General features: G+C 73.6%; 59 protein-coding genes and 1 riboswitch (2 of these 60 cut by a window edge). Of the genes, 13 read left to right on the top strand and 46 right to left on the bottom strand.

Going from position 1 to position 55,780, the window contains the following annotated elements:
* The 6 genes from ACN26Y_RS14300 to ACN26Y_RS14275 form a co-directional block, all read right to left on the bottom strand.
* Positions 1-1,570 carry the 5' portion of an acyl-CoA dehydrogenase family protein gene (locus ACN26Y_RS14300; RefSeq protein WP_155330752.1) on the bottom strand. It extends 434 nt beyond the left edge of the window, so 1,570 of the gene's 2,004 nt are visible here — the first part of the coding sequence; it begins with the start codon at positions 1,568-1,570; the stop codon falls past the left edge of the window.
* A 119-nt stretch (positions 1,571-1,689) separates the two neighbouring features.
* Positions 1,690-2,184, bottom strand: coding sequence for a DUF6328 family protein (locus ACN26Y_RS14295; RefSeq protein ID WP_155330751.1), 495 nt, complete (start codon positions 2,182-2,184; stop codon positions 1,690-1,692).
* Positions 2,185-2,350: 166 nt separating this feature from the next.
* Positions 2,351-3,100 (bottom strand): sugar isomerase domain-containing protein, encoded by a 750-nt coding sequence (locus tag ACN26Y_RS14290; RefSeq protein ID WP_155330750.1) that lies wholly within the window; start codon positions 3,098-3,100, stop codon positions 2,351-2,353.
* A 79-nt stretch (positions 3,101-3,179) separates the two neighbouring features.
* Complete coding sequence (locus ACN26Y_RS14285) at positions 3,180-4,004, bottom strand: alpha/beta fold hydrolase (protein ID WP_155330749.1); 825 nt, start codon at positions 4,002-4,004, stop codon at positions 3,180-3,182.
* Positions 4,005-4,031: 27 nt separating this feature from the next.
* Positions 4,032-4,808 carry a TIGR03943 family putative permease subunit gene (locus ACN26Y_RS14280; RefSeq protein ID WP_155330748.1) on the bottom strand — a complete coding sequence of 259 codons (777 nt, stop codon included), beginning with the start codon at positions 4,806-4,808 and terminating at the stop codon, positions 4,032-4,034.
* Positions 4,805-5,758, bottom strand: a complete 954-nt coding sequence (locus ACN26Y_RS14275; protein ID WP_155334085.1) for a permease — start codon at positions 5,756-5,758, stop codon at positions 4,805-4,807. Before ACN26Y_RS14275 ends, ACN26Y_RS14280 begins: the two co-directional genes overlap by 4 nt.
* 288 nt (positions 5,759-6,046) lie before the next feature.
* Positions 6,047-6,152, top strand: a riboswitch (TPP riboswitch).
* A gap of 72 nt (positions 6,153-6,224) precedes the next feature.
* Here ACN26Y_RS14275 and ACN26Y_RS14270 point away from each other — a divergent pair.
* From ACN26Y_RS14270 to ACN26Y_RS14260, 3 genes are all read left to right on the top strand, one after another.
* Positions 6,225-6,815: an ECF transporter S component gene (locus ACN26Y_RS14270; RefSeq protein ID WP_155330747.1), complete on the top strand. Its 591-nt coding sequence runs from the start codon at positions 6,225-6,227 to the stop codon at positions 6,813-6,815.
* Positions 6,816-6,924: 109 nt separating this feature from the next.
* Positions 6,925-8,355 carry an ABC transporter ATP-binding protein gene (locus tag ACN26Y_RS14265; protein WP_422734801.1) on the top strand — a complete coding sequence of 477 codons (1,431 nt, stop codon included), beginning with the start codon at positions 6,925-6,927 and terminating at the stop codon, positions 8,353-8,355.
* Positions 8,352-9,152: an energy-coupling factor transporter transmembrane component T family protein gene (locus ACN26Y_RS14260; RefSeq protein WP_155330745.1), complete on the top strand. Its 801-nt coding sequence runs from the start codon at positions 8,352-8,354 to the stop codon at positions 9,150-9,152. Before ACN26Y_RS14265 ends, ACN26Y_RS14260 begins: the two co-directional genes overlap by 4 nt.
* Before the next feature lie 70 nt (positions 9,153-9,222).
* On the opposite strand, the gene ACN26Y_RS14255 is transcribed toward ACN26Y_RS14260, so the two are convergent.
* On the bottom strand, positions 9,223-9,450 hold the full coding sequence (locus tag ACN26Y_RS14255; protein WP_155330744.1) for a hypothetical protein: 228 nt from the start codon (positions 9,448-9,450) through the stop codon (positions 9,223-9,225).
* A 442-nt stretch (positions 9,451-9,892) separates the two neighbouring features.
* Between ACN26Y_RS14255 and gndA the strand changes: the two genes are divergently transcribed.
* Entirely contained in the window at positions 9,893-11,335 is a 1,443-nt protein-coding gene (gene gndA / locus ACN26Y_RS14250) for an NADP-dependent phosphogluconate dehydrogenase (RefSeq protein WP_155330743.1), read from the top strand.
* 217 nt (positions 11,336-11,552) lie between these two features.
* On the opposite strand, the gene ACN26Y_RS14245 is transcribed toward gndA, so the two are convergent.
* From ACN26Y_RS14245 to recO, 5 genes are all read right to left on the bottom strand, one after another.
* A complete protein-coding gene (locus tag ACN26Y_RS14245) occupies positions 11,553-12,314 on the bottom strand; it encodes a pirin family protein (RefSeq protein WP_155330742.1) in 762 nt (253 codons plus the stop codon).
* Complete coding sequence (locus tag ACN26Y_RS14240) at positions 12,311-12,532, bottom strand: thioredoxin reductase (RefSeq protein ID WP_155330741.1); 222 nt, start codon at positions 12,530-12,532, stop codon at positions 12,311-12,313. The genes ACN26Y_RS14245 and ACN26Y_RS14240 overlap by 4 nt, the downstream gene beginning before the upstream one ends.
* Positions 12,533-12,643: 111 nt before the next feature.
* Entirely contained in the window at positions 12,644-12,829 is a 186-nt protein-coding gene (locus ACN26Y_RS14235) for a hypothetical protein (RefSeq protein WP_155330740.1), read from the bottom strand.
* Positions 12,830-12,893: 64 nt separating this feature from the next.
* Positions 12,894-13,694: an isoprenyl transferase gene (locus ACN26Y_RS14230; RefSeq protein ID WP_155330739.1), complete on the bottom strand. Its 801-nt coding sequence runs from the start codon at positions 13,692-13,694 to the stop codon at positions 12,894-12,896.
* A gap of 35 nt (positions 13,695-13,729) precedes the next feature.
* On the bottom strand, positions 13,730-14,605 hold the full coding sequence (recO, locus tag ACN26Y_RS14225; protein ID WP_230688990.1) for a DNA repair protein RecO: 876 nt from the start codon (positions 14,603-14,605) through the stop codon (positions 13,730-13,732).
* Between the two features lie 102 nt (positions 14,606-14,707).
* Between recO and ACN26Y_RS14220 the strand changes: the two genes are divergently transcribed.
* Positions 14,708-15,511 (top strand): DUF4097 family beta strand repeat-containing protein, encoded by an 804-nt coding sequence (locus ACN26Y_RS14220; RefSeq protein WP_155330738.1) that lies wholly within the window; start codon positions 14,708-14,710, stop codon positions 15,509-15,511.
* Here ACN26Y_RS14220 and ACN26Y_RS14215 read toward each other — a convergent pair.
* From ACN26Y_RS14215 to ACN26Y_RS14180, 8 genes are all read right to left on the bottom strand, one after another.
* The gene (locus tag ACN26Y_RS14215) at positions 15,492-16,643 is read right to left on the bottom strand and encodes an acyltransferase family protein (protein WP_155330737.1); all 1,152 of its coding nucleotides are present in this window, start codon (positions 16,641-16,643) and stop codon (positions 15,492-15,494) included. The genes ACN26Y_RS14220 and ACN26Y_RS14215 overlap by 20 nt on opposite strands.
* A 262-nt stretch (positions 16,644-16,905) precedes the next feature.
* Positions 16,906-17,808 carry a GTPase Era gene (era, locus tag ACN26Y_RS14210; protein ID WP_155330736.1) on the bottom strand — a complete coding sequence of 301 codons (903 nt, stop codon included), beginning with the start codon at positions 17,806-17,808 and terminating at the stop codon, positions 16,906-16,908.
* Positions 17,805-18,182: a cytidine deaminase gene (locus ACN26Y_RS14205; protein ID WP_155330735.1), complete on the bottom strand. Its 378-nt coding sequence runs from the start codon at positions 18,180-18,182 to the stop codon at positions 17,805-17,807. Before ACN26Y_RS14205 ends, era begins: the two co-directional genes overlap by 4 nt.
* A complete protein-coding gene (locus tag ACN26Y_RS14200; protein WP_155330734.1) occupies positions 18,175-19,584 on the bottom strand; it encodes a hemolysin family protein in 1,410 nt (469 codons plus the stop codon). Before ACN26Y_RS14200 ends, ACN26Y_RS14205 begins: the two co-directional genes overlap by 8 nt.
* Positions 19,560-20,033, bottom strand: coding sequence for an rRNA maturation RNase YbeY (gene ybeY, locus ACN26Y_RS14195; protein ID WP_155330733.1), 474 nt, complete (start codon positions 20,031-20,033; stop codon positions 19,560-19,562). The genes ACN26Y_RS14200 and ybeY overlap by 25 nt, the downstream gene beginning before the upstream one ends.
* Positions 20,034-20,051: 18 nt before the next feature.
* A complete protein-coding gene (locus ACN26Y_RS14190; RefSeq protein ID WP_230688989.1) occupies positions 20,052-21,044 on the bottom strand; it encodes a PhoH family protein in 993 nt (330 codons plus the stop codon).
* Positions 21,045-21,347: 303 nt separating this feature from the next.
* Complete coding sequence (locus ACN26Y_RS14185; protein ID WP_155334084.1) at positions 21,348-22,691, bottom strand: serine hydrolase domain-containing protein; 1,344 nt, start codon at positions 22,689-22,691, stop codon at positions 21,348-21,350.
* A gap of 23 nt (positions 22,692-22,714) precedes the next feature.
* Positions 22,715-23,077, bottom strand: a complete 363-nt coding sequence (locus ACN26Y_RS14180) for a histidine triad nucleotide-binding protein (RefSeq protein ID WP_155330731.1) — start codon at positions 23,075-23,077, stop codon at positions 22,715-22,717.
* A 169-nt stretch (positions 23,078-23,246) separates the two neighbouring features.
* Between ACN26Y_RS14180 and ACN26Y_RS14175 the strand changes: the two genes are divergently transcribed.
* Entirely contained in the window at positions 23,247-24,008 is a 762-nt protein-coding gene (locus ACN26Y_RS14175) for an SDR family NAD(P)-dependent oxidoreductase (protein ID WP_155330730.1), read from the top strand.
* Between the two features lie 223 nt (positions 24,009-24,231).
* Here the strand turns inward: ACN26Y_RS14175 and ACN26Y_RS14170 are convergent, their stop codons facing one another.
* From ACN26Y_RS14170 to hrcA, 3 genes are all read right to left on the bottom strand, one after another.
* Entirely contained in the window at positions 24,232-24,966 is a 735-nt protein-coding gene (locus ACN26Y_RS14170) for a 16S rRNA (uracil(1498)-N(3))-methyltransferase (protein WP_155330729.1), read from the bottom strand.
* Positions 24,967-25,010: 44 nt separating this feature from the next.
* The gene (gene dnaJ / locus ACN26Y_RS14165) at positions 25,011-26,156 is read right to left on the bottom strand and encodes a molecular chaperone DnaJ (RefSeq protein WP_196255906.1); all 1,146 of its coding nucleotides are present in this window, start codon (positions 26,154-26,156) and stop codon (positions 25,011-25,013) included.
* A 69-nt stretch (positions 26,157-26,225) separates the two neighbouring features.
* Positions 26,226-27,248, bottom strand: coding sequence for a heat-inducible transcriptional repressor HrcA (hrcA, locus tag ACN26Y_RS14160; protein ID WP_155330727.1), 1,023 nt, complete (start codon positions 27,246-27,248; stop codon positions 26,226-26,228).
* A gap of 223 nt (positions 27,249-27,471) precedes the next feature.
* On the opposite strand from hrcA, the gene ACN26Y_RS14155 reads away from it, so the two are divergent.
* Positions 27,472-28,074 carry a DUF4870 domain-containing protein gene (locus ACN26Y_RS14155; protein WP_196255851.1) on the top strand — a complete coding sequence of 201 codons (603 nt, stop codon included), beginning with the start codon at positions 27,472-27,474 and terminating at the stop codon, positions 28,072-28,074.
* A 117-nt stretch (positions 28,075-28,191) separates the two neighbouring features.
* Here ACN26Y_RS14155 and hemW read toward each other — a convergent pair whose 3' ends face one another.
* Positions 28,192-29,415 carry a radical SAM family heme chaperone HemW gene (hemW, locus tag ACN26Y_RS14150; protein ID WP_196255850.1) on the bottom strand — a complete coding sequence of 408 codons (1,224 nt, stop codon included), beginning with the start codon at positions 29,413-29,415 and terminating at the stop codon, positions 28,192-28,194.
* A 19-nt stretch (positions 29,416-29,434) separates the two neighbouring features.
* Between hemW and ACN26Y_RS14145 the strand changes: the two genes are divergently transcribed.
* A complete protein-coding gene (locus tag ACN26Y_RS14145) occupies positions 29,435-30,217 on the top strand; it encodes an enoyl-CoA hydratase family protein (RefSeq protein WP_155330725.1) in 783 nt (260 codons plus the stop codon).
* Between the two features lie 184 nt (positions 30,218-30,401).
* A complete protein-coding gene (locus ACN26Y_RS14140) occupies positions 30,402-31,262 on the top strand; it encodes a hypothetical protein (RefSeq protein WP_155330724.1) in 861 nt (286 codons plus the stop codon).
* A 24-nt stretch (positions 31,263-31,286) separates the two neighbouring features.
* Here ACN26Y_RS14140 and ACN26Y_RS14135 read toward each other — a convergent pair whose 3' ends face one another.
* The 9 genes from ACN26Y_RS14135 to ACN26Y_RS14095 form a co-directional block, all read right to left on the bottom strand.
* On the bottom strand, positions 31,287-31,928 hold the full coding sequence (locus ACN26Y_RS14135) for an MOSC domain-containing protein (RefSeq protein ID WP_155330723.1): 642 nt from the start codon (positions 31,926-31,928) through the stop codon (positions 31,287-31,289).
* Positions 31,929-31,963: 35 nt separating this feature from the next.
* Positions 31,964-32,794 carry a carbohydrate ABC transporter permease gene (locus ACN26Y_RS14130; RefSeq protein ID WP_155330722.1) on the bottom strand — a complete coding sequence of 277 codons (831 nt, stop codon included), beginning with the start codon at positions 32,792-32,794 and terminating at the stop codon, positions 31,964-31,966.
* Complete coding sequence (locus ACN26Y_RS14125) at positions 32,791-33,777, bottom strand: carbohydrate ABC transporter permease (RefSeq protein ID WP_422734800.1); 987 nt, start codon at positions 33,775-33,777, stop codon at positions 32,791-32,793. Before ACN26Y_RS14125 ends, ACN26Y_RS14130 begins: the two co-directional genes overlap by 4 nt.
* Positions 33,774-35,063: a sugar ABC transporter substrate-binding protein gene (locus ACN26Y_RS14120; protein WP_155330720.1), complete on the bottom strand. Its 1,290-nt coding sequence runs from the start codon at positions 35,061-35,063 to the stop codon at positions 33,774-33,776. Before ACN26Y_RS14120 ends, ACN26Y_RS14125 begins: the two co-directional genes overlap by 4 nt.
* A gap of 217 nt (positions 35,064-35,280) precedes the next feature.
* Positions 35,281-35,565, bottom strand: coding sequence for a GlsB/YeaQ/YmgE family stress response membrane protein (locus ACN26Y_RS14115; RefSeq protein WP_155330719.1), 285 nt, complete (start codon positions 35,563-35,565; stop codon positions 35,281-35,283).
* A gap of 218 nt (positions 35,566-35,783) precedes the next feature.
* Positions 35,784-36,071, bottom strand: coding sequence for a GlsB/YeaQ/YmgE family stress response membrane protein (locus tag ACN26Y_RS14110; RefSeq protein WP_155330718.1), 288 nt, complete (start codon positions 36,069-36,071; stop codon positions 35,784-35,786).
* Positions 36,072-36,286: 215 nt separating this feature from the next.
* Complete coding sequence (gene lepA, locus ACN26Y_RS14105) at positions 36,287-38,164, bottom strand: translation elongation factor 4 (protein ID WP_155330717.1); 1,878 nt, start codon at positions 38,162-38,164, stop codon at positions 36,287-36,289.
* A 198-nt stretch (positions 38,165-38,362) separates the two neighbouring features.
* Positions 38,363-38,899 (bottom strand): DUF4240 domain-containing protein, encoded by a 537-nt coding sequence (locus ACN26Y_RS14100; RefSeq protein ID WP_422734799.1) that lies wholly within the window; start codon positions 38,897-38,899, stop codon positions 38,363-38,365.
* A complete protein-coding gene (locus ACN26Y_RS14095) occupies positions 38,896-39,051 on the bottom strand; it encodes a hypothetical protein (RefSeq protein ID WP_422734798.1) in 156 nt (51 codons plus the stop codon). The genes ACN26Y_RS14100 and ACN26Y_RS14095 overlap by 4 nt, the downstream gene beginning before the upstream one ends.
* Before the next feature lie 60 nt (positions 39,052-39,111).
* Here ACN26Y_RS14095 and ACN26Y_RS14090 point away from each other — a divergent pair, with 60 nt between their 5' ends.
* A complete protein-coding gene (locus tag ACN26Y_RS14090) occupies positions 39,112-40,137 on the top strand; it encodes a phosphotransferase family protein (protein WP_230689060.1) in 1,026 nt (341 codons plus the stop codon).
* 203 nt (positions 40,138-40,340) lie between these two features.
* The gene (rpsT, locus tag ACN26Y_RS14085) at positions 40,341-40,607 is read left to right on the top strand and encodes a 30S ribosomal protein S20 (RefSeq protein ID WP_155330713.1); all 267 of its coding nucleotides are present in this window, start codon (positions 40,341-40,343) and stop codon (positions 40,605-40,607) included.
* Positions 40,608-40,747: 140 nt separating this feature from the next.
* Here the strand turns inward: rpsT and ACN26Y_RS14080 are convergent, their stop codons facing one another.
* The 10 genes from ACN26Y_RS14080 to pepN all read right to left on the bottom strand — a co-directional run bounded on the left by ACN26Y_RS14080 (position 40,748) and on the right by pepN (position 51,999).
* On the bottom strand, positions 40,748-41,176 hold the full coding sequence (locus tag ACN26Y_RS14080; RefSeq protein WP_155334083.1) for a hypothetical protein: 429 nt from the start codon (positions 41,174-41,176) through the stop codon (positions 40,748-40,750).
* Between the two features lie 8 nt (positions 41,177-41,184).
* Positions 41,185-42,165, bottom strand: coding sequence for a DNA polymerase III subunit delta (gene holA, locus ACN26Y_RS14075; RefSeq protein WP_155330712.1), 981 nt, complete (start codon positions 42,163-42,165; stop codon positions 41,185-41,187).
* Between the two features lie 114 nt (positions 42,166-42,279).
* Positions 42,280-44,667, bottom strand: a complete 2,388-nt coding sequence (locus tag ACN26Y_RS14070) for a ComEC/Rec2 family competence protein (protein ID WP_155330711.1) — start codon at positions 44,665-44,667, stop codon at positions 42,280-42,282.
* The gene (locus tag ACN26Y_RS14065; protein WP_422734797.1) at positions 44,664-45,521 is read right to left on the bottom strand and encodes a helix-hairpin-helix domain-containing protein; all 858 of its coding nucleotides are present in this window, start codon (positions 45,519-45,521) and stop codon (positions 44,664-44,666) included. The genes ACN26Y_RS14070 and ACN26Y_RS14065 overlap by 4 nt, the downstream gene beginning before the upstream one ends.
* A 181-nt stretch (positions 45,522-45,702) precedes the next feature.
* Entirely contained in the window at positions 45,703-46,470 is a 768-nt protein-coding gene (locus tag ACN26Y_RS14060; protein WP_155330709.1) for an SDR family NAD(P)-dependent oxidoreductase, read from the bottom strand.
* A gap of 244 nt (positions 46,471-46,714) precedes the next feature.
* Positions 46,715-47,572 carry a DegV family protein gene (locus tag ACN26Y_RS14055; protein ID WP_155330708.1) on the bottom strand — a complete coding sequence of 286 codons (858 nt, stop codon included), beginning with the start codon at positions 47,570-47,572 and terminating at the stop codon, positions 46,715-46,717.
* Positions 47,573-47,665: 93 nt separating this feature from the next.
* Entirely contained in the window at positions 47,666-48,292 is a 627-nt protein-coding gene (locus ACN26Y_RS14050) for a histidine phosphatase family protein (protein ID WP_155330707.1), read from the bottom strand.
* Positions 48,289-48,690, bottom strand: a complete 402-nt coding sequence (rsfS, locus tag ACN26Y_RS14045) for a ribosome silencing factor (protein WP_155330706.1) — start codon at positions 48,688-48,690, stop codon at positions 48,289-48,291. The genes ACN26Y_RS14050 and rsfS overlap by 4 nt, the downstream gene beginning before the upstream one ends.
* Positions 48,691-48,801: 111 nt before the next feature.
* Positions 48,802-49,398 carry a nicotinate-nucleotide adenylyltransferase gene (gene nadD / locus ACN26Y_RS14040; RefSeq protein ID WP_155330705.1) on the bottom strand — a complete coding sequence of 199 codons (597 nt, stop codon included), beginning with the start codon at positions 49,396-49,398 and terminating at the stop codon, positions 48,802-48,804.
* A gap of 84 nt (positions 49,399-49,482) precedes the next feature.
* Positions 49,483-51,999: an aminopeptidase N gene (gene pepN, locus ACN26Y_RS14035; protein WP_422734796.1), complete on the bottom strand. Its 2,517-nt coding sequence runs from the start codon at positions 51,997-51,999 to the stop codon at positions 49,483-49,485.
* 67 nt (positions 52,000-52,066) lie between these two features.
* On the opposite strand from pepN, the gene ACN26Y_RS14030 reads away from it, so the two are divergent.
* Positions 52,067-52,285 carry a DUF397 domain-containing protein gene (locus tag ACN26Y_RS14030; protein ID WP_155330703.1) on the top strand — a complete coding sequence of 73 codons (219 nt, stop codon included), beginning with the start codon at positions 52,067-52,069 and terminating at the stop codon, positions 52,283-52,285.
* A 98-nt stretch (positions 52,286-52,383) separates the two neighbouring features.
* Positions 52,384-53,631 carry a cytochrome P450 gene (locus ACN26Y_RS14025; protein WP_155330702.1) on the top strand — a complete coding sequence of 416 codons (1,248 nt, stop codon included), beginning with the start codon at positions 52,384-52,386 and terminating at the stop codon, positions 53,629-53,631.
* A gap of 39 nt (positions 53,632-53,670) precedes the next feature.
* Here ACN26Y_RS14025 and ACN26Y_RS14020 read toward each other — a convergent pair whose 3' ends face one another.
* The 3 genes from ACN26Y_RS14020 to ACN26Y_RS14010 form a co-directional block, all read right to left on the bottom strand.
* Positions 53,671-54,840, bottom strand: a complete 1,170-nt coding sequence (locus tag ACN26Y_RS14020; protein WP_155330701.1) for a zinc-dependent alcohol dehydrogenase — start codon at positions 54,838-54,840, stop codon at positions 53,671-53,673.
* A complete protein-coding gene (locus tag ACN26Y_RS14015; protein ID WP_155330700.1) occupies positions 54,837-55,472 on the bottom strand; it encodes a cyclase in 636 nt (211 codons plus the stop codon). Before ACN26Y_RS14015 ends, ACN26Y_RS14020 begins: the two co-directional genes overlap by 4 nt.
* A 260-nt stretch (positions 55,473-55,732) precedes the next feature.
* Positions 55,733-55,780, bottom strand: partial view of a DUF3618 domain-containing protein gene (locus tag ACN26Y_RS14010; RefSeq protein ID WP_155330699.1) — the final stretch only. Its footprint extends 603 nt past the window's final position; only the last 48 of its 651 coding nucleotides appear in the window; its start codon lies beyond the right edge, outside the window — the gene reads right to left on this strand; it ends in the stop codon at positions 55,733-55,735.

Genomic DNA, 55,780 nt, shown 5'->3' with positions numbered 1-55,780 from the left:
GGCCGGCGAGCGGGCCGAACTCGCCGTACGCCCCGGGAGCCTGCCCGCGACCGACCGCGAGGGTCGGCAGCCACTTCGCGTAGAAGACACCGGCCCGCGCGCCGGCGCGCGCCTTGCGGCCGAGACCGGCGTCCGGGTCGATGATGTCGCCGGCCACGGACAGGTGCGCGTCGACCGCCTCGCGGGCGATCAGCAGGTGCATGATCTCGGTGGAGCCCTCGAAGATGCGGTTGATCCGCAGGTCACGCAGGATCTGCTCGACCGCGGCCGGGCGTTCGCCCCGGGCGGCGAGGGACTCGGCCGTCTCGTACCCGCGCCCACCCCGGATCTGGATCAGCTCGTCGGCGATCCGCCAGGCCATCTCGCTCGCGTAGAGCTTGACCAGCGCCGCCTCGATCCGGATGTCGTTGCGGTCGTCGTCGGCGAGCAGGCAGCACAGGTCCAGCATGGTCTCCATGCCGTACGTGGTCGCCGCAATGAAGGAGAGCTTCTGCGCGACGGCCTCGTGCTCGCCGACCGGCCGGCCCCACTGGACCCGGTCGGCCGCCCACTCCCGGGCCACGTTGAGCGCCCACTTCCCGGCGCCGACGCACATCGCGGGCAGCGAGAGCCGCCCGGTGTTGAGCGTGGTCAGGGCGATCTTCAGGCCCTTGCCCTCGCCGCCGATCACGTTCTCCTTCGGCACGAACACGTCGTGGAAGCGGGTGAGGCTGTTCTCCAGGCCGCGCAGCCCGAGGAACGCGTTGCGCCGCTCGACGGTGATGCCCTCGGAGTCGCCCTCGACGACGAACGCGGTGATCCCGCCCCGCCGCCCCTCGCCGGCCGGCACGCGGGCCATCACCACGAGCAGGGTGGCCACGGTGCCGTTGGTGGCCCAGAGCTTGACGCCGTTGAGCTTGTACCCGCTGCCGTCCGGCGTCGGCTCGGCCGTGGTCGCCAGGCGGGCCGGGTCGCTCCCGACGTCCGGCTCGGTGAGCAGGAACGCGGAGACCTCCCCCGCGGCGAGCCGGGGCAGGAAGCGCTGCTTCTGCTCGGCGGTGCCGAACATCTTGAGCGGCTGCGGCACACCGATGGACTGGTGCGCGGAGAGCAGCGCGCCGATCGCCGGGCTGACCGAGCCGGCGAGCATCAGGGCCCGGCAGTAGTGCAGGTTGCTCAGCCCGAGCCCGCCGTACGACCGGTCGATCTTCATGCCGAACGCGCCGAGCCGGGCCAGCCCCTGGAACACCTCGTCGGGGATGACCGCGTCCCGCTCGATGGCGGCGCCGTCCACGTCGGAGGCGAGGTACTTCCGGAGCCGGCCGAGGAACTCGTCGGCCCGCGCCACGTCGTCGGGAGCCGACTGCGGCCAGGGGTTGATGAGGTCGAGCCGGAGCCGGCCCAGGAAGAGTTCCTTGCCGAAGCTCGGGCGGTCCCAGGAGGATTCCCGGGCGGCCTCGGCGACCTGGCGGGCCTCCTTCTCGGAGACCTGACCGGCCTCGGTGGGCAGCGGACCGGCCGCGCCGGCGGTGGCGGGCTGCTCGGGGCCCGTGCCGTCGGGTGCGGACCGGTTGTTCTGCGTCGTGGTCACGGCTGCCTCCTCGAACCTCGGTCCGGATGCGTCGACGTGCTCGACATCTGCCACGCTACCCCCGGGTGTTACCCAGGGGTAGCGTTCAATGAAGATCGATTTATCGGCGTCGTCGCCGGTCAGTACGACGTGGGGCTGTCCTCGTCGTCGTCCAGGTCGTCCTCGCCCCAGTTGCGGCGGGCGAACGGAAGGATCATCCAGTAGGTGAGGAACCAGACCGCGGTGAGCGCGCTGAGCACGAAGGCGACCGTCCGGTCGAGCACGAAGTCGGTGATCAGCAGGACGGCAGTGACCATCGAGACCAGCATGAGCGCGAGACCGCCGCTCGCCATCCGGTGGGCGAAGCGGACCAGCTCCGGCTTGCGCCCCTGCCGGAACAGCGCCCGGTGAAAGGCCACCGGGGAGATGATCAGGGCGGTGGCGCCGGCCGCGGCCAGCAGCGCGACGATGTAGACGTCCTTCTGGAAGGCGGTCGTCCGCTCGAACCCGGCGCTGAACGGCAGGGTGAGCAGGAAGGCGAAGAGGATCTGCACACCCGTCTGCGCGACCCGCAGTTCCTGCAGCAGGTCGGCGAAGTTGCGCTGCCAGCGCTGCTTCTCGGTCTCCTTGGTCACGCGCTACCTCCGATGCGGACGTACTGCCGGCGGCGGCCCGTCCGACGGCAGGAACGCTTGTGCCCCACCGCGCGTTGCGCGAAACCGGTTCACGACACCGCCCGGCGTTGTTAACAGGGGTCCCTTTCCCTACCGGAGGCGTTAACAGGGGGCCCTTCCTTACCGCTCAGGCGCCGCGGCGGATGCGGCCGGTGTAGCGGGCCTCCAGGGCGTCGTTGTGCGCGTCACCGCCGGCGATGTTCGCCGACAGGTAGACCGGGGGCCGTTCCCCCGCGGCGAGCAGCCGGGCCACCACCTCGACCGTGACCTGCTGGGCCAGCAGCGCCGCCGTGATCGACGAGACCGCGCCGATCGCGCCGCCCCCGGGCAGCGGCAGGGTGGCGTCGCCGTACGGGGCGCCGTTGTCCAGCACCACGTCGGCGAAGTCGGCGAGTTTGCGCCCCGAGGGGTGCCGCGACTCCATCCGGCCGGAGTGCTCGGCCGAGGTGATGGCGATCAGCCCGTGCCCCTTGTCGCGGACCAGCGCGGCGAACTCGACCATCGCCCCGTTCACGCCCGAGTTGGACGCGAGCACGAAGACGTCCGGCGGCCGGATCGGCGCGAGGTCGTACAGGCGGTGCGCCACCGACGGGTCCCGCTCGAGGCGTGGCCCGAGCACGTCCGGCGACGCGCCGCCGACCAGGACGAGGTCGCGCAGGGCGATCCGGTTGGTGGGCACCAGCCCGCCGGCCCGCCCGGCGATCTCCATGGCGAGGGCCTCCGAGTGGCCGGTGCCGAACGCGTGCACCACGCCGTCCGCCCGCAGGGCCTCGGCGATCAAATCGGCGGCCCTTGCCACCGCCTCCCGCTGGCTCGCCGCCACCCGGCGCATCGTCTCGGTGACCACCGCCAGGTACTCCTCGGCGGTCGGCGCCACGTCCGCTCCGTGCAATTCGGTCCCCCTCACTCAGGCGGTCGGTGACCCCGCAGCCGCCGCGAGGCTCGCCGACAGTCTGTCAGCCCCGGATCCGGGCCAGGATCGCCTCGGCGAGCGGCGCGGGCGCCTCGTCGGGGATCCAGTGGCTCACCCCGGCCAGCTCCGCGAACCGGTAGTCGCCGGTCACGTGCGCCGCACAGGCCTCGGCCGCCGTCCGGCCGATCGCGGCGTCGCGGTCGCTCCAGACGTACGTGGTCGGCACCCGCACCGGGCCGACGGCCGCCAGGTCGTCCCGGGACATGGCCCGGTACCAGTTCAGCGCGCCGGTGAGCGCGCCGGGGGCGAGCATCGGCTCGGCGTACGCGGCCACCCGGTCGGCGGCGCCGACGCCGGACAGCATCCGGCGCAGCCCGGTCGCGTTCAACGCCAGCAGCGCCTTCTCCGCCGCGCCGGGCTGCCGGAACAGCAGCATGTACGCCGAGCGGGCCTTCTGCTGCGGGTCGGCGGTGAGCGCGTGCGCCATCGCGGCGGGGTGCGGCACGGAGACGGCGGTCAGCGTGCGTACCCGGTCGGGGTGGCCGGCGGCCAGGCCCCAGCCGACGACGGCTCCCCAGTCGTGGCCGACGACGTGCGCCGCGTCGACGCCCAGCGCGTCGAGCACGGCGGCGGCGTCGGCGACCAGCTCCGCCAGCCGGTACGCCCCGACGGCCTCCGGCCGCGCACCGGGCGAGTATCCCCGCTGGTCGAGCGCGTAGGTGCGCAGCCCGGCGGCGTGCAGGGCCGGCACCACGCCGTCCCACTCACCGCCGTGCTGCGGGAAGCCGTGCAGCAGGAGAACGGGGGGACCGTCCTGCGGGCCGCCGGCGCGTACGTCGAAGGTGAATCCCCGGGCGTCGATGCGCATGATCGGCAGCGTACCCGGACCGGCGGGTCACTCGTACGGCTGCTTGGGGGCGGGCACCTGCCGCCACGACTCCACGTCGACGTAGGGGATCTCGGCGTCGTTCACCGGGTCCCGCCCGATCCGGTCGCTGTAGCGGCCGGTCACCTCCACCCAGGTGTCGTCGGCGAGGCCGGTGGGCGCGTTGCCGGTCATGCCCAGCTTGATCGGGCGGCCGTCGGCGGCGCAGCAGGAGAGGACCATCCGCGCGAGGATCGGCTGCCCGTCCGGGCCGGCGGCGATGAAGCCGGTGACCTGGACCCGCCGGTCCCCGATGGAGGCGCCCTTGTCGAACAGCGCCCGGGAGGCGTAGTCGAGCACGCTCACCGGCACCGGGTCGCCGGCCGGCAGCGGTGGGTAGTCGGACGGCTGCTGCTGGCTGGACAGGGCGGTGCCGGCCTGGCCGGCCGCGTACGAGCCGAGGGCCGGCGGGGCGACGAGCAGCAGGCCGAGCACCGGCAGGATGAGCAGCCAGCCGACCCGCGGCTCGTGGTGGCCGTGGCCGTGGCCGTCGTGGCCGTCGTGGTCGTCGTCGTGCCGGCGGGCGTCCGGCTGAGCCGGTCCGTCCCCGGTGGTCGCGGCGCGGGGGGCGGGGCGCAGCTCGTACCAGAGGGTCATGACGGCGGCGGCGACCAGCAGCACCCCGGCGGCGATCAGGAAGGGACGCAGCCCTTCCTTGACGTAGTTCAGGTAGAGGTCGGTGAAGCAGGCGCGGATCACCGCGCCGCCGAGCAGCAGCAGGACCACCGCCTGCGCCTGGCGGTTCACAGCAGCACCGCCCCGGCGCCCACGGCGACCGCCACCGCCACCGCGAAGGTGGCCGGCGCGAACCGCAGCGCGAACCGGCGGCCGAACACCCCGGCCTGCATCGAGATGAGCTTGAGATCCACCATCGGACCCACCACCAGGAACACCAGCCGGGACGTGAGCGAGAACTGCGAGAGTGAGGCCGCGACGAAGGCGTCCGCCTCCGAACAGATGGAGAGCAGCACGGCGAGCACCGCCAGCGCCAGCACCGACAGCACCGCGTTGTCGGCGAGGGTCTGCAGCCACCGCTCGGGCACCAGCACGTTGATGCTGGCCGCGGCCATGGCGCCGAGGACGAGGAAGCCGCCGGCGTGCGTCACGTCGTGCCGTACCGCCGCCCAGAACGCCCGGCCCCGGGAGGCGTCGTCCAGGTCGGGCCGGCGCGGCAGCCGGATCCAGTCGGCCCGGCCGAGGCGCAGCCACAGCCAACCCATCACCATCGCCACGACCAGGCTGGCCAGCCCACGGGCGAGAACCATCTCCGGGTTGTTCGGGAAGGCGACCGCGGTGGCGGTGAGCACGATCGGGTTGATGGCCGGCGCGGCGAGCAGGAACGCCAGCGCGGCGGCCGGGGTGACGCCCCGCCGGATCAGCGACCCGGCGATCGGCACCGAGCCGCATTCGCAGCCCGGCAGCACCACACCGGCCGCGCTGGCCACCGGCACCGCGGCGGCGGGGTGCTTCGGCAGCGCCCGGGCCCAGAACGACCGGGGTACGAACACCGCGATCACCGCGGAGAGCAGCACCCCGAACACCAGGAACGGCACCGCCTGCACCATCACCGAGACGAACACCGTCGTCCAGGTCTGGATCCGGGGCGCGGCCAGGGCGCCGGCGAGCTGCTCCCGGAAGATGATCAGCAGCACCAGCAGGGCGGCGAGGACCTCGACCGACCCGATCCGGTCCCCCAGCCACCGTCGGGGCCGGTCGCCGCCGGCCGGCGTCGGCTCCTTCGGTGGTACGTCCGGCGCGGCCGGGCCGACCGTGGCGGTCGCGGTGGCGCCGTCGGGCGCGGCGGGCGTCTCCGGTGTCACGTGCTCTTCCCTCTGCCGGGTGGCGGACCGGCGGGCCTGAGACTACCGGCCGGAGCGGGCCCGGTCGATGGACTCCGCGAGAAGAGCTGGCATTCCCGCGCTGACCTGCACGGAGATCACTTTGCCGGATGATCTTCAGGGGTGTTAGCGTCGGTGGGACAACTTCACATCCGACAGGGGAGCGCACAGCGCTGAGAGTGCGGGCAGGGCCCGCAGACCCTCGAACCTGATCTGGGTAATGCCAGCGCAGGGAGTTCGGTCGACCTCCAGCCGCGCCGCCGTCCGGGCACACCGGGCGCGGCGTGCGTCTTCTCCTGGTTCGCATCGAGAACTGGGAGCACTCATGACCCACCCCACCACCACCCGGTGGCGCACCGTCGACATCGTGGTCGCCTCGGTGATCGCCGTCGCCTTCGGCGTCATCTTCTGGGCCTGGAACTTCGTCTGGGCCGCCACCGAGGGCGCCTTCGCCTTCTTCCCGCCGGCGCAGTCGGTCATCTACGGCATCTGGCTGCTCCCCGGTGTGCTGGGGGGCCTCGTGATCCGCCGGCCGGGGGCGGCCTTCTACTGCGAGTTCCTGGCGGCGTTCATCTCGGTGCTGCTCGGCAGCCAGTGGGGCACCGTGGCGATCCTGCAGGGAGCGTTCCAGGGGGTCGGCGCCGAACTGGGCTTCGCCGCGTTCCGGTACCGCTCGTTCCGGCTGCCCGCCGCTCTGCTCTCCGGCACCCTCGCCGGCCTGGCGGCGGCGATCTTCGATCAGATCCGGTACTACGCCGCGCTCGACCTGTGGAGCGCCCGGGTGCCGATCTTCGTGGTCACCGTCCTCAGCGCCACCGTCGTCGCGGGTGCCGGCGCCTGGGCGCTCACCCGCGCTCTGGCGGGCACGGGTGCCCTGGACCGCTTCCCCGCCGGCCGCGAACGCGCCACCATCTGACCCCTCCGCCACGTTGATCAAGAGGTTTGCGTCAACAAACGGCGGCATTCCTGACGCAAACCTCCTGATCAACAAGACGTGGCCGCTGGGTGCGGGAGGGGGTGAGTTGGTGGGCGCCGTGATGCTGCGGGGGTTCGGGTGGCGGCACGCCGGGCGGAGACGGTGGGCGCTGCGCGGGGTCGACCTGCGGGTGGAGCACGGGGAACGGGTCCTTCTGCTCGGGCCTTCCGGCGCCGGGAAGAGCACCCTGCTCGCGGCGCTGGCCGGGCTGCTGCCCGACGACTCCGGGGAGCAGGAGGGCACCGTCGAGATCGACGGGCTCGACCCGCGCAAGGCACGGGAGCGGGTCGGCATCGTCTTCCAGGACCCGGAATCCCAACTCGTGATGTCCCGCTCCGGCGACGACGTCGCGTTCGGGCTGGAGAACCGCGGCGTGCCCGCCGACGAGATCTGGCACCGCGTCGACGAGGCGCTGCGCCGGGTCGGCTTCCCGTACGACCGGAACCGACCCACCGCCGCGCTGTCCGGCGGCGAGCAGCAGCGCCTCGCCCTGGCCGGGGTGCTCGCCCTGCGGCCGGGCCTGCTGCTGCTCGACGAGCCCACCGCAAACCTGGACCCGGCCGGGGCGACCCTGGTCCGCGACGCGGTCACCCGGGCGCTGGACGCCGACACCACCCTGCTCCTCGTCGAGCACCGGGTCGCCGAGTCGCTGCCGCTGGTCGACCGCGTGGTCGTGCTCGAAGCGGGCGGCGGCGTCCGGGCCGACGGCACCCCGGACGCGGTCTTCGCCGCGCACGGCGACGCGCTCGCCGCCGAGGGGGTGTGGGTGCCCGGCCGCCCGGTGCCGCCCCGCCGCGCCACCGGGCCCGCCGGCGACGTGCTGCTCGCCGCCGAACGGCTCGGCCTGCCGCCCCGGCTGGGCGCCGTCGACCTGGCCGTACGCGCCGGCGAGGCGCTCGCCGTGCTCGGTCCCAACGGTGCCGGGAAGTCCACCCTGGCACTGGTGCTCGGCGGCCTGCTCAAGCCCGGCACCGGTCGGCTCGCCGCCACCGCAGCGCTGGCCGGCGACGACACCCGTACTGCCCCGCACCGCTGGCGCGCGCCGGCGCTGGCCCGCCGGATCGGCTCGGTGTTCCAGGACCCGGAGCACCAGTTCGTCACCAGTACCGTCTTCGACGAGTTGGCGCTGGGCCCGCGCCGCACCGGCCGGCCCGAGCCGGAGGTGCGTTCCACGGTGGACGCTCTGCTCGACCGGTTGCGGCTGACCACGCTGGCCCGCGCCAACCCGTACACGCTCTCCGGTGGCGAGGCGCGGCGGCTGAGCGTGGCGACGGCCCTGGCCACGGCACCCCGCCTGGTGATCTGCGACGAACCCACCTTCGGCCAGGACCGGCGGACCTGGTCGGAGCTGGTGGACCTCTTCGCCGAGCTACGGGACGCGGGGCACGGCCTGGTCACGGTCACCCACGACGCGGAGTTCGTCGCGGCGCTGGCCGACCGCCACGTACTGCTGGAGCGCCGAGCCGGGGAGGCGCCGTGATCGGCCTCGATCCGGTCGCCCGGCCGGGCGCGCCCCTGGCCCGGCGCAACCCGGTGGCGAAGCTCGCGGCGGCGCTGGTCTTCTCGCTCGTGCTGATCGCCACCCTGGACCCGGTGGCCCCGGCCATCGCCATCGCCGTCGAACTGGCCGCGCTGCCGCTGTTCGGTGTCCGCCTGCGCGTGCTCGCCCGGCGGACGTGGCCACTGCTGCTCGCCGCGGGCGGCATCCTGGTCACCCTGGTCCTCTTCGCCGCCGACCGCTCCGGACGGGTACTGCTCGACGCCGGACCGGTAATGGTGACCTCGGGCGTGCTGATCACCGCCCTCGGTCTGGTGCTGCGCATGTTCGCCGTGGCGCTGCCCGGGGTGATCGTCGTCGCCACGACCGACCCGACGGACCTCGCCGACGCGCTGGTGCAGAACGCGAAAGCGCCCGCCCGGTTCGCCTACGGCGCGCTGGCCGCGTTCCGGCTGGTGCCGCTGCTCGGTCAGGAGTGGCAGATGATCAGCATGGCCCGGCGGGCCCGGGGCGTGGACGCCGGTCGCAACCCGCTCGCCCGGCTGCGTCTCTTCACCTCGACCGCGTTCACGCTGCTGGTCGGGGCGATCCGCCGGGGCACCCGACTGGCGGTGGCGATGGACGCCCGAGGGTTCGACGCCACGACCCCACGCACCGTGGCGCGGCGGCAGCACTTCGGCCCCGCCGACGCCGTGCTGATCGCCGGCGCGGCGGCGCTCGCGGGCGCCGCGCTGAGCGCCAGCATCCTCCTCGGCACGTTCCGTCCGCTGATCAGCTGACCGGGGTGGTCCGGCGGCCCTGACGATCGTGGACGGTCACCCGACGAGGTGACCGTCCACGATCAGCGGATCAGCTGCGCCGGAAGGCGTACCGGCGGACCTGGCCGGTCCGCTGGCCGCGCCCGACGCCGCCCACGCCGGTGACCGGCGGACCGGCCTTCGGCGCCGCCGGGCGGGCCGCCGGCAGGGCCGGGACCGGCGCCACCGCGACCTGGTCGAGGTTCGCCGGCGTGACGTCCGCGACCTCGGGCGCGGGACGGGTGGTGCGGGACTTCCGGGTGCTGCGCTTGGCGGGCATCCGTGCCTCCTCACTCTGCGGGCTCCCCGGCCCGTGGCCGGTGGCCCCGCTGCGTCTCGTGGCCGCCGACGGCGACCGAGCGGGTGGGGACTGCTGCCCCGGGAACGACCACGGAGGGCACCACCGGCCCGACGGCGGGTGGGGAGACGCGGACGCCCGGAAGCACGCGGGTCAGGCCGCGACGGCGGCGGACCCGGCTCGGGAAAGGGGCGTCAGTTGCGCATGCGGGCAGCCTAACCCGGCCCCCCGGCCGGGCGCAGCCGAATTGTCGACGTCGGCGGGACCGCGACGGCCCCGGTCCACGCGCAGGACGACGGCCGGAGCCGCGCCGGCGACCGGACGCGCCCGACCGGTGACACACTGTCGACGACGCAGCCCACTCCCCTGGACGCCGCGATACGGTCGCAACGGCAGGTTGACGACGGCGGAAGGCGGCGGACGGATGACCGAACAGGCGACGGCGCAGATCGGCGTGACGGGGCTGGCGGTGATGGGCCGCAACCTGGCCCGGAACCTGGCCCGCAACGGTTTCGCCGTGGCGGTGCACAACCGCTCGCCGGAGCGCACGCGCAGCCTGGTCGCCGAGCACGGGGACGAGGGGCGGTTCCTGCCCGCCGAGTCGCTGCCCGACTTCGTCGCCGCGCTGGAACGCCCCCGGGCGGTCATCGTGATGGTCAAGGCGGGCGGGCCGACCGACGCGGTCATCGACGAACTGGTCCCGCTGCTCGACGCCGGCGACATCATCGTGGACTGCGGCAACGCGCACTTCGCCGACACCCGGCGCCGCGAGGAGGCGCTGCGCAAGCAGGGGCTGCACTTCGTGGGCACCGGCGTCTCCGGCGGCGAGGAGGGCGCGCTGCGCGGCCCGAGCATCATGCCGGGCGGCTCGGCCGAGTCGTACCGCAAGCTCGGGCCGATCTTCGAGAAGATCGCCGCGCAGGTGGACGGCGTACCGTGCTGCCGGCACATCGGGGCGGACGGCGCCGGGCACTTCGTGAAGATGGTCCACAACGGCATCGAGTACGCCGACATGCAGCTCATCGCCGAGGCGTACGACCTGCTGCGGGCGGGTCTGGACGCGGAACCGGCGGAGATCGCCGACATCTTCCGGGAGTGGAACTCCGGCGAGTTGGAGTCGTTCCTCATCGAGATCACCGCCGACGTGCTCGGGCACGACGACGCGGCCACCGGGCGTGCGTTCGTCGACGTCGTGCTGGACCAGGCCGAGCAGAAGGGCACCGGCCGGTGGACCGTGCAGAGTGCCCTCGACCTGGGCATCCCGATCACCGGCATCGCCGAGGCGACGTTCGCGCGGTCGCTGTCCGGTCACGCCGGTCAGCGGGAGGCCGCGCGGCGGGCGTTCCCGGCGGCGGGCGCGACGTGGCGGGTCGGCGACCGGGAGACCTTCGTCGAAGACGTGCGGCGCGCGCTGCTCGCCAGCAAGATCGTCGCGTACGCACAGGGCTTCGACCAGATCCGCGCCGGCAGCCGGGAGTACGACTGGGACATCGACCTGGGCGGCACGGCGACGATCTGGCGGGGCGGCTGCATCATCCGGGCGCGTTTCCTCGACCGGATCCGGCAGGCGTACGACGACCAGTCCGACCTGCCCAGCCTGCTGGTGGCGCCGTGGTTCGCCGACACCGTGCGGGACGGGGTGCCGAGCTGGCGGCGGGTGGTCGCCGAGGCGGCCCGGGCCGGCGTGCCGGCACCGGCGTTCGCCTCGTCGCTGGCCTACTTCGACGCCCTGCGCGCCGACCGCCTGCCGGCGGCGCTGATCCAGGGCCTGCGGGACAACTTCGGCGCCCACACCTACCGCCGGGTGGACCGCGACGGCTCGTACCACACCCTCTGGGCCGGCGACCGCCGCGAGATCGAGGCCTGACCCCTTCCCTCGACCCGCACATCCGGTTGGCGGCGCGGCGCCGGAACGGTGCAGGCCCGCCGGCGCCAGCCAGGCCGCCCGGCAACCCTTGCCGAGCCCTTTGCTCTGCTTCAACCGACGCAGCACAATCCGTCGGAAACCGTTGCGTGGGTTGAAGCAGAGCAAAGGGGCCGCTCCGGGGTGGCGGAGCAGGACGGGTCGGACGGGGGCGGTGCGGTCACGCGAGCGTGGCGTGCATCTCCCAGACCAGGATCTCCGCTGGTTCCGTTGCCGTCACCCGCTGGCCTCCCGGCCCGGTCAGGCGGGCGGCGTCGCCGGTCCCCAGGAGTCCGCTGCCCTCCAGCGTCACCGCGCCGTCCGGCACGTAGAGGTGGACGAAGGGGGCGTCGGGGAGGGTCACCTCGTCGCCGGGCCGCAGGCGGGCGGCGTGCAGCGTGGCGTACCGGTTGCGGATGCGGATCGCCGAGTCGCCCGCGTACCGGTCCATGCCGGAGGCCACCGGCACCAGGCCGCCGCGCAGCAACTGGTCGTCGATCTCGAGCTGCTCGTACCCCGGGTCGACGCCCGCCTCGTCCGGCACGACCCACATCTGCACGAAGTGGACCGGGTCGGTGTGCGGATCGCGGCCGTCGAGACGCCAGGCGTCGTTCTTCTCCGAGTGCAGGATGCCCGTGCCCGCGCTCATCCGCTGCGCCAGGCCGGGGTAGATCACGCCGGAGTGGCCGGTGGAGTCCTGGTGGACCAGTGAGCCGCGCAGCACCCAGGTGACGATCTCCATGTCCTCGTGCGGATGGGTCTCGAACCCGGCGCCGGGGCGGACCACGTCGTCGTTGTTGACCAGGAGCAGCCCGTGGTGGGTGTTCGCGGGGTCGTAGTGCCGCGAGAACGAGAAGGAGTGCCGGGAATCGAGCCAGGAGATCCGGGTGTGGAACCGGTCGCCGGCGCGCCGGATGTCGACCGCGGACGCGGGCGCGGTCACCAGGCGCGCTGCCCGGTCTCGGTCGGCGCCCAGGTCAGCGCCGGCTCCCCGGTGGCCAGCTCGCCGATCTCGCCCGCGCGGACCTGCGGGACGTGACCCACCTCCTGGCAGTGCTGCTCGGCGATCTCGGCGCAGATCTCCGCCAGCTGCCCGCAGAGGGGCTCGCCGATGTCCGCCGCGTTCAGCGCCATGAGCATCTTGTACCGCAGCTCCCGCATCTCCCACCCCCTGTCCCGATCGTAGGCCGCCGGGAGTCCAGGCCGCCCCGGAACGCGCGACGCCGCCACCCGGCGTACGCGGGAGGCGGCGTCGTGTCGGGGCCGGCCGGGTCAGAACCAGCGGCGGCGCTTGGCCTTCGCCGGGCGGAGCATGTCGGCACCCTTGTTGAGCAGGCGGGAGATGCCGGACGGGCCCCGCCGCGCCTCGATCGTGTGGCTGAGCTTGCGCGCGCCCGCGGCCGCCACCGGCACGGCGAGGGCCATGAACGCCCACTGGGCGATCCGCTTCTGGATCATCGTGGTTCACCTCCGTCAGTAACTGCTGACCAGAGAGATACCCGGCGCGACCGCGCGGTAAGCGTCAGGTGGTGGGTGCCACCGGATTGGGCAGCGCCCCGCCGAAGCGACGGTCCCGCTGGGCGTACAGCTCGCAGGCGTACCAGAGGTGCCGGCGGTCGAAGTCCGGCCAGAGCGTGTCGAGGAAGACCAGCTCGGCGTAGGCGCTCTGCCAGAGCAGGAAGTTCGAGGTGCGCTGCTCACCGGAGGGACGCAGGAAGAGGTCCACGTCGGGGACCTCGGGGTGGTAGAGGTACTTCGCGATGGTCTTCTCGGTGACCTTCGCCGGGTCCAGCCGGCCGGCCGCGGCGTCCCGCGCGATCGCGGCGGCGGCGTCGGCGATCTCGGCCTGCCCGCCGTAGTTGACGCAGAACTGGAGCGTCAGCGTCGAATTGCCCCGGGACATCTCCTCGGCGGTCTGCAACTCCGAGATGACGCTCTTCCACAGCCGGCCGGCCCGCCCCGACCAGACGACCCGGACACCGAGGTCGACGAGCTGGTCCCGGCGACGGCGGATGACGTCCCGGTTGAAGCCCATCAGGAAGCGCACCTCGTCGGGCGAGCGCCGCCAGTTCTCGGTGGAGAACGCGTAGGCCGACAGGTACGGGACGCCCAGCTCGATCGCACCCTCGATGGTGTCGAAGAGCGAGAACTCACCGGCCTCGTGCCCCTTGGTGCGGGGCAGGCCACGCTCCTTGGCCCACCGGCCGTTGCCGTCCATCACCACCGCGACGTGGCGGGGCAGCGCCTCCCGCGGCAGCGCGGGTGGGCGGGCGCCGGACGGGTGCGGGGTCGGTGGCGCCGGCTCCCGCCGGGTGCCCCTCATCGATCGGATCACTGCACTCTCTTTCTGCTCGCGTCCTACGCCCCCGCCGGTCCCCCGCCCGGCTCGACGACCGGCCCGCCGGCAGGTCGCCCGGCCGGATCCGCGGCCGCCCGGGCGGCGGGCGTCGGGACCGCACCGGCCGCCGGAGCGCCCCGGTCGACCAGCGGCAGCGAGCGTAACGCGCGTTCCAGATGCCACTGCAGGTGCGCCGCGACGAGGCCGCTGCACTCCCGGCGTACGCCGGTCTCGGTGGCGTCGGCGACCCGCCAGTCGCCGCTGGTCAGCGCGGACATCAGGTCGATCGTGGCCGGCGCGGGGTGTGCGGCGCCGGGCGGCCGGCAGTCCGGGCAGACCGCGCCCCCGGCCGGCACGGAGAAGGCCCGGTGCCGCCCGGGGGTGCCGCAGACCGCACACGCGCCCAGCGCCGGCGCCCAGCCGGCCAGGGCCATGCCGCGCAGCAGGTACGCGTCCAGCACCAGGGTGGTGGCGTGCTCCCCGTCGGCGAGCGCCCGCAGCGCACCGAGGGTGAGCTGGAACAGCCGCAGTGACGGCTCCCGCTCCACCGGGGTGAGCCGCTCGGCCGTCTCGCAGATCGCGCTGGCCGCGGTGTAGCGGGGGTAGTCACCGAGGAAACGCTTGCCGTACAGGTCGATGCCCTCGACCTGGCTCACCGTGTGCAGCGAGCTGCCGTGGTTGCCCTTCGGGTCGCCGGCGAGCTGGAGGTCGACGTGGCCGAACGGCTCCAGCCGCGCCCCGAACTTGCTCGTGGTGCGCCGCACCCCGCGAGCCACCGCCCGTAGCCGCCCGTGCCGGCGCGTGAGCAGGGTGATGATGCGGTCGGACTCGCCGAGCTTCTGCACACGCAGCACCACCGCGTCGTCGCGGTAGAGCTGTCGGCGGTACCCGGCCATCGGGCCATTCTCCCTCGGGGTGGGAAATCAGGGTCGGTTCGGGGTGGACGCCCGGACGGCCCCCGATGCGGCGGACCGGCCCGCGGCCGTAGCGTCCTCGGCATGGCACTGCACCGGAGCACCGTCCGCACCCGGGGCACGGCGTCCGCCGTGTCCGCGTTCGCGGCCGCCACGCTCATCGTCGTCGCCGGGTGTGACAGCCTGTCCTTCCGCCGGCTCGACTTCGACAACACCGAGGCGGTGAAGATCACCACCGTACGGGTGCTGCCCGGTGCCGGTGACGTGGTCGTACGGGCCACCGGCGCTCCCGGGTCGGTGCGGATCAAGCGGGTGGTGCGCTACCAGAGCGACCAGCCGGAGACGACGTACCGCGTCGACGGCACGGAACTGGTGCTGGACACCGACTGCGGTCCCCGGTGCAGCATCTCCTACGAGGTGACCGCCCCGCCCGGCGTCGCAGTGCGGGGCGAGACCGGCTCCGGGGACGTCGACGTGAGCCGGACCGGCGCCGTCGACGTGACGGTGGGCTCCGGCGACGTCCGGGTGGCCAACGCCGGCGGCCCGGTACGCGTCGAGACCGGCTCCGGCGACATCGAGGTGGTCGACGTGACCGCGCCGGTGCGGCTGCGGGCGTCGTCCGGCGACATCACGGCCCGCCGGCTGGGCGGCGGCGTCGACGTCGAGGCGAACTCGGGCCGGGTGACGGTCGAGCTGGCCACTCCCGCCTCGGTCCGGGCGCACGCCTCCAGCGGGGACGTCGAGCTGACCGTCCCGGCCGGCAGTTACCGGGTGGTCTCCGAGGTGGGTTCGGGCCGCGCGGAGGTGGGCGTGCCGAACGTACCGTCGGCGACGCTGGTGCTCGACGTCGCCACGGGCAGCGGGGACCTCACCGTCTCCCAGCGGTGATCTCCACCGTCTCCGGCTCCCGGATGTGCTGCCCCGGCACGACGGCGCGTCCGGCCGGCACGGCCGCACTCCCGCCGGCCGGCTTGCCGGGGTGGCTCGCCGGCCGCCGCACCGGGCCGGCCGGGGCCGACCGCCGCCCGCCCGGGATCAGCTCCGGCCGGCGCCGGGCGGCCACGTCCTCCACCCACCCGACGAGCAGCGTGACGACGCCGACGAGCGCGAAGACCAGCGCGATCCGGATCGCGAGGCCGACCGGATCCTGGTGCGACCAGCCGACCACGTCCACCAGCGGGGTGAGCGCGACGACGAACGGCATGTGCCAGAGGTAGACGGTCAACGCCCGGCGGTTGAGGATGGTGACCAGCCTCCCGATCAGCGCGTTCCAGTCCACCCACGCCGCGCTCGCCGGCGCCCGGCCGAGCAGGACCAGGATGAAGCCGGCCGACCAGAGGGCGTTGCCGAGCGGGATGTCGTTGAGGTCGTAGCCGCGCGGGCCCGGATGGGTGAGGATCCAGGCCCCGCCGGCGATCACGAGGACCGCGGCGGCCGGCCAGAGCACCCGGTTGGCGAGCCGGCGGAGCGCCCCGTCCTGGTGGGCGAACCCGAGCAGCCAGGCCCCGAAGTACAGCCCGAACTGCTGGACCGCCGCCGGCGCGTTCGGGTACACGCCCGACTCGATGGCCGCGAGCACGGCGTACGGGGCGAGGAGGGTGGGCAGCGGCGCGCGCCGGAACAGCCACAGCGCCACCGGTGAGGCGAGCACGAACCACAGGTAGTTGCGCAGGTACCAGATCGGGCTGAGCGCCACGGCGCCCCAGTCGTTGGCCGGTGGGTCGGCCACCGGGACCAGCCAGAGCAGGACCTTCGGCGTCAACGGCAGCCCGGTGAGCAGCATCGCCGGTACGAAGACCGCGGCGAGCACCCACAGCGACGGCAGCAGACGGCGCAGCCGGCGGCCGACCGCCGGCGGCCCGGATCGCCGCAGCGACGCCGCCATCAGCGAACCGGCGAGGGCGAACATCACCGACATCGCCGGGAAGACGAGCGTGAGCGTCGCCCAACCGGTGACGTGGTAGACGACGACTCGAACGATGGCCAGGAAGCGCAGGAGGTCCAGATATCTGTTTCGCATCAGCCTGCATCTGTGTCCGGGGCGGAGGGGGCGTACGCTCACCTACCCTCTGCCCGGCGAACGCGAAACGGCGAGAGAGTCGGGCGGATAGTGACAATCCCCATCGACCTGGCCGATAACGATCAGCGGATCGGTCACAGCGGACGTCCGGGCGGGTGTCCCGAGCCGCGCGACCGGCGCGGGCCGGCCGACGCGCCGGTGCCGGCGCGGACCGGCCGACGCGGGCCGGTGCCGGTCCAGATCGACGCGGCCGGCGCCCGGGTCAGAAGCCGAGCTTGCGCAGCTGCTTCGGGTCCCGCTGCCAGTCCTTCGCGACCCGGACGTGGAGGTCGAGGTACACCCGGGTGCCGAGCAGCTCCTCGATCTGCCGCCGGGCACGGGTGCCGACGTCCTTGAGCCGGCTCGCCCGGTGGCCGATCACGATCGCCTTCTGGCTCGGCCGCTCGACGTACACGTCGGCGTAGATCTTCGTGACCTGCCCCTCGGGGACCATCTCCTCCACCACCACGGCGATGGAGTGCGGCAACTCGTCGCGCACGCCCTCCAGCGCCGCCTCCCGGATCAGCTCGGCGACCAGCACCTGCTCCGGGTCGTCGGTGAGCATGTCGTCCGGATAGAGCTGCGGCGACTCCGGCAGGTAGCGGGTCATCACGTCGACCAGCGTGTCGACCTGGTGCCCGGAGACCGCGCTCACCGGCACCACCTCGGCGAACTCGCCGAGCTCGCTGACCGCGAGCAGTTGCTCGGCCAGCCGCTTGCGGTCCACCAGGTCGGTCTTGGTGACCACGGCGAGGACGGTGGCCTTCAGCTCGGCCAGCTCGCCGGAGATGAACCGGTCACCCCGGCCGATCGGCTCGTCCGCCGGGATGCAGAGGCCGATCACGTCGACCTCGCTCCACGTCTGCCGCACCAGGTCGTTGAGGCGTTCGCCGAGCAGCGTACGGGGACGGTGCAGGCCCGGCGTGTCGACGAGGACGAGCTGCGAGTCGGGCCGGTGCAGCACCGCCCGGATGACGTGCCGGGTCGTCTGCGGCTTGCTCGACGTGATGGCGATCTTCTGCCCGACGATCGCGTTGGTCAGCGTCGACTTGCCGGCGTTCGGTCGCCCCACGAAGCAGGCGAACCCCGCCCGGTACGGCCGCCGCTCCAACTCCTCCGGCCTCACTCGACCACCGTGCCGAGGACGCTGCCGTCCGGGGCCGCCACGTGGATCGGCGCGTCGGCGGCGAGGTCGCGGACGGCGGCGTGACCGGCGCCGTCGAGCGTCGACGCCTCGGTCACCACGACCGCCGCCTCCAGCCGGGTGGCACCGGCCGCGACCGCCGAGGCGACGGCGAGCTGAAGCGCGGTGAGCGCCAGCGACGGAAGGGAGACGCTGGCCGCGGCGTACGTGCGGCCGTCCTGGTCCCGGACGGCGGCGCCCTCGACGGCACCGACCCGGCCACGCGCGCCGCGCGCCAGGACGACCAGCTTGGCGTCCTCGGCGCTCAGCTCCACCGGGACGGACGACGCGGTCGGTGCGGCGGGTGACTCAGGCATCGGCGGGCAGCCTCTCCTCGGCTCGGTCGGTACGGGTCTCGGCCGGCTCGCCCCGGCCCCGGTCGTCCTGCTGGTCGGTCGGCTCCGCACGGCGCACCAGCACGGTGTCGATCCGGTTGCGCCGGCCGGTGGTGCCCTCGGCGAGCAGCCGCAGGCCGGCCACCTCGACCTGGGCGCCCGGGATGGGCACCCGACCCAGGGACTGGGCGAGCAGGCCGCCGACGGTCTCCACCTCGTCGGTGGGCAGGTCGGTGTCGAACAGCTCGCCGAGATCCTCGACGGGGAGCCGAGCGGTGACCCGCACCGCGCCGTCGTCGAGGTGCTCGACCGGCGGGCGTTCGACATCGTACTCGTCGGTGATCTCGCCGACGATCTCCTCCAGGATGTCCTCGATGGTGACCAGGCCGCCGGTGCCGCCGTACTCGTCGACGACGATGACGAGGTGGTTGCGGGCGGCCTGCATCTCGGAGAGCAGGTCGTCGACGGGCTTGGACTCCGGCACGAAGGTCGCCGGGCGCATCAACTCGGCGACCGGAAGCTGCCGGTCCTCCGGGACGCCGCCCTGCGTACGCCGGATCAGGTCCTTGAGGTAGAGCACACCGAGCACGTCGTCGACGCTCTCGCCGATCACGGGGATGCGGGAGAAGCCGGAGCGCAGGAAGAGCACCAGGGCCTGGGCGAGGGTCTTGTGCTTCTCGATCCACACCATTTCGGTGCGCGGCACCATCACCTCGCGGGCGATCGTGTCGCCGAGCGCGAAGACCGAGTGGATCATCTGCCGCTCGCCGTGCTCCACCACGCCCCGCTGCTCGGCCAGGTCGACCAGTTCGCGCAGCTCCACCTGGGTGGCGAACGGCCCCTCCCGGAAGCCGCGCCCCGGCGTGACCGCGTTGCCGATGAGGATGAGCAGCGAGGCGAGCGGGTTGAGCGCCCGGCCCAGCCAGCGCACCAGCGGCGCGACCCCACGAGCCACCGCGTACGCGTGCTGGCGGCCGATGGTGCGCGGCCCGACGCCGACCACCACGAAGCTGACCACGGTCATCGCCCCGGCGGTGATCAGTGCGGCCCGCCAGCCGGCGCCGAACGTGTCCACCGCGACGAGCGCGACCAGGGTGGTCGCGCCCAGCTCGGCGAGCAGCCGCAGCAGCAGGAGCAGGTTGAGGTGGCGGACCACGTCACCGGCGACGGCCTGGAGGGCGCGGGCCCCCCGCGCGCCGTCCCGGGCCAGCTCGGCGGCGCGCGCCGGGGAGACGGCGGCGAGCGCCGCCTCGGTCATCGCGATCAGACCGGCGAGCACGACCAGCCCGGCCGCGAAGAAGATCAGTTGCAGGTCGGGAAGGCCGCTCGCGCCGGCCGTCGCTGCCGCAAGGGGGGACATCACTGGGCCCGGGTCGCCCGCCAACTGGCCAGCAGTCGGGCTTGGAGCGCGAACATCTCCCGCTCCTCCTCCGGCTCGGCGTGGTCGTAACCGAGCAGGTGCAGCACGCCGTGCACGGTGAGCAGGTGCAGCTCGTCGGCGGCGGAGTGCCCGGCGGCGGCCGCCTGCTTGGCCGCCACCTCGGGGCAGAGCACGATGTCGCCGAGCAACGCGGGCTCGGCGCCGGCGGCGGCGTTCTCCCCCGGCCCGTGGTCGACGCTGCCCTCGTCCATGGGGAAGGCGAGCACGTCCGTGGGGCCGTCGCCGCCCATCCACCGGTGGTTCAGCTCGGACATGTAGTCGATGTCGACGAGCAGCACGGACAACTCGGCGAGCGGGTTGACCCCCATCTCGTCGAGGGCGTGCCGGGCGACGGCGAGCACGGCGTCGGTGTCGACGTCGACACCGGACTCGTTGGCGATCTCGATGGACAACTGTCTTCCTTCAGGTCGTTAGCGGCGGCGACCGGCCCGGCCACCGCCCTGGGCGGTCCGCCCGGGCACGGCGTGCACGCTCTGCGCCTGCTGGTTCTCCCGCTCGGCGTCCCAGCGCGCGTACGCGTCGACGATCTCCCCGACGAGCCGGTGCCGGACCACGTCGGAGCTGGAGAGCTGGGCGAAGTGCACGTCCTCCACGTTGCTGAGGATCTCCCGGACGACCCGCAGGCCGCTGGTCGTCCCGCCGGGAAGGTCCACCTGGGTGACGTCGCCCGTCACGACGATCTTGGAGCTGAAGCCGAGCCGGGTGAGGAACATCTTCATCTGCTCGGGCGTGGTGTTCTGCGCCTCGTCCAGGATGATGAACGCGTCATTCAGCGTACGACCGCGCATGTAGGCCAGCGGCGCCACCTCGATCGTGCCCGCCGCCATCAGCTTGGGGATGGAGTCCGGGTCGAGCATGTCGTGCAGCGCGTCGTACAGCGGCCGCAGGTAGGGGTCGATCTTCTCGTTGAGCGTGCCGGGCAGGAAGCCCAGCCGCTCACCCGCCTCGACCGCCGGCCGGGTGAGGATGATGCGGTTGACCTGCTTGGCCTGGAGCGCCTGGACCGCCTTCGCCATGGCGAGGTAGGTCTTGCCGGTGCCGGCCGGGCCGATGCCGAAGACGATGGTGTGCGCGTCGATCGCGTCGACGTAACGCTTCTGCCCGAGGGTCTTGGGGCGGATGGTGCGACCACGCCGGGAGAGGATGTTGAGCGTCAGGACCTCGGCGGGCCGCTCGGCGCTGCCCTGCTCGAGCATGCCGACGGTACGCCGGACGGCGTCAGTGGTCAGGGTTTCGCCTTTCTCGATGAGTTCGAGCAGTTCGCCGAAGAGCCGCTCGGCGAGGGCGTTGTCCGCGGGAGCACCGGTGATCGTGATCTCGTTGCCCCGGACGTGCACGTCGCTGTTGACCGAACGCTCGACCAGTCGCAGGATCTCGTCACCCGCGCCGAGGAGATTGACCATGATCTTCGAATCCGGAACGGTGATCCTGGTCTGCGCCCGGGGCGGGCCGGGAGGTGGGGTGCTGGTCATAGGTCGGGCCGAGGGGCCCTGAGCCACCTGCTCTCGATCTCGGCGCCGGGCCGGTGCCACGGCGTGCTGGCGTTGCTCTCATCGTATCCGTTCAACACCGCCACCACCTCGCCCATTTCCCCGCCACGCAACCCGAGCCCACCCCCCACGGTCGTGCACATTCCGACCCTGATTCGCACCTTTTCACGACATTTGTCGAGGCGACCACTACAAGATCGCGAAGCCGGCCGGGGGTCAGCCGGTGCGGAAGTCGTACCGGTCGAACGTCTCCTGGGTACGGGTGAAGCGGTACGTCGCCCAGTGCATCCGGATCACCGTTCCGTCCCCGTTCCGGGTGAGCCGGAGCAGCTCACCCACCTCCCGACCGGAGACCGTCCGGTAGACGTCCGGCCGGTCCGGCAGCGGGGCGAAGACCGCCGGCGGCTTCCCGGCCGGGTCGTCGGCGCCCCGGGCGCGCAGCGCGCCGTCGTGCCAGCTGAACACGTACTCGAAACCCTCGCCCCACCAGCGACCCAGCAGGCCGCGGATCTCCGGTGGGGCCGGCGGCCCGGGCCGCCAGGGCGTCACCTCAGCCGGGTCGTGCTCCGCCGCGGCGGCGAGCAGCCGGTGCGGCAGGTCGAACAGCTCACCGGCGGTGCCGGAGGACCCGAGCACCGCGGCGCCCATCGCGCCGGCGGTCCCGTCGCCGCCCCGGCGGCCGTAGACCGCGGCGAGGAACCCGGGCATCGCGCCGTCGTGGCCGACGTGCATGACCCGCTTGCCCTGCGGCACCAGGATCAGCCCCAGGCCGAACCCGCCGCCCCAGAGCGTCTCGTCGGTGACCGTGACCGGCCAGCGCATCTCCTCGAGCGTGGCGGGCGCGAGCACCCGGCCGGCCGCGTCGAGCGCCGCCGGGTCGGCGAGGAAGGCCGCCCAGCGGGCCATGTCACCGGCCGTGCTCCACAGCTGCGCGGCCGGGCCGACCGCGCCGAAGTCGGTGGGTGGCTCCGGATGCGCCTCGTCGGAGTACGCGTCGACGAGGAAGCCGATGGCGGCCCGCCGGCCGGGCTCCACCGTGGTGGCGGTCAGCCCCAGCGGAGTCAGCACCCGCTCGGCGAGCACCTCCGCCCAGGTGCCGCCACGCAGCCTGCCGACCAGGTGGCCGAGCAGTGCCATGCCCAGGTTGGAGTAGTGGTAGCGACGCCCCGGAGGCAGCACCCGTTCCGCCCTCGCCAGGTCCGCCAGGAGCTGGTCGGTGTCCGGCGCGCGCAGCGTGTCCCAGACGTCGCCGTACGGCTCGCGCTGCAGGCCCGCCGTGTGCGACAGCAGCCGCCGGACGGTCAGCTCGCCGTGCGCCGGCAGGTCCAGGTGCCGGCTCAGCGGGTCGTCCAGGTCGAGCAGGCCGTCGTCGCGGCACTGCATCGTCAGGACGGCGGTGAAGGTCTTGGTCACCGAGCCGATCCGGAAGCGGGTCTCCGGGTCCAGCGCGGTGTCGTTCCCGGTCCCCCCGACCGCGCACGTCCACAGCGGACGGTCGGCGCGGTGCAGGGCCGCCGAGACCGCCGGTATCCGGGCCCGCGCCTGGATCTGCCGCACCATGCGGTCCAGGCGGTCCGTCGGCGTCACGCGAGGTTCCGCGCCAGCATCGGCCCGAGCGGGGCGCCGCCGAGCAGGTGCGCGTGCACGTGGAAGACCTCCTGGCCGCCGTACGCCCCGGTGTTGAACATCAGCCGGAAGCCGTCACCGAGCAGCCCCTCGTCCTCGGCGACGGCGGTGGCCGTGGCGAGCACCTCGCCGGCGAGCCCCGGGTCGCCCTGGGCGAGGGTGGCCACGTCCGCGTAGTGCTCCTTGGGGACCACCAGCACGTGCACCGGCGCCTTCGGGCCGATGTCGCGGAAGGCGAGCGTGGTGGGCGTCTCCCGGACGACGGTGGCCGGGATCTCGCCGGCGACGATGCGGCAGAACAGGCAGTCAGGTGTGCTCACCGGGGCAGTCTAAGGAAGGGCACGGGTGGAACGCCGCCCGTAGCGGGCGAACAACCCCGGGCGCACCAGGCCGCACCGCCGGTCACCGGGGGCCGGCCGCGCCGGGGCTGGTGGCGGCGGGCCGGGTCCGGCGTCAACAGCGCCGCGGCGCTACGGCAGGATGGCCGCCGTGACATCACGGGCGGTGCTGGTGACGGGAGCCTCGCGGGGCATCGGGCGGGCGGTGGCGCGGGCGTTCGCGGCCGGCGGGGACCGGGTGGCGATCCACCACCGGGACTCGGCGGACCTGGCGGAGGCGCTCCGCGTCGACCTGCCCGGCGCGGGCCACGTGGTGGTCCGCGCCGACCTGGCCGACCCGGACGCCGTCCGGGTGATGGTGGACGAGGCCGCGGAACGCCTCGGCGGACTCGACGTACTGGTCAACAACGCCGGTGTGTTCGGGCCGGCGGACCCGCCCCACCCGGTGTTCGAGACCACCTACGAGCAGTGGCGGCAGCGCTGGCGGGCGGTGGTCGAGACCAACCTGTTCGGCGCGGCCAACGCGTGCTGGTGCGCCGCCCAGCACATGCGGGAGCGGGGCGGTCGGATCGTCAACGTCTCCTCCCGGGGCGCCTTCCGCGGCGAGCCGGGCAATCCCGCGTACGGGGCGAGCAAGGCGGGCCTGAACGCGCTCGGTCAGTCCCTCGCGGTGGCTCTCGCCCCGTACGGCATCGGGGTGGCGACCGTCGCGCCCGGCTTCGTCGAGACCGACATGACCAACGAACACCTCAAGTCGCCGCGCGGCGACGCGGTCCGGGCGCAGTCCCCGTTCAACCGGGTGGCCCGGCCGGAGGAGATCGCCGCCGCGGTCCACTGGCTGGCGTCCCCGGAGGCGGAGTGGGCCTCCGGCACCATCGTCGACCTCAACGGCGCCTCCTACCTGCGCAGCTGAGCCCGGTGACGTCGGCGTCGACGTTCTTCGCCTGGGGACTCGGCCCGGGCGCGCCTACGGCCGGCCACCACAGGTCGCTGTGGCCCCTTTGCTCTGCTTCAACGGACGCAGCGGAATCGCCGCGAAACCTGTGCGCCGGTTGAAGCAGAGCAAAGGGAACGCGGCGGAGGGTGGGGCCGGGCCGTCCGGCCCGGTGGCGGGCGGGGATCCGGTCGCCGGTGGCCTACCAGCGGTCGAGGCGGGCGGACAGCACCGCCAGGGCCGCCACCCCGGCCGTCGAGGTGCGCAGCACCGACGGGCCCAGCCGCACCGGCCGGGCACCGGCCTCCGCGAAGGCGTCCAGCTCGCGGTCGGCGATGCCCCCCTCCGGCCCGACCACCAGCACGATCTCACCGGTCGCCGGCAACGCGACCGTCGTCAGCCGCTCCTCGGCTCCCTCATGGAGGACGAACGCGGCGGCGGCACCGCCGAGCCGGCGGCCCACCTGCGTCGTCGACTCGTCCGGCGATCCGGCCACCACCGGCAGCCAGGGCCGGCGGGCCTGCTTGGCCGCCTCCCGGGCGGTCGTCACCCACTTCTCCCGGGCCCGTACGCCCCGGTCACCGCGCCAGAGGACGATCGAGCGTTCGGCCGCCCAGGGCACGATCTCGTCCACGCCGACCTCGGTCATCGCCTGCACGGCCAGCTCGCCCCGGTCCCCCTTGGCGATGCCCTGCACCACGACCAGGCGGGGGACCGGCGCGTCCGCGTACCCCCGGGAGGTGATCTCGAGGTCGAGCGTGTCCTTGCCGACGGCGCCGACCACCGCGGCGGCCGTGCTGCCCCGCCCGTCGGCGAGCAGCAGTCGCTCGCCGGGCCGGAGCCGCTGCACGGTGGCGGCGTGGCGCCCCTCGGGGCCGTCCAGGGTCATCCGGTCGGCGGTGGGCAGCGAGTCGACCAGGAACAGCGGCGCGGACACGATCACCAGGCTAGCGGCCCGGCCGGTCGCCGGGCCGCGGACGGTCAGGCGTGGCCGTTGAAGGCGTCCCGCATCCGGGAGAAGAAGCCACCCTGCTTGGTCAGCTCGGCGACCTCCTCGCCCCGGGTGCGGGCGAACTCGCGCAGCATCTTCTCCTGCTCGGCGTCGAGCTTGGTCGGGGTCCGCACGTCGAGGTGGACGTAGAGGTCACCGCGACCGGTGCCGCGCAGGTGCGGTACGCCGCGGGCGCGTAGCCGCAGCGTGCTGCCCGGCTGGGTGCCGGGCTTGACGTCCACCGGCTCCTCGCTGTCGAGTGTCTTGATGGTCAGCCGGGTGCCCAGGGCGGCCGCCGTCATCGGGACGGTGACCCGGCAGTGCAGGTCGTCGCCCTTGCGGGAGAAGACGTCGTGGGGACGCTCGTGGATCTCCACGTAGAGGTCGCCGGCCGTGCCGCCGCCCGGGCCGACCTCGCCCTGCTGCGCCAGCCGGATCCGCATGCCGTCCTCGACGCCCGCCGGGATCTTGACGGTGAGCGAGCGGCGGGTGCGCACCCGGCCGTCACCGGCGCAGGTCGGGCAGGGGTGCGGGATCGTGGTGCCGTAGCCCTGGCAGACGGTGCAGGGCCGGGCGGAGACCACCTGGCCGAGGAAGGTGCGCTGCACCGACTGCACCTCGCCGCGGCCGCCGCACGCCTCGCAGGTGGCCAGGTGGGTGCCGGCGGCGGTGCCGGCGCCGGCGCAGGTGGTGCACAGCACGGCGGTGTCGACCGTGATCGGGGCCTCGACGCCGAACGCCGTCTCGTGCAGGTCCAGCTCGAGGCGCAGGATCGCGTCAGCCCCGGGCCGGGTACGCGGGCGCGGGCCGCGGGCACCACCGGCGGCGCCCCCGAAGAACGCGTCCATGATGTCCTGGAAGCCGACGAACGGGCCGGTGCCGCCGGGGCCACCCGGACCGCCGGCACCCCCGCCACCGGGTGCGAGCGGGTCACCGCCGAGGTCGACGATCTGCCGCTTCCGGTCGTCGGAGAGGACCTCGTACGCGGCGTTGATGTCCTTGAACTTCTCCTGCGCCTCCGGATCCGGATTGACGTCCGGGTGGTACTGACGCGCCAGCTTGCGGTACGCGCGCTTGATCTCGTCGTCGGAGGCGTCCCGGCTCACACCGAGGATGCCGTAGTAGTCCCTGGCCACTGCGTTCCGTGTCCTCATGTTCGTCTCGCGTTGCGCCGGCCGCCGGCCGGAGCGGCCGGACGGTACTGCCTAGTTCTGGGCCAGCAGGTCGCCCACGTAGCGTGCCACGGCCCGCACCGTGGCGATGGTGCCGGGGTAGTCCATCCGGGTCGGCCCCAACACGCCGAGGCCGCCGACGATGGTGGCCCCCGGGCCGTAGCCGGTGCTCACCACCGACGTCGAGCGGAGATTGTCGATCTCGTTCTCGTCGCCGATGCGGACCCGCATCGTGCTCGGCTCGACCTCCCCGATGAGCTTGAGGAGCACGACCTCCTCCTCCAGCGCTTCCAGGATGGGGCGCAGCGACCCCTGGAAGTCGAGCAGGCCGCCCCGGGTGAGGTTGGCGGTGCCGGCCAGCGCGATGCGCTCCTCGTGCCGCTCGACCAGCGTCTCCAGCAGCACGGTGGAGAGCGTGGCCATGGCCGGGCGCAGCTCGGCCGAGGCCTCGTCGACCAGCGCCTGCACCAGCGGCGGCGTCTCGGACAGCCGGGTGCCGACCAGCTTCTCGTTGACAAGCCGGCGCAGGTCGGTGACGTCGTCGGCGGGGATCGGCCCCGGCATCTCGACGAGGCGCTGCTCGACCCGCCCGGTGTCGGCGATCATGACGAGCATCAGCCGGGTGGTGGAGATGGGCACCAGCTCCAGGTGGCGCACGGAGGAGCGGGCCAGGCTCGGGTACTGCACGACGGCGACCTGCCGGGTCAGCTGCGCCAGCAGCCGTACCGTGCGGTGCACCACGTCGTCCAGGTCGACCGCGCCGAGCAGGAAGCGCTCGATGGCCCGGCGCTCGGCGGGGCTGAGCGGCTTGACCCGGGACAGCCGGTCCACGAAGAGCCGGTAGCCGCGGTCGGTGGGCACGCGGCCGGCGCTGGTGTGCGGCTGCCGGATGTAGCCCTCCTCCTCGAGGACGGCCATGTCGTTGCGGACGGTCGCCGGGGAGACCCCGAGCTGGTGACGCTCGACCAGCGCCTTGCTGCCGACCGGCTCCTGCGTGGCGACGTAGTCCTCGACGATCGCGCGCAGTACCGCGAGCTTGCGGTCGTCGAGACCCATGTGCCCACCTCCTGTCGCGCGTCGGCCGCCGGCTGCCCGGCGCCATCCTGGCACTCGACTGTAGCGAGTGCCAGTCTACGTCGGCACCGCCCGCGCCGCGATGATCAACGGCCGGCGGATGACGCGTCCCGGACGGCGGCGGATTCGCCAGGGCCGTTCATCCGGACATCGGGGACGGTTCTGCTCTGGTGCCCCGTTGTGCGCTCCCCCTACCGTGATCCTCATGACTGAACCACCTCGCCCTCCCGGAGCGGGAGAGCCGGACCCGACCGTCCCCGGCTCCGACGAGCCGACCACACCACTGTCCGGGGCACCGGGCCCGGGCGGCTATCCCCCGCCCGGCGGCTATCCGCCGCCCACCGGTGACGTTCCGCCGTCGGGCGGCTACCCTCCGCCCGGCGGTTATCCCCCACCCGGCGGCTACCCACCGCCTGGCCCGGGCTACCCGACCGGCGGCGCCTACGGCGCCCCCGCCGGCTACGCGAACAACGAGGACAAGACCTGGGCGTTGATCGCGCACTTCGGCGGCGCGCTCGGGATGCTCGTCGGTGGCGGTGTCTTCGGCTGGGTGGCCCCGCTGGTCGCCCTGATGGCCCGCGGTAACCAGTCGCCGACCGTACGGGCCCACGCGCTCGCCGCGCTGAACTTCCAGATCATCTGGTCGGTGATCGCGCTGGTGGGCTGGATCTTCACCTGCATCATCGTCGGCTTCTTCGTCGGCGTGGCCGCGACGATCATCGGCATCGTCTTCGGCGCGATCGCCGGGGTCAAGGCCAACGAGGGCACGCTGTACCGCTACCCGATGTCGGCGAGCTTCATCAAGTGAGCACCGACCGGCCGCTCCCCCCGGCCGGTCGGCGCCACCCGGGGCCGACGTGCCCGGCCCCGGCCGGTCGGCGCCACTCGGGGCCGACGTGCCCGGCCCCGAGCCGGTCCGTGCCGGTCAGGGAAGCAGGTCGCGCACGACGGCGTCGGCCAGCAGCCGGCCGCGCAGGGTGAGCACGGCCCGGCCGGCGGCGTGGTCGGCGTCGGCCAGCAGGCCGGCCGCCCGCGCGCGCTCGGCGCCGGCGCGGCCGGCCGGGTCCAGCACGTCCAGCGGCAGGCCGGAGGCGAGCCGCAGGCGCAGCATGACGTCCTCCATGTGCGCCTCGTCGCGGGTCAGCACCTCCCGCGCCAGGCCGGGTGACTCCCCCGCGGCGAGGCGCTTCGCGTACGCCGTGGGGTGCTTGACGTTCCACCAGCGCACGCCGCCGACGTGGCTGTGCGCCCCCGGGCCGAGGCCCCACCAGTCCCCGCCGGTCCAGTACAGCAGGTTGTGCCGGCACCGGGCGGCCGGCGTCCGCGCCCAGTTGGACACCTCGTACCAGGAGAAACCGGCGGCGTCGAGGGCGGCCTCCGCGGCCAGGTAGCGGTCCGCGGCGACGTCGTCGGAGGGGTACGCCAGCTCGCCGCGCCGCATCCGGGCGGCGAGCCGGGTGCCCTCCTCGACGATCAGGGCGTACGCGCTGACGTGGTCCACGCCGGCGGCGACCACCTGGTCGAGCGTGGCGGCGAAGTCCTCCGCGCCCTCCCCCGGCGTGCCGTAGATCAGGTCCAGGTTGACGTGCTCGAACCCGGCGTCGCGGGCCTCCCGCGCGGCGGCTACGGCCCGGCCGGCGCTGTGCCGCCGGTCCAGGATCGCCAGCACCCCGGGCGAGGCGGACTGCATGCCCAGCGAGATGCGGGTGTAGCCGGCCGCCCGCAGGGCCGCCAACGACTCCGGCGTGACCGACTCGGGGTTGGCCTCGGTGGTGACCTCGGCGTCGACGGCCAGCCCGAACGTGCGGTCGACGCCGTCGAGGATCCGGGCCAGGTCGTCGGCGGGGAGCAGGGTCGGCGTACCGCCGCCGACGAAGACCGTGTCGACCCGGGGCGGCGGGTTGTCGCGCAGCACCCGGGCCGCGAGGGCCAGCTCGGCCAGCACGGTGTCCGCGTACTCCTCGCGGCCGGCGCCGCCGCCGAGCTCCGTGGCCGTGTACGTGTTGAAGTCGCAGTAGCCGCAGCGGCTGGCGCAGAAGGGGACGTGCACGTACACGCCGAAACCGCGCGCGCCGACCGAGGTCAGGGCGGTGGTGGGCAGCGAACCGTCGGCGGGGACGGTCTCACCTTCTGGAAGGACGCCGGGCATGGCCACTAGTCTGCCCGGCATGACCTCTCCAGACGCGCTCGTGCGGGTCGCCACGGCCCGCGGGGTGACCACCCTCACCCTGGACAGCCCGCACAACCGCAACGCGCTCTCCACGTCGCTGATGACCCAGCTGCTCGACGGCCTCGCCGCCGCGGTGGCGGACGACGCCGTCCGCGTGGTCGTGCTGGACCACACCGGGCCGGTCTTCTGCGCCGGCGCCGACCTGAAGGAGACCGCCGCCGCGTACGCCAGCGGGACGGTGCCGGCCGGGATGCTGGGTGACGTGCTCGCGGCGGTCTGGGAGTGCCCGAAGCCGGTGGTGGCGCGGGTCGCCGGGCCCGCCCGCGCCGGCGGCCTGGGGTTGATCGCGGCGGCCGACCTGGCGGTGTGCGCGCAGGAGGCGACGTTCGCGTTCACCGAGGTCCGGATCGGGGTGATCCCGGCGGTGATCTCCGCGACCGTGCTGCCCCGGCTGCACCCGCGCGCCGCGGCCGAGCTGTACCTCACCGGGGACACCTTCGACGGGCGGCGGGCCGCCGAGATCGGCCTGGTGACGGCCGCCGTGCCGGCGGCGGAGCTGGACGACGCGGTGGCGGGCTACTGCGACTCGCTGGTCCGGGGCGCGCCGGGCGCCCTGGCCGGGGCCAAGGCGCTGCTGCGCCGCCCGGCCGCCGCGGACCTGCGCGCCGAGATCGCCGACCTGGCCGCGCTGTCGACCGGCTACTTCCTGTCCGACGAGGGGCGGGAGGGTGTGCTGGCGTTCCGGGAGAAGCGGCCGGCGAGCTGGGTACCGGTCGAGTAGCTGGTTTCCGCGCGCGGTGACGCGGGAAGGCCCCGTCCGCCCCTCGCCCGGCTGACCTGCGGTTTCCGCGCCCGCCACGGCGGCACGACCGTCGCGGCCACGCCCGGCGGAGCCGTCCGGAACCGGTCGGACGACCCGAGGGGCGCGACGGGGGACGTACGCTTGTCGAACTGTCAGACTGGGGGTGCAGGTGCGAACTCGGGCAGTCGTCGCGGGTGGTGTGGTCCTCGTTCTCGTCGCCGTGGTCGGGCTGTTCATCGTCCTCCGGCAGTTCGGCGACCGGCTCAGGCTGCCGCTCTCCGCGCGGACGTGCACGGTGCAGGCGGACGGCGAGGTGGCCCTGGACGCCGATCAGATGGCGAACGCGGCGACCATCGCGGCCATCGGCATCCAGCGCGGGATGCCGGACCGGGCCGTCGTGGTGGCGCTCGCCACCGCGTACCAGGAGTCGGGCCTGCGCAACCTGGCCGGCGGCGACCGCGACTCGGTGGGCCTGTTCCAGCAGCGGCCGAGCCAGGGCTGGGGCACGCCGACGCAGATCCGCGACCCGCGGTACGCCGCCAACAAGTTCTACGCGGCCCTGGCCAAGGTGCGCGGCTGGGAGCGGATGCGGGTCACCGACGCCGCGCAGAAGGTGCAACGGTCGGCGTTCCCCGAGGCGTACCAGAAGTGGGCCGACGAGTCGGAGGTGCTGACCCGCGCGCTGCTCGCGCACGCGACCGGCGCGGTCGCCTGCACGGTCGGCGACAATCCGCTGCGCCGGGGCGCGGCGGCGACCGCCGCCCTGACCCAGGGCCTGACGCTCGATTGGGGGCTCGCCACGACGGCCGCCGCGGTCAGCCTGACCGGCCTCACGCTCACGCCCGACGACGAGCGCGGCGGCTGGCGGTACGCGCACTGGCTCGTGTCGCACGCCGAGGACAACGGCGTGCGGCTGGTCCGCTTCGGCGACCGGCAGTGGACCGCCGAGAAGGGCACCTGGGACCGGGTGACGGGCACGGAACCGACCGCCCGCGTGGTGGCGGAGGTCTTCGCCGCGACCTGAGCCGGCGGCGGCGCGGGCGCGGCCTCAGCCGGCGGCGGTGACGCGGCGGCGGACCTTCTCCCGGATCCACGACGGCAGGTCCTCCGCGTCGAGCAGCCGGGGCAGCAGCTCCGGCTGCAGGTTCAACGCCCGGAACACCTCGCCGATCGTCACCCCGTGCGCGGGCCGGTCCACCACCTGGACCGGGTCCCCCGCGCCGATCTCACCCTCGCGGAGCACCCGCAGGTACGCACCCGGGCGGGCGCGCACGGTGAACCGCTTGATCAGATCCGGTACGCCCCAGAACCCGGCGAACGTGGTGCACGGCGTGCGCGGCATCGTCACCTGGAGCACCACCGACCCGATCGACCACTGCTCGCCGATCACCGCGCCGGTCACGTCGACGGCGTGGGTGGTCAGGTTCTCGCCGAAGGCGCCCGGACCGATCCGCCGGTCCAGCTCGGCCGCCCACCAGGCGGCGTCCTCCTCGGCGTACGCGTACACCGCCTTGTCCGGGCCGCCGTGGTGGGCGCGCTCCCCGATGAAGTCACCGGCGAGCCCTTCCGCGCCGACGCGCACCGGGCCGGGTGCCGGGCGCTTGTCGATGCCGCTGCGGCCGCTCGCGTCGCCCGCCCACTGCGCCTCGGTCACGATGCCGAGGTTCACCGCTGCCACCCTGCCCGTCATGGCGCCCAGCCTAATCGTCCGCACCGGCGGGGGCGTCAGCCCTTGACGGCGCCGGCGACCAGGCCGGAGACCATCCGACGCTGCACCAGCAGGAAGAAGACGATCACCGGCAGGGTGAAGATCGTGGAGGCGGCCATCACCGGGCCCCACGCGGTGTCGTCCCGGCCGAAGAAGAACGTCATCGCCACCGGCAGCGTGTAGCGGTCCTGGTCGTTGATGAACGTCAACGCGAAGATCAGCTCGTTCCAGGCGGTGATGAACGAGAAGATGCTGGTGGCCACCAGTCCGGGCGCGACCAACGGAAAGAGGATCCGCCGGAAGGTCTGTGCCCGGCTGGCCCCGTCGATGGCCGCGGCCTCCTCCAGTTCCTTGGGGACCGCGGCGACGAAGCCGCGCAGCATCCACACCGCGAACGGCAGCGAGAAGCCGAGGTACGTGAGGATGAGGCTGGGCAGCGTGTTGTAGAGCCCGAGCCGCTGGACCATCAGGAAGAGCGGGATGACCAGCGCCTCCAGCGGGATCATCTGCACCACGAGCAGCATGATCAGGAAGCTGGTCCGGAGGTTGAACCGGAACCGGGCGACCGCCGTCGCGGCGAGCAGGGCGACCAGGCCGCTGAGCAGCACCGTCGCGCCGGCCACCAGGACGCTGTTGAGGAAGAAGTCGGCGAAGGTCACGCCGGGGATCAGGTTGCCGGTCAGGATCTGCCGGTAGTGCTCCAGCGTGGGCTCGCCGGGGACCGGCCGGGGCGTGCTGGAGAAGATCTCCGAACTCGGCTTCAGGGACGTGACGATCATCCAGTAGACCGGGAACGCCGCGAAGAGCGCCACCAGCAGACCGGCACCGTTGAGGGCGAGCCGCTTCACGCGTCCTCCTCCTGCTTGAGCACCATGCGGACGTACACGCCGGTCACCACCAGCAGGATCACGGTCAGGATCACCGCGACCGCCGCGCCGAGCCCGTACTTGGGCGGCGGCGAGAAGGCCTCGGCGTACGAGTAGACCGAGAGCATGAAGGTGGAGCGGTCCTGGGTGCCCCCGGCGAGGACGAAGTACTGCGTGAAGACCTTGAAGTCCCAGATCGTGGAGAGCACGACCAGGATCCCGAACACCGGCCGCAGCAGCGGGAAGGTGACCTGCCAGAACACCTTCCACGGGCCGGCCCCGTCGACCCGGGCCGCCTCGTGCAGTTCGCCCGGCACGCTCTTCAGCCCGGCGAGCACGCTGACCGCGATGAACGGGAAGGAGTGCCACACCACCACGAGGGTGAGGATGGCGAAGAAGAGCAGGGGCGAGTTGAACCACCCGTAGCCGGTCCAGTCGCTGTGCCCGAACAGTGCCTGCGACAGGCCGTCGGGCAGCGCGTTGAACAGCCAGGTGACGAGCCCGCTGGTGTCGTCGAAGATCCACTTCCAGACGATCGTGCCGGTCAGCGCCGGAGTGGCCCAGGCCAGCATCACGCAGCTCGCCACGAAGGCGACCATCCGCTTGCCGAGCCGGTTGAGCAGCAGCCCGACCAGGGTGCCGAGGACCATCGTCAGGGCCACGTTCGCGGCGGCGAAGAGCACGGTGTTCCGCAGCACCGTCCAGAAGAACGGGTCACCGAGGATGTCGGTGTAGTTCCCCAGGCCGACCCACGGCCACTCGCGGTCACCGCGCAGCTGCCGCACGTTGTTCAGGCGGAAGAAGGACATCGCCACCACCTGGCCGAGCGGCCAGAGCAGCAGCACCGCGATGATCACCAGGCAGGGCAGGAGCAGCAGGTACGGGAGGCGGTCCACCCGGCGACGCCGCCGCGCGGGGGTCTTCCGCGCGGCGGCCGTCTCCGGCGCCTCGGTCAGCGTGGTCACTTGGCGTTGAGGATGCTTTCCATCTCCGCGGCCGCGTCGGCGGTGGCCTTCTCGACCGTCTTCTGACCCTTCATGACCGAGCTGTTCATCGCCTGGGTCACCGTCTTGGTCCGGCTGACCTCGACCCACTTCGGGGTGAGCGGCGTGAGCTTGGTGTTCTTCATGGCGGTGGCGAACGACGCCATGACCTTGTCGTTCGTGTACTTCTCGCCGCCGACCAGGTCCTGGTAGACGGGGAAGAAGCCCAGGCTCTCGGCGAACGCCTGGTCGTTCTTCTTGCTCAGCAGCACCGTCAGGTAGTCCCAGGCGAGGTCCTGGCGCTCGCTGTCCTTCCAGACGGCGACGTCGGAGCCACCGGCGAAGGCGGGGGCGGGCTGGCCGTCGGGGCCGGGGATCGGGAACGTACCCCAGACCTTCTCGATCTCCGGGTTGTCCTTCTTGATGGCGCCCTGCTGCCAGCTACCGGCGAAGGCCATCGCCGCCTTGCCGGTGGCGAACTGGGTCCGGGCGTCGATCTCGTTCCAGCCGGCGGCGGCCGGCGGGGCCACCTTGTGCACGGTCACCAGGTCGGTCCAGAACTTGACGGCCTTCTGCGCCTCGGGGGTGTTCAGGCCGGACTTCCAGCTGTCGCCCTCCTTGGTGGCGATCTCCGCGCCGGCGCCCCAGAGGAACGAGTAGAAGGGCAGCTCGGAGTTGCCGGGCACGGCGATGCCGTAGGTGCCGGGCTTCTTCGCCTGCACGGCCTTGGCCGCGGCGACCAGGTCGTCCCAGGTCTTCGGCGGCTGCACGCCGGCCTCGGCGAACCAGTCGGTGCGGTAGTAGATGCCGCGCACGCCGGCGTACCACGGCACGCCGTACTGCTTGCCGTCCAGCTGCGCGTTCTTCACCAGGTCGGGGAGGATGTCCTTGCCCTCGGCCCAGCCGCCGAACTTGCCGGTCACGTCGGCGAGCGCCTCCTGGGCGGCCCAGCCCTGGGTCTCGGTGTTGCCCAGCTCGGTGACGTCCGGTCCCTCTCCACCGGCGAGGGCGGCCTGGAACTTCTTCGGCGCCTCCAGCCAGGGAACGTACTGGACCACCACGTCGGTGTTCGGGTGCTTCTGCCGGAACTCGGCCTCGACGCCGTCCAGGAACGTCGTCTGCGCCTCGCTGCCCTCGCCCATCATCCAGACGGTCAGCTTGCTGTTGTCAGCCGCGTTGTCGTCGTCGGAGCCACCGCAACCGGTCAGCACCATCGCGGCCGAGGCCACGACGGCGGTGACCGGGGCCAGCCGCTTCCACCTGTTCACGCCACTATCTCCCTCGCGCCGCTTGGCACTAACCTTCTCCGCCGCACCTTAGTACGTAAAAATCCTTTACGACAGTGGCGGCCGGGGCGAAGCGTGGCGACCGTACCGCAGGTGGCCCGCCGGTGGGCGGGACGGGACCGGGGCGAAAGCGGCCGTACCAGGATGAACGGGCGCCCGGCCAGGAGGCCGGGCGCCCGTTGTTCAGGCTGTGCGAGTTTTACCGGTGGGTGATGCCGCGGCGCCGGCCGGCGCCCGCGACCAGGGCCACCGCGACGGCGGCCAGCAGGACCTGCAGCAGCAGCTCACGCCAGTCGATGCCGGCGGTGTCGGCGAAGCCGGAGGCCCGGGCGATGATCGTGCCGAGCAGCGCGGCGCCGACACCGATGAGCATGTGCAGCCAGATGGGCATGTTCTGCCGGCCCGGCACGACCAGGCGGCCCAGCGCGCCGACGATCAGACCGACGATCAGCGCGGTGATGATGCCCCAGACGGTCAGCTCCACGGTCGTTCTCCTAACGGGAAGTGTGAGTCCGTGTCGGGTGGTGCTTCTGTGGTGACCCCACAGTTCCCGACCCGCCGGAAACCCAAACCGGCCTTGCGGGACAGCCTGGGCCGGGAAGTACCAGACCGGGCACCCCGTCGGCCCCGCACCCCGGTCGGCCCCGCACACACGACGGGCGCCCGACCTGCCGGTCGGGCGCCCGAGGCGAGATTCAGTTGTCAGTAGCGGCCGACGCTGCGTCGTCGCCCCACCCCGGCCACCAGAGCCACGGCGATGGCGGCCAGCACGACCTGGACCAGCAGCTCGCCCCAGTCGATGCCGGCGGTCTCGGTGGCGATGCCCATGGCCCGCGCCAGCACGGTGCCGAGCAGCGCCGCACCGACACCGATGAGCATGTGCAGCCACATCGGCATGTTCTGCCGGCCCGGCACGACCAGGCGGCCCAGCGCGCCGACGATCAGACCGACGACGAGCGCGGTGATGATGCCCCAAACGGTGAGCTCCACGGTCGCCCTCCTTCACGAATTGTGTCCACCGTGGTGGTGTTCCTGTCGTGCCCCCTCAATGCCCGACCCGTCGGAAGCCCAAACCGACTCACACCACGGCGATCCCTCGTTCGTCGATGGCCTCCCCTGCGTCGATTCCCGCCTGAACGGCATCGGCGCAGGTGAGGGCGCTGTCGCTCGGGTACGTCGTCGCGCCGGCCGATCGCCGGCGGCGGTCACTTCTTGCCGGGTGCCTTGCCGTCGCCGGAGTCGGAGGAGAGCGCGGCGATGAAGGCCTCCTGGGGGACCTCCACGCGGCCCACCATCTTCATCCGCTTCTTGCCTTCCTTCTGCTTCTCCAGCAGCTTGCGCTTCCGGCTGATGTCACCGCCGTAGCACTTCGCCAGGACGTCCTTGCGGATCGCGCGGATGGTCTCCCGGGCGATCACCCGGCTGCCGATGGCCGCCTGGATCGGCACCTCGAACTGCTGGCGCGGGATGAGGTTCCGCAGCTTCGCCGCGATGCTGGTGCCGTAGTTGTACGCCTTGTCCTTGTGCACGATCGCGCTGAACGCGTCGACCGGCTCACCGTGCAGGAGGATGTCGACCTTCACCAGGTCCGACGACTGCTCGCCGGAGGGCTCGTAGTCCAGCGACGCGTACCCCTTGGTGCGGCTCTTGAGCTGGTCGAAGAAGTCGAAGATGATCTCCGCGAGGGGCAGCGTGTAGCGCAGCTCCACCCGGTCGGCGGACAGGTAGTCCATGCCGAGCAGGCTGCCCCGGCGGCCCTGGCACAGCTCCATCACCGCGCCGACGTAGTCGTTCGGGGTCAGCACGGTGGCCCGCACGGTCGGCTCGTACACCTCAGCGATCTTGCCGGTGGGGTACTCGCTGGGGTTGGTCACCACGACCTCCTCCCCGTCCTCCTGGAGGGCCCGGTAGACCACGTTCGGCGCCGTGGAGATCAGGTCGAGGTTGAACTCCCGCTCCAGCCGTTCCCGGATGATCTCCAGGTGCAGCAGGCCGAGGAACCCGCAGCGGAAGCCGAAGCCGAGCGCCCCGGAGGTCTCCGGCTCGTACGTCAACGCGGCGTCGTTGAGCTTCAGCTTGTCCAGCGCGTCACGCAGGTTCGGGTAGTCGGACCCGTCGATCGGGTAGAGGCCGGAGTAGACCATCGGCTTCGGGTCCTTGTAGCCGCCGAGCGGCTCGCTCGCCGGCCGGGAGTTGATGGTGACCGTGTCACCGACCCGGGACTGCCGGACGTCCTTCACACCGGTGATCAGGTAGCCCACCTCACCGACGCCCAGCGCGTCGGCCTTCACCATCTCCGGGGAGATGACACCGATCTCCAGCAGCTCGTGGGTGGCGCCGGTGGACATCATCTTGATCCGGTCCCGGGCGCTGATCCGCCCGTCGATCACCCGGACGTACGTGACCACGCCCCGATAGACGTCGTACACCGAGTCGAAGATCATCGCCCGCGCGGGCGCCTCGGCGTCCCCGACCGGCGGCTTGAACTGCCGGACGATCTCGTCGAGCAGGTACGGCACGCCCTCGCCGGTCTTGCCGGAGACCTTGATGCAGTCCGCCGGGTCGCCACCGATGAGGTGGGCGAGCTCCTCGGCGTACTTCTCCGGCTGCGCCGCCGGCAGGTCGATCTTGTTGAGGACCGGGATGATGTGCAGGTCGTTCTCGAGCGCCAGGTAGAGGTTCGCGAGGGTCTGCGCCTCGATGCCCTGGGCCGCGTCGACCAGCAGGATCGCGCCCTCACAGGCCGCGAGGGACCGCGACACCTCGTACGTGAAGTCCACGTGCCCCGGCGTGTCGATCATGTTGAGCACGGCGGTCTCGCCGGCCCGGTCGCCCTCGCGGATCGTCCACGGCATCCGGACGGCCTGGCTCTTGATCGTGATGCCGCGCTCGCGCTCGATGTCCATCCGGTCGAGGTACTGCGCACGCATCTGCCGGGGGTCGACCACGCCGGTGAGCTGCAGCATCCGGTCGGCCAGGGTCGACTTCCCGTGGTCGATGTGGGCGATGATGCAGAAGTTCCTGATGCGCCCGGGGTCGGTGGCACCAGGAGCATTCGCGCCGGGATCGAGCGTCGGTGGCACAGCGGTCCGTTCTGGTCGGCTGACGTTGAGCAGGCCGGCGTCGCCGGCCCCCTCTATGCTCCCACGTCGCCCCCGCGTGCCCGCTGCGCGGGCGAACCCCGCTCCGCCAGCGGGGCGCATCGGCCAGCGGCAGCCGGCCGACGGGGTGCGGTGCCGGCGGCCGGCGGGCCGCGGGCGCCGGACGACGGCCGGCCGCCGTCACTCGCCGGGCGGCTCCACGAACAGGGCGGCGAGCTTCGGCAGCCGGCGGCGGGCCTCGTCCTCGTCGTCGAAGTCCCAGAAGTCGTTCAGATCCGGCACCGGGACCGGGTCACGCTCCGCCGGGAGGTCGGCCGCGGTCGCCTTCCGGTACGCCTCCCACGGCACCGTCAGCATCTGCTCGCAGGCGAACTCCTCGCCGGAGAGCGACGCGGCGCGCACCTGGGGCACCTCGGCCAGCGAGTCGGGATCGGCGACCGACCGGGCGAAGACCGCCCGCCCCTGGGTCATCAGCCAGCCCCGGAAGTGGTGGAAGCCGTCGTCGGAGACGCCGCCGTTGATCAGGTACGCCGCACCCCACAGATCCACCCGGTGCGACGCGGCCAGCACGCGGGCCTGGTGGCGCGCGTACCCGACAATCTCCTCCGGCTCCCGTTGCGCGAGCAGGGCGACCGCCCGGGCGGCGACCGCGTGCGGCTCTCCCCCACCCCCGGCACGGGCCTGGTCGATCAGCTGCCAGAAGTCGTCGGTCCTCATGGCCTGGCAGTCTCCCAGACGCCGGTGCCGGCCCCCGCCGGCAGCGGGAACGGCACGGCGAGCCGCGGGTAGCGGCGCCGCAGCTCGGCCGGGTCACCGGCGGCGGTCGCCGACACGTCGATCAGCGCCCAGAAGTCATCGGACCCAATCACCCGGGCAGTATCCCCATGGCGTACGACACTGAAGGGATGACCAGCTCACCGCCGTACCCGATCACCACCCGCCGGCCCGGGTGGTCGGAGCTGCCGGTCGGCCTGCGGGCCGCGCTCGCCGACCGCCTCGGCGCCCCGGTGGTCGCGGCCACCGCCGCCGCCGACGGCTTCACCCGCGGGTACGCCGGGGTGCTCACCGCCGCCGACGGCGGGCGGGTCTTCGTCAAGGCCGCACCCGGGAATTCGCACCTGGCCGACTGGTACGCGCGGGAGGCCGCGGTCCTCGACCGGCTCCCGCCGGGGACACCGGCGCCCGGCCCGCGCTGGACGCTGCACGAGGCGGGCTGGTTCGCGCTCGGCCTCGGCGTAATCGACGGGCACCCGCCCCGGCAGCCCTGGGAACCGGCGGAGCTGGCGGCGACGCTGGCCACGTACGCCGATGTCGCCGCCCTGCTGGCGGAGCCGCCCGCCGACCTCACGGCGCTCGACCCGCCCCACCTGGCCGACCTGGCCCGCGACGACATCCTCCGCTGGGCTGACGTGGCGGCGGGTCGGGAGCCGATGCCGGCGCTCCCCGCCCGCCTCCAGCGGCGGCTGCCCGAGCTGGTCGCGCTGGAGTCCCGCCTGCCGGTGTACGCCGCCGAGGCGACCGGGCTGATCCACGGCGACCTGCGCCCCGACAACATCCTGCTCGACGCGGACGGGCGGGCGTGGTTGTGCGACTGGACGTGGCTCTGCCACGGTCCCGCCTGGTTCGACCTGGTGACCCTGCTCCTCGGCGGGTACGCCCCCGGGCCGGACCCCGAGCCGGCGACGCTCGCTCCCGCCGGTGCGGCTCCAGTACCCGACGCCGAGGGGCTGGACGCCGCCTTCGCCGAAGGGCTGGACGCCGCCTTCGCCGCGCACCCGGCCGCCGCCGGCGCGCCGCTGGACGCGCTGGACGTCACGTTGGCCGCCCTGGCCGGCTACTTCCTCACCACCGCGTCGACGACGCCGCCGACCGCCACCGAGCGGCTGCCGCTCCACCAACGCCGCAGCGGCGACCGGGCGCTCGCCTGGCTCGCCCACCGCCAGGGCTGGACGTGAGCCACCAGAGCCGGGCACCTCGGCGTGACCAGGCCGCCGACCAGCGTTGTCGTGGCGCCCGGAGTGCCGACCGGCACGAGTGGCCGGGAGGCGTTTTGGTCCGTCCCCGGGCGACCTGGTAACCTGGCTCTTCGCGCAGCGATGACGCATGCTCGCGGCGCGTGGAACCAGACCAACCCGAGCTATCAAGACGAGGCTGTCGCGTGGCGAACATCAAGTCCCAGATCAAGCGCAACCGGCAGAACGAGAAGCGCCGGCTGCGTAACAAGTCGGTCAAGTCGTCGCTGAAGACCGCCATTCGCAAGTTCCACGAGGCCGCCGAGGCCGGCGACGTCGACCAGGCCACCGTGCTCATGCGGGAGGCCACCCGCAAGCTGGACAAGGCCGCCAGCAAGGGCGTGATCCACGCCAACCAGGCCGCGAACCGCAAGTCCGCCATCGCCAAGCGCGTGGCGTCCTTCTCCGCCTGACCCGGCGTCTGAAGACCTGACCGGAAGCCCCGGGCGACCTGCCCGGGGCTTCGGCCTGTCCAAGATCTTCGAAGGTCTGCCTCAGGACGGCGTGGTGCGACTGTGTCACGAAGGCCGCCGGTCGAGCCGGTTCCGCTGGGTCAGGGCGCGGTTGGCGGTGTCGGTTCGCGGAGCGAGGGCGGCAGGGGCTCGCCCGGCGTGGAGGAGACGACGACGCCGGGCACGCTGTGCCGGATCCAGTCGACGCGGGCGGTGCCGACCGCCGGTTCCATCTGCCGCCGGAAGCGGTCCCGCTCCTGCTCGGGCACGAGCGCCGCGGAGCGGACGACCCGGGCGGCCACCAGGTCGTTGAGCTTCACCATCACCGCGACCGTCGCGGGCAGGACCAGTACGGCCCACCAGGTGACCAGTTCGGCGAGGGCGAGCAGGGCGGCGAGGGCGACGGAGCCCTCGAAGAAGATGAAGCAGAGCACGCCGCCCGGGTTGACGAACCGCAACCCGAGGACGCGGGCGTAGAGCGGCCGGTACCGCTCCTCGTCGGCCGCCACGGTGGCCCACGTCCCGCGCATGGCTCCGGTCACCGGGCGCCGCCCTGCCGTGCGGCCGCGACCGAGAAGACCGCCTTCTCGAGGGCGTACGCCCGGTCGTCGGAGCCGCCCTTCACCGCCGCGTTGCACTCGGCGGCGGCCTGCATGGCGTCGACGAGCCCCTCCGGCGTCCAGCCGCGCGCCTGCCGCTGCGCCCGCTCGATCTTCCACGCCGGCATGCCGAGGGTGCTCGCCAACTGGTACGGGCTGCCCCGCCCGGCGGAGGCGACCCGCGCCACGGTGCGCACGCCGTCGGCGAGGGCGTCCGCGATCGGCACCGGGTCCACGCCGACGTGCAGCGCCCAGCGCAGCGCCTCCAGCGCGGCCGGGACGTCCCCGACCATGGTGGCGTCGGCGACCGTGAAGCCGCTCACCTCGACCCGGCCCCGGTAGTAGCGGGCCACCGTGTCGGAGCTGATCTTCCCGTCGGTGTCGGCCATCAGCTGGGAGCAGGCGGCGGCCAGCTCACGCAGGTCGTTGCCGACGGCGGCGATGAGCGCCTCGGCGGCGTCGTCGGTGCACCGGCCGCCGGCCCGGCGGATCTCGTCCCGCACGAAGGCCACCCGCTCGCGGTGGCCCTTCAGCTTGGTCGCCGGGACGACGGTCGCGCCGGCCGCCTTCAGGCCGTCCGCGAAGGCTTTGCCCTTGGCACCGCCCAGGTGGAGCACGACCAGGTGGACGTCCGGGTCGGGGTTCTTCGCGTACGCGAGCAGCGCGCCCGTCAGGTCCTTGCGCGCGTCCTGGCCGGATCGGAGGACGAGCAGTCGCGGCCCGCCGAAGAGGGACGGGCTGAGCATCTCCGCGATCTCACCGACGGTCAACGTGCCGGCCTGGTACTCGCGGACGTCTACGTCGGGATCCACGCTGCGGGCGCGGGCGATCGTCTCGGTGACCGCGCGCGTGGCGAGCAGCTCCTCGTCGCCGAGGACGAGCACAATGGGAGCGAGGCTGGCGGCGGTCACGCCGCCCATATTCGCACGGCCGGCCGCCTGCGCCAGCCTGGTCGTCCGGACTCCGCTCGCGGACCCCGCACTCAGCGCAAATCCAGACATTTATCTCTACTGCCGTCAACTTTGACAATAGGCCTAGGCGGGTCGTTCCTGATCCTGGCCTCGCGTGACCACGGCGAGGCCGGACGGCCGGACCACCACCGCCACGTCACCGTCGACGTCGGTACGCAGCACCCGGGCGCCGGCCCGCGCGAGGCGGCCCAGCACGGCCGGGTTCGGGTGCCCGTACGTGTTGCCCGCCCCCACCGGTACGAGCGCGACCGCCGGACGGACCGCGTCGAGGAAGGCCGGATCCTGGTACGCCGACCCGTGGTGAGCGACCTTCAACACGTGCGTCCGGAGCCCGCCCGGCGGGGGCCGGTCGAGCAGAGCGCGCTGCTCCTCGGTCTCCGCGTCCCCGGCGAGCAGGATCCGCACCCCGCCGACCGTGGCGAGCAGTACCAGGGAGTTGTTGTTCGGGTCCGAGCGGGTGCCCCGCAGCGGATAGGGCGGTCCCACCACGGTCAGCTCGACACCGCCGGCCCGGTAACGCCAACCGGCCGGGACGGTCACCAGGTCCGCGGGCGCAGCCGCCGCCTCGGCCCGTACCAGGTCCCGCCCGGCCGCCGGTTCGGGCCACGACGGAGCCAGGACCGTGGTGACGCGGCGTCCCCGGAACACGCCCGCGAGGCCGCCGGTGTGGTCGACGTGGAAGTGGCTGACCACCAGCAGCGGCACCTCCCGGACGCCGAGCCCGCGCAGGCACCGGTCTGCTGCGGCGGGATCCGGCCCGGCGTCCACCACGACCGCCCGCCCCGGACCGACCGGCAGCACCACGGTGTCGCCCTGCCCCACCGCGCACGCGGCGACCACCCAACCTGCCGGCGGCCACCCGGACGCCACCAGGCGCACCGGCAGGGCGCCGAGCACGGCGGCGACGGCCACCACGGCCACCAGCCGGCGGGCCACCGGACGCCGGGCCGCCACCAGCAGCCCCAGGGTCAGCCCGGACAGCAGCAGGGCCCCGGCCGCACCGTCCGGCCACGGCAGCGTTCCCGCCGGCACGCGGGCCCCGTGGTGCGCGACGGTGACCAGCCACCACGCCGGCCAACTCGCCAGCCACGCGAGAAATCCGGCCCCGGCCGGCCAGAGCGGTGAGAGCGCCGCCGCCACCACGCCGAGCACCGTGGCGGGTGCGATGGCGGGCACCGCGAGCAGGTTCGCCGGGACGGCCACCAGGCTGACCGTGCCGGAGATCCCCGCCACGACCGGCGCGCAGGCGAGCTGCGCGGCGGCGGGTACCGCCACCGCCTCGGCGACGCCGGCCGGCACCCGGCGGCGGCGTAGCGCGTCCCGCCATCGCGGGGCGAGCAGCAGCAGCCCGCCGGTGGCCAGCACGGAGAGGGCGAAGCCGGCGTCACCGGCCAGCTCCGGGTCGACGAGCACCAGTACGGTCACCGCCGCGGCCAGCGCGGGCAGTGCCGCCCGCGGCCGGCCGACCGCCAACGCGGCGAGCCCGATCGCGCCCATCGTGGCCGCCCGCACCACGCTCGGCGACGGGCGGACCAGGATGACGAAACCGACCAGCGCGACCGCGCAGAGACCGGCGGCGAGCCAGGGACCCGCCCGCCCCCAACGGGCGAGCAGCAGCACCGCGCCCACGATGATCGCCACGTTGGACCCCGAGACCGCCGTGAGGTGCGTCATCCCGGTGGCGAGGAAGTCCTCCTCCACCGTGGACGGCAACCGGCTGGTGTCACCCACCACCAGCCCGGGCAGCAGGCCGCCCTGCTCGTCCGGCAGCGGGTCGCAGGCGTCCTGGAGTCCGGCGCGAAGCGCACCGGCGGCCCGCTGGGACGTCGGCGGCGCTCCATGCTCGGCCGGAGGTCGCGTGGAGCGCAGTACAGCGGCGGTCAGGTCGCCGCCGCGCGGAGGAGCCAGTCGGCCCTCGGCGGTCAGCCGCTGCCCGGGCAGCAGTCCCCGCCAGGCCGGATCGGTGGCGAGGACGAGAACCCGCACCCGCGCCTCGACGCTACCGCCGTCCGGCCCGACGAAGCGGGTCGACTCCACCGGGACCAGGAACATGGCGGGTCGTCCGGGGACGCCGCGTACCGCGCGGGGGTCGTCCCGGACGACCAGGTCGGCGGTGACGGTGGCACCGGCCTCCACCAGGGCGCGGACCGGTGCCGCGTCCCGCACGGCGACCCGCGCGGCGGTGGCGCTCGCCCCGCACACCACGCCGAGCAGCACGGCGACGGCGATCCAACCGTGCCGGCGCACGGGCGCGGCCGGCCGGCCAAGGCGGCCGAGCAGGTGCAGCGCGCCGGCACCGGCCGCCACGGCGGCGACCAGCGCGACGAGGACCGCCGTCCGGGCGCCGAGCTGCAACCCGGCCAGCGCCGACAGCCACGCGGCGACCGCCAGACCGGCGAGCCGCAGATCCGGTACGTCCTGGGTAACCGGCGGTTCACGGTGGCCGGTCACACCGTCACCAGGTCCTTGAGCTGCTCGTACCGTGCGTCGCCGATGCCGTCGACCTGGCGCAGGTCGCTGACCGACCGGAAGCCGCCCTGCTGGTCCCGGTGGCTGAGGATGCGCTGCGCGAGCACCGGCCCGACCCCGGGCAGCGCGTCGAGCTGCGCCAGCGTCGCGGTGTTCAGGTTCACCTTGCCGCCCGCTCCCGGCACGGCACCCGCGGCCGGCCCCGCCGGGGCCACACCGGGTGGTGCGGCGACCCCGACGAGGATGAGCTCCCCGTCGGCGACCTTGCGGGCCGGGTTCAGCAGGGCCACGTCCACGCCCGGCAGCGCTCCCCCGGCCGCCTGCACGGCGTCGGCGACCCGGGCACCGGCCGGTACGCGCACCAGCCCCGGCCGGCGGACCTTCCCGGCCACCGCCACGACCAGTTCGTCACCCGGCGTTGCCGACGGCGCGGGCCCTCCGGTCGGGGCGACCGCCGACGCCGCCATCTCCGGCGTGACCGGTTCGATCTGCGGCCGGGACCGCCAGGCCCAGAAGGCGGCAGCGAGCACCACCAGCACGGCGACGACGGCCAGTGCCCGCACGCCGCGCCGCCCCGGGTCGAACGCTCCCGGCCCTGGCAACGCCCGGCCCACGCCGGCCCGGGGACGGCCGCGATCGTCCGCCGGCCAGGCATTGGCCGGAACAGTCGCGGACGGCATGCCGCCCGGGTCGGTGAGCGGCGGCGCGTCGCCCGGATCCGTCGGGACCAGCGGCACCACACCGCCGAGGTGTGGCGCGGGGGCCTCTCCGTCGTCCGTCGTCGGCAGCACGCGGTGCAGCCGCCGGCGTACCGCCGTCTCCTCGTCGTACGACACGGCGTGAGGCTAGGCAGCGACGGGCCGTTAGGGCTGCCCCCGTCCCCCGCATCTGTGGACGACGGCGCCACTGTGGACAACGCCCTGATCATGCCTCTGGCGTGGTATGCGGGTACGCCGTCACCTCGGCGACCGGGGCTTCGACGAGGGCCGGAGCGTCGTCGTCGTCGCCGACCACCGGTCAGCCGGCCTCGGGGTCGAGGCCCAGCACGGAACGGCCACCGTCGACCGGCAGGGTGACGCCGTTGACGAAGCTGGCGGCCGGCGACAGGAGCCACGCGACGGCCTCGGCGACCTCCTCGACCCGGCCGATCCGCCCCACCGGATGCAACCGCCGCAGGTCGGCATCGATCCACTCGGCCTCCGCCTGCTCCCGCCCGGCGAGGAAGGCGGCGTGCCGCTCGGTGGCCACCGAGCCGAGGGCGACGGCGTTGGTGCGGACGCCCTGCGGCCCGTACTCGACGGCCAGCGCCCGGGTCAGCCCCTCCACGGCGGCCTTCGCGGTGGCGTACGGCAGACAGCCCGGCACCGGCCGGCGGGCCTGGTGCGACGAGACGTTCACGACGGCCCCGCCGGTCCCGCCGGCGAGGAAGCGGCGAACCGCGACGGTGGCACCGACCAGAGCCGGGCGGAGATTGCTGCCGATCAGGTCGAACACCTCTCCCGCTGACGTCTCGTGAACCGAGGCGTCCCGGAACGCCGCCGCGTTGTTCACCCAGCCGGTCAGCGGCCCGCTCCGTTCGGCGAGGTCGGCGGCCCGGCCGGCGACCTCCTCGTCGGCGGCGTCACCGACGAGGGCGACCAGCCGGTCGGCGGCCGGGTGCGGGCTCACCCACGCGACCGCGTGCGGGTCCCGTTCGAGGACCACGACGGTCTCCCCGGTCGCGAGGAGCCGTTCCACGAGGGCACGGCCGATCCCACGGCCGCCCCCGGTCACCACACAGGACATCGCGCTCCCTCCACCACAGCCGCGGCAGCCCGGGCGAGGTGGTCTCACCGACGGGGCAGCTCGACAGGATGCGACCCGTTGCCGTCAGCCGACGCTCCTCGGCCCGGCACCTCGGCGCCCGTCGCCCCGACCGCGTCGCACATCGGCAGACCTGCCGGCTCACGCACCCGGCAGCCGGCACTGCGGCACGCGGCACGCGGCACCGACACCGACACCGACACCGACACCGACACCGACACCGACGCTATCCCGCTGGCGGGCGGCGGTGCACGACCACGCAGGCCAGGCCCGGTCCGGCGTGCGCGGCGACCACCGCGCCGGCCTCGGAGACGTACGTGTCGTGCAGGCGGTCGCCCAGCCGGGCGGCCAGCGCCTCCCGGAGCGCCTCGGCGCGCTGCGGGGCGGCCAGGTGGTGCAGGGCGAGGTCCACGTCCGCGTCGCCGGCCGCCTCGACGGCCAGGTCGACCAGGCGCGCGACGCCCCGGCTGGCGGTGCGCACCCTGTCCTTCAGGACGATCGCGCCGTCCGGCATGTGCATGATCGGCTTCACCGAGAGGGCGGTGCCCAGCAGTGCCGAGGCCGCGTTGATCCGGCCGCCCCGGCGCAGGAACTCCAGCGTGTCGACGTAGAAGAAGACCGTGGTCCGGGCGACGGCGTCGTGCGCGGCGTCGCGTACCCCGGGCAGGTCGGCACCGCTCGCGGCGGCCGTTGCGGCGGCGACCGCCGGGAAGCCGGTCCCCATTCCGCAGGAGCGGCTGTCCACCACCGCCACCCGCTCGCCGATGTCGGCGGCGGCCAGCCGGGCGGCTTCGACGGTGCCGGACAGCTCCGCCGACAGGTGGACCGACACGATCCCCTCGGCGCCGTCGTCGAGAAGCCGGCGGTACGTCGCCGCGAACTGCTCCGGAGCCGGCCGGGAGGTGCTGACCGACACCCGCCGGCCGCTGAGCGCGCGGGTGGCGTCGGCCGGGAAGGTCTCGACCCCCTCCAGCCCCTCCACACCGTTCAGCACGACGGTCAGCGGCACCACCGTCGGCCGGTGGGCGGCCAGCAGTTCGGGGGGAAGGTAGGCGGTGGAGTCGGTGACGACCGCGACGGGCATGCCGGAACGCTAGCCGATCTCGGCGGGGATCGCCGAGGCCGTACCATCGCCAGCCCGGACGGCAACGACGACCGCCGGCGCGGCCGGCCGGGGTCAGACCGGGTCGGTGACCGGCGCGGAGATGAACCCGACGTTGTGTGCCCGCAGGTGCCAGCCCCGGGCGCCGTCGTGGCGCAGCTCCGTCCAATGGCAGTTCTGCAGGGAGCCGACCGCTCGCAGGACGCTGTGGTCCCAGCCGAGCAGCTGGCCCACGCCCTGCCGGGCGCCGCCCCCGTGCGTGGTGACCACGACGGTGCCGCCGGGCACCGCGTCGGCGGCGTCCTGGAATGCGGCGCCGAGCCGCTTGCCGAGGTCGTCGAGGGTTTCGATGCCGGCGCCCGGGTCCGGGTCACCGGCCCGCCAGCGGGCGTACTCGTCGGGGTAGCGCTCGGCGGCGTCGGTGAGGGCGAGGCCCTGCCAGAGCCCGAAGTGCCGTTCGCGCAGCCGCGCGTCGGTCCGGACCGGCAGCCCGGTCAGCGCCGCCAGCGCGGCGGCGGTGTCCGCGGCGCGGCTCAGGTCGCTCGCGACGATGGCGTCCGGGCGCAGCGCGGCGAGCAGCGGCGCGGTGCTGCGGGCCTGTTCCCGCCCGACGTCGTTCAGCGGGACGTCGGTCTGCCCTTGCACGCGGCCGGTGGCGTTCCAGTCGGTGTTGCCGTGCCGCCAGACGATCAGCCGGGTCATTCGGCGGCGGCGCCGGACTCGGCGGCGGCGAGGTCCCGGTCCACGAACGGGATCTGCGGGCAGTCCTTCCAGAGCCGATCGAGGGCGTAGAACTCGCGCTCCTCGGTGTGCTGGACGTGCACGACGATGTCGACGTAGTCGAGCAGCACCCAGCGGCCGCCACGCTCCCCCTCGCGCCGGACCGGCTTGGCCTTCTCCGGCAGTTCGAGCAGCCGCTCCTCGATCGCGTCGACGATGGCGAGCACCTGGCGCTCGTTGGGGGCGGCGGCGAGCAGGAACGCGTCGGTGATGGCGAGCTGGTCACCAACATCGATGATGACGATGTCCTGTGCCTTCTTGTCGGCGGCGGCCTGCGCGGCGGCCGTCGCCAGCTCGTGAGCGCGTTCGGAAACTGTCACCGTTCTCCTTCGATCATCCGTGCGACCCCTCCAAGCCTCTCACACACCGGCGCGTTCCGACCGGTCAGTTACCGTGCGTCGAGGGTACGAACAACCGCATAGCGGGACAGATCACGCCCGATAGAGCCGGCGTTTGGCGATGTACTGCACCACACCGTCGGGGACCAGGTACCACACCGGCTCGCCCCGGGCGACGCGCTCGCGGCAGTCGGTCGACGAGATGGCCATCGCCGGCACCTGCACCAGGCTCACCGTGTCGGCGGGCAGGTGGGCGTCGGACAGGACGAAGCCGGGCCGGGTGACACCGACGAAGTGGGCCAGCTCGAAGATCTCGTCCAGGTCCTTCCAGGAGAGGATCTTCGACAGGGCGTCCGCACCAGTGATGAAGAAGAGCTGGGCCTTCGGGCCGTACTCGGCGTGCAGGTCGCGCAACGTGTCGACGGTGTAGGTGGGGCCGCCCCGGTCGATGTCGACCCGGCTGACCTGGAAGCGGGGGTTGGAGGCGGTGGCGATCACCGTCATCAGGTACCGGTCCTCGGCGGGGCTGACCGGCTCGTCGGCCTTCTGCCACGGCTGGCCGGTGGGGACGAAGATGACCTCGTCCAGCCCGAAGCGGTCGGCCACCTCGCTGGCCGCGACCAGGTGCCCGTGGTGGATCGGATCGAAGGTGCCGCCCATGATCCCGATCCGCCGGATGTCTTCCTCCACCCCGCGATCCTAGGCCTGGCCCCCGCCCGGCCGTCCCCGGCCCGTCCGGGCCGGCACGGGCGGACCCGCGCCGGCCGGAACCGGTCAGGCCGCGGCGGCGGCGACGGCCGTGCGGGCGACCAGGGCGCGCCGCAGGTCGTCGTCCGCGTCGACGACGCGGCGGCGCAGACCGGGCGTGAGGTCGTCGCGGGCGAGCAGCGCCGCGACCGCCTCCCGGGTGGTCTGCGCGACGGCGTAGCGCGGGAACGCCAGGGCCGCGATCCGGTCGGCCACCCAGGGCGTACGGCGCTGCGCGGCGGCCGGCATGTCGGCGAAGTAGCGCGTCACGTACGGGCTGGTCAGCTCGGCCTGCTCCGGCTGCCAGAAGCCCTCGGCCGTGGCCTCGACCAGCCGGTTGGACAGCTCCGTCCCGGCAACGACGATCTCCCAGGCGGCCTGCTTGGCGGCCGGGTCGGGCAGCGCGGCCCGGCAGCGGGCGGCCCGCTCGGCGCCGGCCGCGCTCCGGTCGGCCGCCGCCTCGGCGGTGATCTCCGCCGGGCCCGCCGCCCCGAGCACCACCAGCCGGCCCAGCACCGCCCAGCGCAGCTCGGCGTCGACGGCGAGCCCCGGCGGCACGTCCCGGCCGGCCAGCCAGCCGGTCAGCAGGTCGGCGTCGGTGGTCGCGGCGATCCAGCCCCGGGCCGCCGCGAGCTGCAACGACCCGCCCACGGGAGCGGTGTCCAACAGGTGGCGGCAGGCCCCGGAGACGCGGACCAGGGCGGCCTCCCGGGCGAGCGGATCGAGATAGCGGTCGACCAGCGAACGGCTCAGCGTGAGCACGTCCTCGGCGATCACCACCTCGGTCTCCGCCGGCAGCGCGGCGGTGATCAGCCCCACCAGGGCGGCGACGGGTCGCTCCCCGTCGGCCGCGGCGTCCAGCGCCTCGCCCCAGAGCAGCGCCCGCGCGAGCGGGTCCGGCAGGCCGGGCAGCACCAGGGGCACGGCGTCCGCCGAGGCCGGGTCGAGGCGGATCTTGGCGAACGTCAGGTCACCGGCGTTGGGCAGCAGCAGCCGGGCGGCCGGGGTTCCGGCCAGGTCGGCGAGCACCGTACGGCCGCCGTCGGCGGCTGGATCCAGGTCGACCTCGGTGTGCGCGACGGAGCCGTCGGCCGCGTACCGGGCGACGCCGATCCGGTGCGGGCGCAGCACGGGGTGGGACTCGGGGGCGGTCTGCACCACCGCCACCTCGGCGTAGCGACCGTCGGCGTCGACGGCGACATCGGCGCGCAGCGTGTTGACCTGCGCCGTGCGCAGCCACCGGTCGGCCCAGCCGGTCAGGTCGCGCCCGCTCGCCGTGGACAGGCTGCCCAGCAGGTCGGCGAGGGTGGCGTTGCCGAACCGGTGCTTCGCGAAGTGGGCGTTGAGGCCGGCCAGGAAGGCGTCGTCGCCGAGCCACGCCACGAGCTGCCGCAGGACGCTGGCGCCCTTCGCGTACGAGATGCCGTCGAAGTTGAGCAGGCCCTCGGCGGCGTCGCGCACCTCCTGCGGCGCGACCGGGTGGGTGGACGGGCGCTGGTCGGCCGCGTACCCCCAGGCCTTGCGCTTCATGGCGAACGTCGTCCACGCGTTGTCGAAGCGGGTCGCCTCGGCGGTCACCCGGGTGCCCAGGTACTCGGCGAACGACTCGTTCAGCCACAGGTCGTCCCACCAGCGCATGGTCACCAGGTCGCCGAACCACATGTGCGCCATCTCGTGCGCGATGGTGGTGGCCCGCAGCTCGCGCTGGCTGTCGGTGACGGCCGACCGGAAGACGTAGTCGTCGCGGATGGTCACCAGGCCCGGGTTCTCCATGGCGCCGGCGTTGAACTCCGGCACGAACGCCTGGTCGTACTTGCCGAACGGGTACCGTTCGGCGAAGAGCTGGTGGAACCGGTCCAGGCACTGCTTGGTGACGGTGAAGATCTCGTCGATGTCGGCGTCCAGGTGGGCGGCGAGCGAGCGACGGCAGAAGACACCGAGCGGGACGCCGTCGTGCTCGTCCCGCCGGACGTGCCAGGGCCCGGCGATCAGCGAGACGAAGTACGTGGCCAGTGGCGCGGTCCGGGCGAACTCCCACCGGCCGGGGCGCGGGGTGGCGGCCGGCTCGCCGTTGGCGGCGACCGTCCAGTGCTCCGGGGCGGTGACCGTGAGGGTGACCGGGGCCTTCAGGTCGGGCTGGTCGAACGCGGCGAAGATGCGCTGCACGTCGTCGAGGAAGGACATCGCGTACAGGTACGTCTCGCCGTCGGCCGGGTCGACGAACCGGTGCATGCCCTCACCGGTGTTCGAGTACGCCATGTCGGCCTCGACCGTGAGCGTGTTGTGCGCGGCGAGACCGGACAGCGGCAGCCGGTTGTCGTCCAGTGCGGCCGGATCGAGGTCGGTGCCGTTGAGGCGGGCCGACCGCAGGGCCGCGGGCTTGCACTCGACGAACGTGCCGGCGCCGGGGGTCGCCCGGAACCGGATGGTGACGTGCGAGCGGAACAGCTCGCCGCCGCCGGTCAGGTCGAGGTCCACCTGGTAGGACTCGACGGTAATCACCGCGGCGCGCGCGGTCGCCTCTACACGGGTCAGGCTCGGCATCCGCTTATCCTGCCCGATGGGGATTCCGACCCGCGCCCCCCGACCTGCGGTACTGGAGGACTGGATCATGACGACGCACCCCAAGGGCGACTTCGACCTCTCCCGGGCGGTCTGGCAGCGGGCCGAGGGTGACACCTCCGACGCCGCCGTCGAGGTCGCGTTCGTCGACGACCTGATCGGCATGCGCAACTCGGCCGACCCGGACGGTCCGGTGCTGGTGTTCACCCAGGCCGAGTGGGACGCCTTCGTCGCCGGCGCCCAGGACGGCGAGTTCGACCTCGACTAGCGCCTGCGTCGGAGCCCTCGGTCGACGGTGTGGGGGTGGATTCAGCGGCGTTGGCCCGGGTAGAAGCGGTCGGCGGACGAGCTGCGTCAGGAGGAGCGATGGCGACGATGCCGGTGGACCGCAGCCCGGACAGCACGTTGTCGTTCCTGCGCTCCGGCTACCGGTTCATCAGCGACCGGTGCGACCGCTACGGCACGGACATCTTCACCACTCGGCTCCTGCTGGTGACCACCACCTGCCTGCGTGGCCGGCCGGCCGCCGAGCTGTTCTACGACACCGAGCGCTTCGTCCGGGCGAAGGCCATGCCGCTGCGGGCCCAGCGCACGCTCACCGGCGTCGGCGGGGTGCAGGGCCTCGACGGCGCGCCGCACGCCGACCGCAAGGCGATGTTCATGTCGATCATGACCCCGAGCGGGATCAGCCGGCTCGGCCAGCTCTTCGACGACGAGTGGCGGGCCCGGATCCCGGTCTGGGAGCGCTCCGGGCCGGTGGTGCTCTACCAGGAGGTGGCCCGGATCCTCACCCGGGCGGTCTGCGCCTGGGCGGGCGTGCCGCTGGCGGAGTCGCAGGTGAACCGGCGTACCGCCGAGCTGCACGCGATGATCGAGAGCGCGGCGGCGATCGGCCCGAACCACTGGCGGGGCCGGCTCGCCCGGGGCCGCGGCGAACGCTGGGCCGGCGACCTGGTCGAGCGGGTACGCGCCGGCACGCTGCCCGCGCCGGAGGGCAGCGCGCTGCGGGCCGTCGCCGAGCACCGCGATGTGGAGGGCCGTCTCCTTCCCCGCCGGATCGCCGCGGTGGAGCTGCTGAACGTGCTGCGCCCCACCGTCGCGGTGGACCGCTTCGTCGTCTTCGCGGCCCTGGCACTGCACGACCACCCGGCCTGGCGGGAGCGGGTCGGCGAGAGCGACGAGACCACCGAGAGCTTCGTGCAGGAGGTACGGCGGTACTACCCGTTCTTCCCGGTCACCGCCGCCCGGGTACGGCGCTCCTTCGACTGGCAGGGCTACCACTTCCCCGAGGGCCGCCGGGTGCTGCTCGACCTGTACGGCACCAACCACGACCCGGCGCTCTGGCCCTCCCCGGAGGAGTTCCGCGCGGATCGGTTCATCGGTTGGCGCGGCGACCCGTTCAGCTTCATTCCGCAGGGCGGCGGTGAGCACCGCACCGGGCACCGGTGCCCGGGCGAGTGGATCACCATCGAGCTGATGAAGCGCGCGGTGACCAACCTGACCAGCGCCATGGCGTACGACGTACCGCCGCAGGACCTGGCCCTGGACCTCGGCCGGATGCCGACGCTGCCGGCGAGCGGCTTCGTCGTCACCGGCGTCCGCCGCACCGCCTGACCCGCCCCGCGCCCCGGTCGGGGCGCGGGGCGCGGGCCGTCAGGGATGCAGGACGGTACGGAGGCAGCCCTCCTCCTTCTTCTCGAAGATCTCGTAGCCGCGCGCGCCCTCGGTCAGCGGCATCGGGTGGGTGGCCAGGTAACCGGGGTCGATCTCGCCGGCCGCGACCCGGTCCAGCAGCATGGGGATGTAACGCTGGGCGTGCATCTGGCCCATCCGCAGCACGAGGGCCTTGTTCATGGCCGCGCCCAGCGGGAACTTGTCGATGAACCCGGTGTAGACGCCGACGATGCTGACCGTGCCGCCCTTACGGCACGCCATGATCGCCTGCCGCACGGAGGTGGGCCGGTCGGACTGCATCCGGGCGGTCTGCTTCGCCTTGTCGTACGCGTACGCCGGACCGACGTCGTGCGACTCCATGCCGACGGCCTCGACGCACGCGTCCGGGCCCCGGCCCGCCGTCATCTCCCGGAGCGCCTCCAGGACGTCGGTCTCCGCGTAGTTGACCGTCTCCACTCCGAGCCGGTCGGCGGCGGTGGCCAGCCGTTCCGGCAGCCGGTCGACCATGATCACCCGTTCGGCGCCGAGCAGCTGCGCGGCGCGGGCCGCCATCTGGCCGACCCCGCCGGCACCCCAGACCGCGACCACCTCGCCGCCGGTCAGGCCGCAGAAGTCGGCGGCCATCCAGCCGGTCGGCATCGCGTCGGAGGCGAACACCACCGAGTCGTCGGGCACCCCGTCGGGCACCTTGAACGCCCCGACGTCGCCGAACGGCACCCGCACGTACTCGGCGTGGCTGCCGGAGTAGCCGCCGGCGGCGTGCGAGTAGCCGAGGATGCCGGCGGGCGAGTGCCCCCACATCTTCTCGGCGAAGACCGGCTGCGGGTTGGAGTTGTCGCAGAGCGAGTACTGCTCGGTGCGGCAGTACCAGCAGCCGCCGCACGCCACCACCGAGCCGACGACGACCCGGTCGCCGACGGTCAGCCGGCGTACGCCCGGCCCGGTCTCCACGACCTCGCCCATGAACTCGTGGCCGAGGATGTCGCCCTCCCGCATCGCCGGCACGAACCCGTTGATGAGGTGCAGGTCGGAGCCGCAGACGCTGCTCGCCCGGACCCGCACGATGACGTCGCCCTCCGCGCGGATGTGCGGTTCCGGTACGTCGCGTACGGCGAGCTTGCCGACGCCCTCCCAGCACAGCGCCTTCACGCCCGTCCTCCCGCTGTGAGCTTCTCCCGGACCTTGTCGGTGGCCTTCTCCTGTTCCGGGCTGCGCCCGGACGGGTCGCGCCGGGTGTCGATCACCTGGCCGCACTCGACGAGCGACTTGACCCGGCGCAGGGTGTCGCGCAGCGCCAGGTCCGGCTCGTGGCTGGTGGCCAGGCCGATCGCCCGGCGCAGCGGACCGGACCGGTACCGCAGCTCAGCCCGGATCTCGGTGCCCCGCCCCTGCGGTGCGGGCACCAGCTCGACCGTGCCCTCCTGTTCCGGCCCGTCGGTCACCCGCCAGCGCAGCCGGCCCCGCCCCTCGACCGTGATCTCGGCCTGCCACTGCGTGCCCACCCCGCCGGGTTCGGTCGCCACCGCGCGCCACCGGTTGTCGTCGAACTGCTCCAGGGTCGCCCACTCGGCCAGCGCGCGGTCCATCCGCCCCCGGTCGGTCCAGAATCCGATCACCGCCTCCACCGGCCGGTCGACGGTCACCCCGCGCCGCACCACGTACCAGCCGTTCCGCCGCTCGGGCTGGTGCCGGTGCCGCCGCCGGGCGACCGCGCGACCGACGCCGACCGCCGTCACCGTGGTGGCGCCGAGCAGCGCCCACCTCGTTCCGTTGCTGGTCATCACGTCTCCTCCACCCGGGCGGCCCGGGACTGGGCCGCCCGCCTCACGCCAGCGCTACCCGGGAGAAGGCCCCCGAAACGAAGCCGGCCGCCCCCGCTCCACCCCCACGATCGTGCCCTTCCTGCCCGCTCAGGTCGGGGTGATCCGGGCATTCGACGGCCAGAAGTGCACGATCGCGGAGCGGCGCGACGTACGCGACAGCTCGCGGCCACCTCTTCCAGAGACGTGGCCGCGAGCTGCGGCGTACGGCGACACCAGGGTCAGGGGCGCACCTGTTCGCGGGACTGCTGGGCCTGGCCCTGGACGTC

This window comes from Micromonospora sp. WMMD558, from assembly GCF_049315255.1.
Taxonomy (GTDB): domain Bacteria; phylum Actinomycetota; class Actinomycetes; order Mycobacteriales; family Micromonosporaceae; genus Micromonospora.
Note: the sequence above shows the minus strand (reverse complement) of the source record. Positions and strands in the feature narration are given on the sequence as shown.

Bases quoted from the DNA above. Each gene is read 5' to 3' on its own strand.
- ACN26Y_RS14285 (WP_155330749.1), bottom strand. From the start codon at position 4,004: ATGCGCATCGACGCCCGGGGATTCACCTTCGACGTACGCGCCGGCGGC.
- ACN26Y_RS14270 (WP_155330747.1), top strand. From the start codon at position 6,225: ATGACCCACCCCACCACCACCCGGTGGCGCACCGTCGACATCGTGGTC.
- ACN26Y_RS14255 (WP_155330744.1), bottom strand. From the start codon at position 9,450: ATGCCCGCCAAGCGCAGCACCCGGAAGTCCCGCACCACCCGTCCCGCG.
- gndA (WP_155330743.1), top strand. From the start codon at position 9,893: ATGACCGAACAGGCGACGGCGCAGATCGGCGTGACGGGGCTGGCGGTG.
- ACN26Y_RS14240 (WP_155330741.1), bottom strand. From the start codon at position 12,532: ATGCGGGAGCTGCGGTACAAGATGCTCATGGCGCTGAACGCGGCGGAC.
- ACN26Y_RS14235 (WP_155330740.1), bottom strand. From the start codon at position 12,829: ATGATCCAGAAGCGGATCGCCCAGTGGGCGTTCATGGCCCTCGCCGTG.
- ACN26Y_RS14230 (WP_155330739.1), bottom strand. From the start codon at position 13,694: ATGAGGGGCACCCGGCGGGAGCCGGCGCCACCGACCCCGCACCCGTCC.
- recO (WP_230688990.1), bottom strand. From the start codon at position 14,605: ATGGCCGGGTACCGCCGACAGCTCTACCGCGACGACGCGGTGGTGCTG.
- ACN26Y_RS14220 (WP_155330738.1), top strand. From the start codon at position 14,708: ATGGCACTGCACCGGAGCACCGTCCGCACCCGGGGCACGGCGTCCGCC.
- ACN26Y_RS14215 (WP_155330737.1), bottom strand. From the start codon at position 16,643: ATGCGAAACAGATATCTGGACCTCCTGCGCTTCCTGGCCATCGTTCGA.
- ACN26Y_RS14205 (WP_155330735.1), bottom strand. From the start codon at position 18,182: ATGCCTGAGTCACCCGCCGCACCGACCGCGTCGTCCGTCCCGGTGGAG.
- ACN26Y_RS14190 (WP_230688989.1), bottom strand. From the start codon at position 21,044: ATGGTCAATCTCCTCGGCGCGGGTGACGAGATCCTGCGACTGGTCGAG.
- ACN26Y_RS14185 (WP_155334084.1), bottom strand. From the start codon at position 22,691: ATGGTGCGGCAGATCCAGGCGCGGGCCCGGATACCGGCGGTCTCGGCG.
- hrcA (WP_155330727.1), bottom strand. From the start codon at position 27,248: ATGGGTCTCGACGACCGCAAGCTCGCGGTACTGCGCGCGATCGTCGAG.
- ACN26Y_RS14155 (WP_196255851.1), top strand. From the start codon at position 27,472: ATGACTGAACCACCTCGCCCTCCCGGAGCGGGAGAGCCGGACCCGACC.
- hemW (WP_196255850.1), bottom strand. From the start codon at position 29,415: ATGCCCGGCGTCCTTCCAGAAGGTGAGACCGTCCCCGCCGACGGTTCG.
- ACN26Y_RS14145 (WP_155330725.1), top strand. From the start codon at position 29,435: ATGACCTCTCCAGACGCGCTCGTGCGGGTCGCCACGGCCCGCGGGGTG.
- ACN26Y_RS14135 (WP_155330723.1), bottom strand. From the start codon at position 31,928: ATGACGGGCAGGGTGGCAGCGGTGAACCTCGGCATCGTGACCGAGGCG.
- ACN26Y_RS14100 (WP_422734799.1), bottom strand. From the start codon at position 38,899: ATGAGGACCGACGACTTCTGGCAGCTGATCGACCAGGCCCGTGCCGGG.
- ACN26Y_RS14080 (WP_155334083.1), bottom strand. From the start codon at position 41,176: ATGCGCGGGACGTGGGCCACCGTGGCGGCCGACGAGGAGCGGTACCGG.
- holA (WP_155330712.1), bottom strand. From the start codon at position 42,165: ATGGGCGGCGTGACCGCCGCCAGCCTCGCTCCCATTGTGCTCGTCCTC.
- ACN26Y_RS14060 (WP_155330709.1), bottom strand. From the start codon at position 46,470: ATGTCCTGTGTGGTGACCGGGGGCGGCCGTGGGATCGGCCGTGCCCTC.
- ACN26Y_RS14055 (WP_155330708.1), bottom strand. From the start codon at position 47,572: ATGCCCGTCGCGGTCGTCACCGACTCCACCGCCTACCTTCCCCCCGAA.
- ACN26Y_RS14050 (WP_155330707.1), bottom strand. From the start codon at position 48,292: ATGACCCGGCTGATCGTCTGGCGGCACGGCAACACCGACTGGAACGCC.
- pepN (WP_422734796.1), bottom strand. From the start codon at position 51,999: ATGCCGAGCCTGACCCGTGTAGAGGCGACCGCGCGCGCCGCGGTGATT.
- ACN26Y_RS14030 (WP_155330703.1), top strand. From the start codon at position 52,067: ATGACGACGCACCCCAAGGGCGACTTCGACCTCTCCCGGGCGGTCTGG.
- ACN26Y_RS14025 (WP_155330702.1), top strand. From the start codon at position 52,384: ATGGCGACGATGCCGGTGGACCGCAGCCCGGACAGCACGTTGTCGTTC.
- ACN26Y_RS14015 (WP_155330700.1), bottom strand. From the start codon at position 55,472: ATGACCAGCAACGGAACGAGGTGGGCGCTGCTCGGCGCCACCACGGTG.